This is a genomic window from Burkholderia sp. S-53 (genome assembly GCF_025560745.1).
GTDB classification, from domain to species: Bacteria; Pseudomonadota; Gammaproteobacteria; order Burkholderiales; family Burkholderiaceae; genus Burkholderia; species Burkholderia pyrrocinia.
Genome location: NZ_CP090483.1, coordinates 57672 through 112908, shown reverse-complemented (window position 1 = coordinate 112908; position 55237 = coordinate 57672). Strand labels below are relative to the sequence as shown.

The window sequence follows — 55237 nt, the reverse complement described above, 5'->3', positions numbered from 1 at the left end:
GGCCAGCCGGGCGAGGACGATCCGCTCGACGGCGCGCTGTTCCACACCGTCACGCTCACGCATTTCCAGTACCGCGTGCTCGCGCCGGCCGGCTGGAAAGAGCGCGTGCAGCGCGCGCACGACTGGCGCGCGCTCGCCGCGCTGCCGTGGATCTGGACGCCGCCGGCGTCCGCGCATCACCGGCTGCTGTCGCGGCGGTTCGCGCAAGCCGGCGCGCAGCCCGTGAAGGTCGCCGAGGTCGACCAGGAGCAGTCGATGCTCGACCTCGTCAAATCGGGTATCGGATTGACGCTCGCGCGCGACTCGACCGCGCTGGCCGAAGCGCACGCGCATGCGCTGACGATCGTCGAGCGCGTGACGGTGCCGACCGAACTGACGTTCGTGACGCTCGCCGAACGGCGCGACGAGCCGGCGATCGCGGCTGCGCTGCGGCTGATCGAAGCCCAGTGGGCGATATGAGCGGTGCCGGTGAAAGCGCGGCTGCTACGCGCCGCACGCCATCGTCGCGCGCAACACGCGGCATCTCGCCACGCCCCCCGCCCCTCGTCACGCCACCGTCCCCGCCTTTTTGCTAGATTGTGCGTTCGCACACCGCGAGATCCCTCTTGAAGGAGACCCGCATGGCCCGCAACATCGAGATCAAAGCCCGCGCCCGCGAATTCGACCGGCTGCGCGAACGCGCGGCGACGCTCGCGACCGAAGCGCCGCTGTTCTACCGCCAGCAGGATTTCTTCTACGACGTGCCGCGCGGCCGGCTGAAGCTGCGCCGCTTCGAGGACGGCACGCCGGCCGAACTGATCTTCTACCAGCGCGACGACCGCGACGGCCCGAAGGCGTCGTACTACACGCGCAGCCCGGTGACGAATCCCGACGCGATGCATGCGCTGCTCGCGACCGCGCTGACGACGCGCGGGATCGTGACGAAGGAGCGGCACGTGTACCTCGCCGGCCGCACGCGCATCCACCTCGACCGCGTCGACGGCCTCGGCGACTTCATCGAACTGGAAGTCGTGCTCGGCCCCGACGACGACGAAGCCGGCGGCGAAGCCGAAGCGCACGACGTGTTCACGAAGCTCGGCGTATCGCAGGACGATCTCGTCGCGGTCGCATACGTCGACCTGCTGAACGCCGACACGCAACACGAAGCCGTCTGATCCGGCCCCGCCGCCAGCGGTACGCGCCGCCTGGGCCTGTTCCCGCTAATGACGAGCGTGCGCTGGCCCTGCACGCCGCGTCACGCGGCGCCGGGCGCCAGGTGCGCGAGCGGCAGCGCGCCGTTGCGCTTGAAGGTCGTCAGCACGATGTTCGAGCGCACGCTGTCGACGCCCGGCACGCGCATCAGCTTCTTCATCACGAACTGCGACAGCGCGTTCAGGTCGGGCGCGACGATCCGCAGCAGGTAGTCGGCATCACCCACCACCGCATGGCATTCGAGCACTTCGGGCAGCACGTCGATCTGCTGCTGGAACTGCTCGATGATCGAATCGCCGTGGTGCTTGAGCTTCAGGCTCGTGAACGCGGTGACGCCGAGCCCGAGCTTTTCGGGTCGCAGCATCACGCGATAGCCTTCGATCACGCCGGCCGCTTCGAGCCGCTGCAGCCGCCGGCCGATCTGCGACGGCGACAGCGGCACCTCCTCGCCGAGCTGCTGATGCGTCGCGCGACCGAAGCGCTGCAACACGTCCAGCAGCGCGAGATCGAAGTGATCGAGTTCCAGCATGAGCATTCTCCGCATTGATCTGTGATTTGATGCGCAATTATCGCATCAACAAGCAAATCAACGCCAACTTTGCGCCCATTCCGCGCGCAGGCCGCTCTACACTTGCATGGTTCCAACCACAGCGTTCAGAGCCTGATCATGTCCACCGTCGTCACCGCGAAACTGCAGGAGCAGTTCGACGCGGGCCTCGAAACCCGCGCAGATTTCACCATCGACCAGCCGCTCGAGCGCTACGGCCAGGTCGACCATGCGGTGTGGAAGCAGCTCTATGCGCGCCAGTCGGTACTGCTGCGCGGGCGCGCCTGCGACGCGTTCGTCGCGGGGCTCGGCAAGATCGACCTGCCCGCCGACCGCGTGCCGTCGTTCGCCGACGTGAATCGCCAGTTGAAGCCCGCGACGGGCTGGGAGATCGTCGCGGTGCCGGGCCTCGTGCCCGACCGTGTGTTCTTCGAGCATCTCGCGAACCGGCGTTTTCCGGTCACCTGGTGGATGCGCCGCCCCGACCAGCTCGACTACCTGCAGGAACCCGACTGCTTCCACGACCTGTTCGGCCATGTGCCGCTGCTGATCGACCCGGTGTTCGCCGACTACATGCAGGCGTACGGCCGCACCGCGCTCGCGGTCGCCGACGACGAAGCGGCGCTTGCGCGGCTCGCTCGCCTCTACTGGTATACAGTCGAATTCGGGCTGATCCGCGACCCGCGCGGCACGAACGGGCTGTCGATCTACGGCGCCGGGATCGTGTCGAGCAAGGGCGAAAGCCTGTATAGCCTCGAAAGCGCGGCGCCGAACCGGCTCGGCTTCGATCTCGAACGCGTGATGCGCACGAAGTACCGGATCGACACGTTCCAGAAGACCTACTTCGTGATCGACGATTTCGCGCAGCTGTTCGCGCTCGCCGACGTCGACGGCCGCGCGCTGGCCGACCGGCTCGCGGCGCTGCCCGAATTTGCTGCCGGCGCGGTGCTCGATAGCGATCGCGTGCTGCATCGCGGCACGGGCGAAGGCTGGCCCGACGACGCCGACGCGTAACGCGCCAACGCGCGCCGGATGGCGGATGGCGGATGGCGGATGGCCGTCCCCGGATGCCCGTCGCCGGATGGCCGGCCCTCAACTATGAAACAATGACCGGTGCCGGCTGCACCGCGCGGCGCAGCCGCGCGCGGGCACCGTTACCGAACGAGAGGTGCAAGATGATCCACAAGCTCACATCAGAAGAACGCAAGACCCGGCTCGAAGGCCTGCCGCTCTGGACAGCCATGCCGGGCCGCGACGCGATCCAGCGCAGCCTGCGCTTCGCCGATTTCAACGAAGCCTTCGGTTTCATGACGCGCGTCGCGATCAAGGCGCAGGAAATGAACCACCATCCGGAATGGTTCAACGTGTACAACCGCGTCGACATCACGCTGTCGACCCACGACGCCGACGGCCTGACCGAACGCGACATCGAACTCGCGCTGTTCATCGACCGCGTCGGCGCGCACGCGAAACCCGCCGCCTGAGCCCTTCCTCTACCGCCGCGCATCTTTCGATGCGCGGCGCGTCAACTTTTCATTTCGATGAACGTTTTCTAGGATGTAGTCAGCGAAAGCCTTCAGCTTTCCAAGCCATCCTTAAGGCGCACGTAAGTCTCGTATGCTTTCCGTGCCTTGGGGTCCAAACCTTCCAGTTGCAGCGCGCTTCCGCGCTGTACAATCAGCAGCGCATACGGCTTGGAGAGCGCGCTGGCCTCTTCGCAGAGTTTGAGTTCGTCGCCGCTCGACGGCGAGCGGGCGCGCCAGAAATTGATCGCGGCTTCAAGGTCGTTGATCGAAATATCGGACATGATTGGATTTAATCGTTCGCTGGCCGCCATGCTTGATGTCACGCGATGCGGCGCCCCTGTGGAAACGGCTTCGTGCTGTCCGCGTGCCTGAACCGCCAACCCATTGTACTTGAGCGAACTTCATGCGACTCCTTCTGATCGAAGACGACCGCCCCATCGCACGCGGTATCCAGAGCAGCCTCGAGCAGGCTGGCTTCACCGTCGACATGGTGCATGACGGCATTTTTGCCGAACAGGCGCTGGCACAAAACCGCCACGAACTCGTGATCCTCGACCTCGGCCTGCCGGGCATCGACGGGATGACGCTGCTCACGCGCTTCCGCCAGACCAACCGCCACACGCCCGTCATCGTGCTGACCGCACGCGACGAGCTGAACGACCGGATCCAGGGCCTGAACTCGGGCGCCGACGACTACATGCTCAAGCCGTTCGAGCCGGCCGAGCTCGAAGCGCGCATCCGCGCGGTGATGCGCCGCAGCGGCCCGCACAGCGACATGCCGCGTCCGGAAGTGTCGCTCGGCGGCGTCCGCCTGTCGGGCGTCGACCGCCGCATCTTCAACGACGACAAGCCGCTCGAACTGTCGCCGCGCGAGTTCGCGGTGCTCGAGATGCTGCTGCTGCGTCACGGCCGCGTCGTCAGCAAGGCCCAGTTGCAGGATCACCTCACGCACTTCGGCGGCGATCTCGGCGACACCGCGATCGAAGTCTATGTGCACCGCGTGCGCAAGAAACTCGAGCAGTGCCGTGTCGAAATCGTCACGGTGCGCGGTTTCGGCTACCTGCTGCAGGAAATCCGCCAGACGGCGAGCGTCTGAGCGGCGCCCGCCGGCCGGCCGCGTGCCGCCGGCGTGTGCGCCCTGCTCCGCGTCGCCGCCCGGCGCACGACCGCGCCGCTCCCCGTGAGCGGCGCTTATCCATTTGCCCGTCGAAATGTCTCCTGATCCGGCTGTGACCACCAGCCTGCGCCGCTCGCTGCTCCGGCGCCTCGCCGCACCGCTGTCGATGCTCGCGCTGATGAGCGGCCTGATCGCCTACTGGCTGGCGTGGCAATACACGCAGCACGTGATCGACCGCTCGCTCGCCGATCTCGCGACCGCCATCTCGAAACAGATCCAGATCGCCGGCCCCGACGCGCCGTTCACGGTGCCGCCGCTCGCGCAGGCGATGTTCTCCGATCCGGCCGAAGCGCTGATCTACCGGATCAGCGACGGCGAACAGGAGCTCGCCGGCGATCCGAAGCTGCCGCTGCAGGGCATCAACGTGCGCCGCATGCATCACGCGTACGTATTCGAGGCCGAGTACGACAACCGCGCGGTACGCGTCGCGCAGGTGCGTGTCGAGGACGTCGAGGGCGGCAAGCCGATGGTCGTCGAGGTCGCGCAGCCGGTGCGGCACCGCTACCGGATCGCGGCCGAATTCCTCGTCGCGATCATGATGCCGTTGCTGTTGCTGCTGCTCGCGGGCTGGGGCATCGTCTGGCGCGTCGTGAACCAGCAGCTCGGCCCGCTTACGCATCTCGCCGATTCGCTGAACCGGCAGACCCACACGTCGCTGGAACCGGTCGACGAAACCGAGGTACCGCTGGAGATCCGGCCGCTGACGAGCGCGATGAACGCGCTGCTCGGCCGCCTGAAGACCGCGCTCGACGCGCAACGCAAGTTCATCGCCGATGCCGCGCACCAGTTGCGCACGCCGCTCACGGCCGTGAAGCTGCATGCGGAGCAGGCCGCCGTCGCGCGCGATCCGCACCAGACCTTCGCCGCGGTGCGCGAGCTGCGCGCGGCCGCCGACCGCGCGGTGCGGCTGTCGAACCAGTTGCTGTCGCTCGCGCGTGCGGAGCCGGGCGAACAGGCCGCGCGGTTCGTCGACGTCGACCTCGCGGCCATGGCGTTCGAGACGGGTGCCGAATGGGTGCCGCGCGCGCTCGCGTCGCATGTCGACCTCGGCTTCCAGCGCAGCGACGATCCCGGTGACGACGAGAAGCTGATCGTGCGCGGCAACCCCGTGCTGCTGCGCGAGGTGATCGCGAACCTGCTCGACAATGCGCTGAAATACGTGCCGCTCGCGCGGCCGGACGGCGCGCGGATCACGGTGAACGTCGCGCGCAGCGCGCTCGAAGACGGCTTGCCGGCCGCCGAGATCGTCGTCGAGGACAACGGCCCCGGCGTGCCCGCGAACCAACAGGCCGACCTGTTCAAGCGCTTCTTCCGCGGCGACGCGCAAAGCGGCAACGGTGTCGAAACGGGAGCCGGGCTCGGCCTCGCGATCGTGCACGACATCATCGCGATGCATGGCGGCACCGTGTCGTACGAGGATGCATCGGAAGGCGGGTCGCGCTTCGTGGTGCGCGTGCCGCTCGCGCAGCGCACGGAGAAGCCGGCCAGCGAAACGCCGGCCGCCGCGTCGGCGCATTGAGCGATTCGCGTCGGGCGACCGTTGACCGGGCCGCCCGACGGATGAAGGAACCGGAAGGACTGCCGCGCAACGCGGCAGCCGTCTGCGGAATCGACAGCGGCCGCGCGCGATGCGCCGCCGCCTGCATCACTTCCTGTTTTTCTTGTCCTTCGCCCCGGACTCGGACTTGCCGTCCTTCTTGTCCTTCTTCTTTTTCTTCTTCTCGCCGTCGTCCGACGTCGCGAGCAGCGTGCCGCGGCACGCTGCCGCGCCGCAATGGCACGCGTATTCGCGCTTGAGCTTCTTCGTCAGCTTCGCGTCGATCACGAGGCCGTAGTCGTAGAACAGCTCCTCTTCCGGCCCGATGTCGCGCAGCGCGTGAATGAACACGCGGCCTTTGACTTCCTCGGCTTCGCAGTTCGGCGCGCACGAATGGTTGATCCAGCGCGCGCTGTTGCCGTCGATCTTGCCGTCGATCACGCCGCCTTCGTCCAGTGCGAAGTAGAACGTATGGTTCGGCTCGCTCGGATCGTGCGGATGGCGACGCAGCGCTTCCTTCCACGAAATTCGCTCGCCCTTGTATTCCACTACGCGTTCGCCGGCCTTGATCGGCTCCACCGCGAACACGCCCTTGCCGTGTACTCCCGAGCGGCGCACCGCGATCCTGCGTGAACTCATCGAACGAATCCTTGTGAAGACGAATGAATGGAAGACAGCCGCGATCGCGGCCCGCCGCGCGCCAAACGAAAACGCGGCACCGGTTGGTGCCGCGTCGGGGCATGCGGCGAATCACCCGCATCCTACACGTTCGATATTGCTTCGTTCAACATCGCGCGCAATATTGCGCGCTCGACGCTCAACGCTGGCCGAATGCGATGTCGCCGAACAATGCCTTGTGCTCGCGCGGCTGCGAGCGCCAGTACTGCGGCGGCGCCGTCACCTGCGCGCCGAGCTCGGCCGCCGCGTGCCACGGCCAACGCGGGTCGTACAGCATCGCGCGCGCCATTGCGACGAAATCGGCATCGCCGGCCTCGATGAGCCGGTTCGCATGCGCGGGATCGTTGATCAGGCCGACCGCCATCGTCGGCATGCCGACCGCGCGCTTCACGGCCTGCGCGAACGGTACCTGGTAGCCGGGCGACAGCGGAATCTTCTGCAGCGGCGACACGCCGCCGGACGACACGTCGATCCAGTCGCAGCCACGGCGCGCCAGCTCGTGCGCGAATGCGATCGTGTCGTCGAGCTCCCAGCCGCCTTCGACCCAGTCGGTCGCAGACACGCGCACGCCGACCGGCCGGTCTTCCGGAAACGCCGCGCGCACGATCTCGAAGATCTCGAGCGGAAAGCGCATCCGGTTTTCGCGCGAGCCGCCGTATTCGTCGGTGCGCCGGTTCGCGAGCGGCGACAGGAACTGGTGCAGCAGGTAGCCGTGCGCCGCGTGCACTTCGAGCGCGTCGATGCCGAGCCGCGCGGCACGCTTCGCGGCGGCCGCGAACGCTTCGCGGATCCGGTTCAGGCCCGCGGCATCGAGCGCGAGCGGCGGCGTCTCGCCTTCCTTGTGCGGCACGGCAGACGGCCCATGCGGCAGCCAGCCGCCGTCGGCGACGGACACGAGCTGGCCGCCGTTCCACGGCACCTCGCTCGACGCCTTGCGCCCCGCATGCGACAGCTGCATCGCGACGCGGATCGGCGCATGCTTGCGGATCGCGGCCAGCACGGGCTTCAGCGCGGCTTCGGTCACGTCGTCCCACAGGCCGAGGTCGCCATGCGTGATGCGCCCGTCGGGTTCCACGGCGGTCGCCTCGATGCAGAGCAGGCCCGCGCCCGACAGCGCGAGATGGCCGAGGTGCATCATGTGCCAGTCGGTCGCTTCGCCGCGTTCGGCCGAGTACTGGCACATCGGGGAGATCACGATCCGGTTCGGAAGGGTCACGCCGCGCAGCGTGAATGGAGAAAACAGCGCAGTCATGGAGGCCGCTCGCCTGGAAAGGGAAAGAGCGGACGAGCGTAGCACGCAGGCTCGAAGCGTGCAGATGGCCCAAACGGTGGTAAGCGGATGGTCAGGTACGGCCGGCAGCAGGTTGCCGGCACGGCAGGAACCGCGTCGCATGCAGTGATGCGCCGGCCGGCAACGGATGCCGGCCAGGCCAAAGATTCGCGGCGAACGGCGCCGCCCGCGGCGTCAGAGCCCGACGCTGTCGAGCCACTCCGCGAACATGCGCCGCGCGGCCGTCTCGAGCGCGGGGCCGTGCTGCACGGTATCGGCACGCAACTGGCGCGCGTCGACGCCGGGCGTCGCAGCAATTTCGCCGGCGTTCCCGATCAGCCACGGTTCGAAGCGGTCGGCGCGGATTTCCGGATGGCATTGCAGCGCCAGCACGTGCTGCCCCCACGCGAATGCCTGGTGGCGGCAGGCCGGCGTCGACGCAAGATGGATCGCGCCGCCCGGCAGGTCGAACGTATCGCCGTGCCAGTGCAGCATCGATGTCGCCGCGCCATCGAGATGGCGCAACGGCGACGCGCGGCCGGCATCGGTGAGCGTCAGCGGCGCCCAGCCGAGTTCGTGCTGCGCAGCCGGATAGACGCGCGCGCCGAGCGCACGGGCGATGAACTGCGCGCCGAGGCAGATGCCGAGGATCGGCAACCCCGCGTCGATGCGCTGGCGCACGAGCGCCGCGAGCGGCGCGATCGTCGGATACTGCACATCGTCGTACACGCTGAGCGGCCCGCCGAGCACGACGAACAGCGACGGCTGGAGCACATCGAGCACCTCGAACCGCGACGACCCGACGTCTACATAGCGCACCCGCCGACCCCGTTCGCCGAGCACCTGCTCGAAGCTCCCGAGATCCTCGAAATGCACGTGGCGGATCGCCACGACTTCAGCGTTCATCATCGGCCTCCCGGTCGATCGACGGACGTCAGCCTGCGAAAATCTTCCAGGTCTTCTTCTGCGTCGCCGCGTCCGCTTCTTCCTGCACCGAGCAGTCGAGCCGCAGGTCGCTGTCGGACATCGAGATGTCGAGCGCCGCGCAGTAATGCACGGTCTTCTTCGACAGCTTGCCCGGCTGGAAGTGGGCGCACGTCACGCACATGCGCTGCGGCGGCGTCGCACCGGCCACCTGCAGCTCGCGCAGCGTCTTCAGCAGCGCGCGATACAGTGCGCCCTGCTCGTCCGCGCCGAGCTTGCCGACCGCTTTGGTCAGGAATTCAGGCCATTGCAGCGCCTTCTTCGCGGCCGTACGGCCACGCGCCGACAGACGCACGGCCAGTGCACGGCCGTCGTCCAGCGCACGGCGCTTCTCGACGAGCCCCTTCGTCTCGAGCGTGCTGACCGCATCGCTCGTGGTCGCCGCGGTGAGCTGCGTCTCGCGCGCGATCTCGCCGAGCCGCATCGGGCCCTTGCGCTGCAGCAGCAGCACGAGGATCTCGCCCTGCGTCGGCGTGAGGCCCGCGCCTTCCGCCCAATCCCATGCCTGGCTTCGCATGGCCGTACTCAACCGCAGCAGGCTGTGGGTGACACGTCCCGAAGCCTGGTTCCCGTAAACGCCTTCGCTCATAGTCTTTTCGCTTTGCCGCCGCCCGGATTGCCGAGCGGCCGTAGTGTGGAGATCGAATGTCCATCTCAAAACAGACGCACGCTTGCGAGTGCATCAGCACGGCCGTCGCGAGGCACACGCGGCGGTCGCATTCGCGGCGACCGGTGAGACACGCGTCGTTCCGGTGTCCGCAAAGCCGACATTCTAAGCGAGAGCGGAAAATCGCACAGCTAAGTTATCCCCTGCATTCTGTGGAAAATCGCTGGATAACTGAAATTTTTCGTTGTGCCTGTTATGCCGCGCGCCCGCGGAACGGGGCGCGCCAGCATTTTCCTGTTCTGATCGGCCACCGGGCGAACGGCCATGGTCCACCGGGTTATCCCACCCGCAGATCGTTGACTTTGCAGCGGAATATCGGGTTATCCACAGATTTTAAGGACGCCTGGCAACGATTTCGGCCCGAAACGGCGCCGACCGTCGTTCAGCGAATCGCGACGCGGTCGAGCCTGCAATCTGCAAAACATTTTTTCATTCACGCCAACGTAAGCACTGCTGCCGGACCGTCTCGTTCAGCGATTTTTCCTGTTTGAAAACGGTTCTCAACCACGATGCGTCGTTCACCCGCGCCTTGGCAAGCGCGCCGATCTCGTCGAGCGCCGCGCGCGAACCGAGCGCGGCCGCATGCGGCGCGATCTTGTCGAGCGTGTCGAGGATGTCTTCCGCAATCGTGCGGCGTTCACCTGTCTGAGGATTCACGCAGGTGCCCTCGAGCCCGAAGCGGCACGCTTCGAAACGGTTGAACGTATAGACGAGGTAGTCGTCCTCCGACAGCTTCAGCGGCCGGTCGGTCAGCAGGTAGCGCGCGAGCGTCTGGATGTAGCAGGCGATCGCCGCCGCGCGGTCGACCGACAGCGGCGTATCCATCACGCGCACCTCGATCGTCCCGTAGCCGGGCTTCGGGCGGATGTCCCAGTAGAAGTCCTTCATCGAGTTGACCACGCCCGTGTTCACCATCTTCATGAAGTACTCCTCGAAGCTGTCCCAGGTCAGCACGAACGGCGCGCGGCCCGACAGCGGGAACGCGAACACCGAATTCAGGCGTGCCGAATGGAAGCCCGTGTCGACGTTCTGCACGAACGGCGACGATGCGGACAGCGCGATGAAGTGCGGAATGAAGCGCGACATCGAGTGCAGCAGGAACAGCGCGCTGTCGGGATCGGGGCAGCCGATGTGCACGTGCTGGCCGAACACAGTGAACTGTTTGGCCAGATAGCCGTACAGCTCGGAGATGTACTGGAAGCGCGGCGCATCGTAGATCTGCCGGTCGCTCCATTGCTGGAACGCGTGCGTGCCGCCGCCGGCGAGCCCGACGTTGAGCTGGTCGGCCGCCTTCACGAGCACGTCGCGAATCGCATGCAGCTCGGTGACCGCCTGCTCGTGCGAATGGCAGATGCCGGTCGACAGCTCGATCATGCTCTCGGTGATTTCCGGCGTGATGTTGCCCGGAAAGGTCTCGCCCTGGATCAGGCGCATCAGGTCGGATGCAGCCTTGGTCAGGTCGTAGTTGTGCGTGTTGACGACCTGGATCTCCAGTTCGACGCCGAACGTGAACGGTTCGGAATTGACGAAGGTTTCGAGTGCCATGGCAGGTTCCGGAATCAGTTGCTGTCGCTGCGTTCGCCGACCGCCGACAGGCAGCGGTAGACGACGAACGGGCTGACGAGCTGCAGGATCACGATCGTGCACATCACGATCGCGCGCAGGTGCGGGTCGAAATTCGGATAGAGCTGGTAGGTATCGTCGACGAGCAGGTACGACAGCGCGGACATCGGCGTCAGCGCGATGCCGAGCGCGACGCCCTGCTTCATCCCGATGCCGCTCGGCTTCGCGAACGCGAAGACGCCGGCCAGCTTCGCGACGAGCCGCGTGACGATCAGCACGATCGCGAGCAGCCCGCCGAGCGCGATGTCGCCCCACGTGAACGATGTGAGCGTCAGCACGAACAGGACCACCGTCAGCAGCCAGCCGGCCGTGCCGAAGTGCTCGGGCCACAGCTGCGGACGCGCTTCGAGGTTCTTCACGATGATGCCGGCGAGCAGCAGCGTGAGCAGCGTCGACAGCTTCAGCGCCTGTGCCACCGCAATCGCGAGCATCACGAGCCCGAACAGCGCGACGAACGAATGCTCGTCGCGCATCGTCGACGTCATGTGACGGAACAGGAAATTGCACGACCGCGCGACGAGATACGCGACGATGAACGACCCGGCGATCAGGTAGAGCGGCTGCAGGATCGTCGCGAAAACGTTGCCGTACGCTTCCTGGTGGAGCCAGCTCGTCACGAGCTTGGTCAGCACGATCGCGTACACGCTGTTGAGCGCGGTCAGCGTGATGAGGCGCTGCGACACCTGCCCCTCCGCGCGCAGTTCGGTCTTGAGCTGGATCACCATCGACGGCGACGTCGCGATTGCGATCGCCGACAGCACGAGCGCGACCATACCCGATACGCCGAGCGCAAGCATCACGAACAGCACGAGCACGAACGTCAGCGTGGCCTCCGCGAGGCTCGACGCGATGAGCCACGGATTGCGCCGGATCCAGCGCAGGTCGAGGCGGCTGCCGAGCTCGAACAGCAGCAGGCCGAGCGCGACGTCGATCAGCAGCCGCGACGTTTCGTCGGTGCTTGCGTCGATCACGCCGAATCCGAACGAACCGGCGACGAGGCCGATCACCGCATAGCCGGTGATGCGCGGCAGGCGCCATGCGCGATAGCACAGTTCGCCACACAGGCCGGCCGCAAACAGCGCGAGCCCGGCCCAGAACACGGCATCCGGCGCGAGCGGCCAGTTGGGCAGGAATGAGAACGCCGACTTCATCGTGGTGACTTCTCCTTTGGAAGCAACCGCCAGCGACGCGGGGTCAAGCGTCAGAAATGGATGCGCGCCGGCTGGGTATCGCCCCGAATGTGATTGTTGTGGTCGACGACGGCGGGACATAGGGTCCGCCTGCTCCGCCATCCGGCGGAAAGTCGCACAGGTTGCCGATCTGGATTGTCGGCCTGGTGTGTGAACGGACTGCGCAGTCTCGAAGATTCAGATTCGAAATCGTGCCGACCGTTCCATTGAAGCACGTCCGGCGCCTGGCCGAACGAACGCGAAGGAAACCGATTGTGCCACAGCTTTTTCGGTCTGGAACCCATTGAATTCGACTCGCGGCGCTGTGCGGCACCGCAGGTCTTTGGTTTCAAAGGTTTACTTGTATATATACGTAGTAGAAGTTAACAAAGGACGCACAGTTCTGTGGATAACTTCGGTTTACGCTGACGGATCAATGGGTTGGCGAAACCATAACCCGTTGCACAGGCTGTTCGTGCACAGAAGTTTGAGATGAGTAACTTTGGGGTGTCTCACAGCTGTGCCGAGTTGCCCAGTTTACGTCCACTGTGAGTACACACGAAGTGCGGGCGGATTCCGCGCGGTTATCCACAGCATCGGGTGGATAACCTTGCGCGGGGAAATCGGCAAACTGTGAGCGATCGGGGCAGCCGGTCAGCCGGTGGAGCCGACGCGGCGCGCGCGCAGTGCGCGGATCAGGAAGCGTGCGGGATCGACGGCTTCGGCGAGTTCGCGCTCGAGCGGCCACGGCTCGCCTTCGAGTTGCGATGCGATCAGTTCGGCGCCGAGCGCCGCCCACACGAGGCCGCGCGAGCCAAAGCCGAATGCGCCGTAGAGGCCGGGCATGCGCGGCAGGTCGCGCGCCTTTGCACCGCTCAGCGCGCGGGCGTTCGCGACGGCCTGCGCTTCGTCCGCGAGCGGGCCGATCAGCGGCAGGCGATCGCCGACGACCCAGCGGAATGCAACGCGGCCGCGCAGCGTGTCGAGATCCGGAACGTCGCCGATCAGGCCCGGCAGCAGGTGCCGCACGCGGTCGAGGTTTTCGACGTGGCCGGTCGCGCGCATCGCGGGATCGACGTGGCCGGTCGCGCGCATCGCGGGATCGACGTCGTCGGGTTCGAATGTCGCACCGATCAGCAGCGTGCCGTCGTCGAGCGGCACCGCGTAACCGTCGCCGATCGCCGGGCACGGCAGCGGCGCCGTGCTGCCCGGCGGCAGCAGCGTGAGCTGGCCGCGCACCGGTTGCAGCGCGACATGCTGCAGGCCCGCGAGACGCGCGGCGTCGCCCGCGTTCGCGAGCACGACGACGGGCGCTTCGGCCAGCGTGCCGCCAGCCGCATCGAGCGCATGCCATGCGTCGCCCCGCCGCTCGAGCCGCGCGACGCCGGTGGACGCGAGCAAGCGCACGCGTTCGCCGGCCGCCGCGCATTGCGCCGCGCACAGCCCGGCCGGCCAGACGGCGCCGCCGTGCGGAAACAGCAGGCCGCCATGCGCGACCGGCAGGTTCAGATGGGCACGAGCGGCCTCGGTATCGAGCAGCGATACATAGTCGGACGGCGCGCCGAACGCATCGAATGCGTCGCGCATCCGCGCGAAGTCGTCTGCCGATTCGGCGAGATGGATCATTCCGTGCGTGCTGCGCGCGAACGCATGACCCGCGCGTTCGAGTGCGCGCCAGCGTGCGATCGCGTGCAGGAAGCCGCCGCGCGTGAGCCGGCTTGCGACGTTGTCGTCGCGTGTCATCAGCGGATGGAATACGCCGGCCGGATTGCCTGACGCTTCGCTTGCGATCCGTTCGTGCCGCTCGATCAGCGTGACGTCCCAGCCGCGCGTGGCCAGGCGCTCGACGACCGCGCAGCCGGCCAGACCCGCACCGATCACGATCGCACGGCGCGCCGCAACGGGCAGTGCGCGCGGCGGCTCGTGCCGGCGCGCTCGCCAGCGCGGTGCATATTCGCCGACGAGCCGATCGTCGACTTCGCGATACGTGAAACCCGATTCGCCGAGCGCGTGTTTCAACGCATCGGAATTCGTATCCGCCGCAAACGTTGCGTGTTCGCCGGCGATTTTACTCAGTGCGCGAACCAGGTCGGTCGAACGGAGATCGGCTTCGTCCGACGACGTGAAGCCGCCAAGACAGAACGCGTCGGCGCGCGCGACGAGCTTCGTCAACATGTCGATCACGTTGCCGAACGCGAGCGTGAGTACCACGCGCCCTTCGTCGAATTCGAGCCGGTGCAGGCCCGGAACGACCATGGGCCACGCGTCGATCAATGCATCCACGTCGGCCGATATGGTTGTGTTAGCAACGATATGCAAGATCGCACGGCGCAGGTCGTCGCGCGAGAACGGATGCTGCTCGACCGCGACGAAATGCAGCCGCTCGCAGCGCGCCGGATCGTCGCGCCACGCGGCCCATGTCGCGAGGAAGTGGCTGCCCGTGCCGAATCCCGTTGCGACGATCGTGAACGTGCGGCGGTCCTGCCAGCGCGCCGGCAGCCCGTTGTCGGAGACGAACATGCGATGTGCGAGCACGCTTGACGCGTCGCGATGGAGGTCGCCGTACTCGGGCGAAACGAGCGTGCCGTCGTCGCGAAGCGCGAGCGTGGCGGGAACAAGTCGGTCGGGCATGCGAAACAAAAAACGTGGCAGCCAAGCCTGGCAAGGGATTGCGCGGGGCCGTCCGAGCGGCCGTTGGAAAAAGCCAACGAGGCGACGCACGGTCGGACCGCGCTGCGTATCCTGTCCGGTTGGCGCTGGTCAAAAAACGGGCAATCGACGATTCATTCGGCGAAATACCGATGAAAATCTTTGAAACCCTTGTCGTTATTGGGTTTGCGCTGCGCTATCATAGCAACGCCGTACCGCGGGGTGGCCGCCGGCAAGCCGGTGGGCGCGTCGCGCGGGCCAGGATTCGGCGCTGTGCCGTCGGAGTCTGACTCTCGACGGCACGGTTCGCGCACGTATAATCGGCGCGTTCGCGCTGTTCGTGTCAACCTAACCTGATAAAGGAACCTTAATGAACAAACAGGAACTGATCGACGCCGTCGCCGCCCAAACGGGCGCCAGCAAGGCTCAAACCGGCGAAACGCTGGACACGCTGCTCGAAGTCATCAAGAAGGCCGTGTCGAAGGGTGATGCGGTTCAGCTGATCGGCTTCGGCAGCTTCGGTTCGGGCAAGCGCGCAGCACGTACGGGCCGCAACCCGAAGACCGGCGAAACCATCAAGATCCCGGCAGCCAAGACGGTCAAGTTCACGGCTGGCAAGGCGTTCAAGGACGCCGTCAACAAGCGTTAAACCAGCGCCTGTTCCAGGAAAAACCCGCCTCTCGGCGGGTTTTTTGTTGGGCGCGCGCGGCATTTTCGCCACAGTCCGCGCCACTCTTGCAAGATTTAACGGTTGTTTTACAAGCCGTTACCGAGCCGTCAGGCATGCACGATTTGCGTGTCGCCGTGATCGTCGTCGTCGTGCGAATCGACATCCCACGCCGGGAACGGATCGTCGAACGCGCTCCATTCCGCTGCACCGACCGCGAATTCCGCATCGGTCAGCAGGCACGCGTCGAGTTTCTCGCGCCATGCATCGGCGTCGAGCGCGATGCCGATCAGCACGAGTTCCTGCCGGCGATCGCCGACTGTGCGATCGTCGAGATCGCCGTGCCATTCGGCGCGGATCTCGGCGAGCAGCTCGTCGTCGTCCGGCCATTCCGCGCGCTCTTGCGCGGCCCACCAGAGACCCGCCGGTCCATGCCGGCACACGCCGCCCGCCTGCGACAGCGAGCCCGCGATGTCGTTGCGCGTCGCGAGCCAGAAGAAGCCCTTGCTGCGCAGCACGCCCTGCCACTCCTGATGCAGCAGCGCCCAGAGTCGTGCCGGATGGAACGGCCGGCGCGCACGGTAAACAAAATTGCCGATCCCGAATTCGTCGGCTTCGCCGTGCACGTGCGCATGATGTTCATCATGGCAGTCGGGGTCGTCGCAATGCGTGTGATCGCGATCGAGCGACGCGAGCCAGCCCGGCGCATTCGCGGCCTCGTCGAAATCGAAGCGGCCCGTGTTCAGCACTTCGTCGAGCGGCACGTCGCCGAACGTCGACACGACCTGGTGCGCGCGCGGATTGAGCCGCGCGAGGATGTGCTGCAGGCGTGCGAGTTCGTCGGCACCGACGAGGTCGGCCTTGTTGATTACCAGCACGTCGCAGAATTCGATCTGCTCGATCAGCAGCTCGACGAGCGTGCGGTCGTCTTGTTCCGACGCGGCGATGCCGCGCGTCGCGAGTGCATCGTCGGAACCGTAGTCGCGCAGGAAGTTGTACGCGTCGACCACGGTGACGAGCGTGTCGAGCCGCGCGATTTTCGACAGCGACTCGCCGTCGTCGTCGACGAACGTGAAGGTCTCGGCGATCGGCATCGGCTCCGCGATACCGGTCGATTCGATCATGATCGCGTCGAAGCGGCCTTCGGACGCGAGGTTGCGGATCTCGACGAGCAGGTCGTCGCGCAGCGTGCAGCAGATGCAGCCGTTCGACATTTCGACGAGGCGTTCCTCGACTTGCGACAGCGCCTGCGCGTCGCGCACGAGCGACGCGTCGATGTTGACCGCCGCGAGATCGTTGACGATCACGGCGACTTTCAGGCCCGCGCGGTTCGCGAGGATGTGATTGAGCAGCGTGGTCTTGCCGGCGCCGAGGAAGCCGGACAGCACGGTGACGGGCAACGGCTGGTTCATTGCGGTACACACCAACGGAAAAGATGAAAAAGCGGCCGCGGCACCCTTCCGGGGCGTGATCGGCCCGCGGACGGGCGAACCTGCGGCGTGAGCCCGCATTGTGCATCAAACGCGCGCCGGCCGGCCGGCACCGCGTCAGGCTGCGATGCGATGCGGCGTCATGGCGCGGGCGGCAGCAGCTTCCACTGCGTCAGGATGCCGGCGATCTGCCGCGCGTACTTGTCGCGCAGCGACGGCGTTTCGGAATGATAGGCGCCGACGGCCTGCCACGTGTTGCCGTAGCGGTTCATCTTCTGTTTCAGGTGCCACGCGGCGATATACACGTTCTTGCACGGTTCCATCAGCGTGCCGCGGTCGATCCCGTAGCGCGACAGCGTCGTCAGGTGGATCGAATTGATCTGCATCAGGCCGTAGTCGATCGAGCCGTTCGTGTTCTTGTTCAGCGCACCGGGCCGGTTGCGAGATTCCTGCCACGCGATTGCGCGCAGGATCAGCGGATTGACCTGCTGGTATTTCGCGGCCTCGTCGAAACAATCCGCGCGTGCGTTTGCGCTGGCGAACCACGCGCCTGCGGCAATCAACGCAATCGAAGCGAACCGTCTGTTCATGGTGCGAAAACGAAAAGGAATTGCGCAATGGTCGGGAAAACCCGTGCCTGTTATTCGTGCGACGAGAAACACGTCGCCCTTATCATACCGACAGCCCGTCAGGTTGCGACATGCGGAAATACGACAGCCGGGTTATACCGTATTTCCGTGTCGGTTCATCGCGAAACGGGGGCGATGGCCGGCATGCCGATATAGCACCGAATCTTACATATTGCATACGGCTCGCCGGATACATGTCGTATGTGAGACAGTCTTCGGATCAATGTGATATTTCGGACATGAAAAACTGCTAATGTCGCCTCTTTCGGACTTGGATCCCAGCACTACCGCCGGAAGTGGCCTGAGCCGGCATCGACCCATTTATCCATGACAAGAAATCGCTTCGTTATGCGGCGCGTCGCCACGACCCTGATCGTCGCCGGCATCATCGTCTCGCAGGCCGCCTACGCTCAGGTCACGCTCAACTTCGTGAATGCGGATATCGACCAGGTCGCGAAAGCGATCGGCGCCGCAACCGGCAAGACCATCATCGTCGACCCCCGTGTGAAGGGGCAGCTCAACCTCGTTGCCGAACGTCCGGTGCCGGAAGACCAGGCGCTGAAGACGCTGCAGTCGGCGCTGCGCATGCAGGGCTTCGCGCTCGTGCAGGATCACGGCGTGCTGAAGGTCGTGCCCGAGGCCGACGCGAAGCTGCAGGGCGTGCCGACCTATGTCGGCAATGCGCCGCAGGCGCGCGGCGACCAGGTGATCACGCAGGTGTTCGAGCTGCACAATGAATCGGCGAACAACCTGCTGCCCGTGCTGCGGCCGCTGATCTCGCCGAACAACACGGTGACGGCCTACCCGGCGAACAACACGATCGTCGTGACCGACTACGCGGACAACGTGCGCCGCATCGCGCAGATCATCTCGGGCGTCGACAGCGCCGCGGGTGCGCAGGTGCAGGTCATTCCGCTGCGCAACGCGAACGCGATCGACCTCGCCGCACAACTGCAGAAAATGCTCGACCCGGGCGCGATCGGCAACAGCGACGCAACGCTGAAGGTGTCGGTCACGGCCGACCCGCGTACCAACTCGCTGATGCTGCGTGCGTCGAGCGCCTCGCGCCTCGCGGCCGCAAAGCGCCTCGTGCAGCAGCTCGACGCGCCGAGCGCCGTGCCCGGCAACATGCACGTCGTGCCGCTGCGCAACGCCGATGCGGTGAAGCTCGCGAAGACGCTGCGCGGGATGCTCGGCAAGAGCGGCAACGACAGCGGCTCGTCGGCGTCGTCCAACGATGCGAACAGCTTCAACCAGAGCGGCGGCTCGTCGTCGAGCGGCAACTTCTCGACCGGCACGTCCGGCACGCCGCCGCTGCCGTCGGGCGGCCTCGGCGGCTCGTCGTCCTCGTCGGGGTACGGCGGCACGTCCGGCAGCGGCGGCCTCGGCACCGCCGGCCTGCTCGGCGGCGACAAGGACAAAAGCGACGACAACCAGCCGGGCGGGATGATCCAGGCCGACGCGGCGACCAACTCGCTGATCATCACCGCGTCCGATCCGGTTTACCGGAACCTGCGCTCGGTGATCGACCAGCTCGACGCGCGGCGCGCGCAGGTCTATATCGAAGCGCTGATCGTCGAGCTGAACTCGACGACGCAGGGCAACCTCGGCATCCAGTGGCAGGTGGCGAGCGGTCAGTTTCTCGGCGGCACGAACCTGGCGGCAACGGCCGGCAGCGTCGCGGGCAACAGCATCATCAACCTGACGACGGGCGGCACGGCGGCCACCACCGGGCTCGCGGCCAACCTCGCGAACCTGAACCAGGGCCTCAACATCGGCTGGCTGCACAACATGTTCGGCGTGCAGGGGCTCGGCGCGCTGCTGCAGTATTTCGCCGGCGTGAGCGACGCGAACGTGCTGTCGACGCCGAACCTGATCACGCTCGACAACGAGGAAGCGAAGATCGTCGTCGGCCAGAACGTGCCGATCGCGACCGGTTCGTATTCGAACCTGACGAGCGGCACGACGAGCAATGCGTTCAACACCTACGACCGTCGCGACGTCGGCCTGACGCTGCACGTGAAGCCGCAGATCACCGACGGCGGGATCCTGAAGCTGCAGCTCTACACGGAAGATTCGGCGGTCGTCAGCGGTACCACGAGCGCGCAGACCGGCCCGACCTTCACGAAGCGCTCGATCCAGTCGACGATCCTGGCGGACAACGGCGAGATCATCGTGCTCGGCGGTTTGATGCAGGACAACTACCAGGTGTCGAACAGCAAGGTGCCGCTGCTCGGCGACATCCCGTGGATCGGCCAGTTGTTCCGTTCGGAATCGAAGCAGCGCCAGAAGACCAACCTGATGGTGTTCCTGCGCCCCGTGATCATCTCCGATCGCAGTACCGCGCAGGCAGTCACGGCCAACCGCTACGACTACATCCAGGGCGTGACGGGCGCATACAAGTCGGATAACAACGTGATCCGCGACAAGGACGATCCGGTCGTCCCGCCGATGCCGCTCGGCCCGAGCCAGGGCGGCACGCCGGCCGGGAACCTGTTCGATCTCGACAAGATGCGCCGCCAGCAGATGCAACGCCAGGTGACACCGCCGCCCGCGCCCCAACAGGCGCCGGCGCAGCCGCAGAGCGTGCCGCAGCAGACGGTGCCGCAACAGCCGCTGACCGCCACGCCGGGAGCATCGCAGTGACCGACGTGCTCGCGTCTTCCGCCCACGACGGCGCGCCGGGCGAACGGCAGCCGCCGTCGCCGCTCGCCGCGCGCCTGTTGCCGTACGGCTTCGCGAAGAGCGGCCAGGTGCTGATCGCGCACCAGCTCGACGACACGCTCGAGGTGTGGATCAGCGAACGCACGAGCGACGCCGCGCTCGCGGAGATCGCGCGCAACTTCGGCTCGATTTCCGTGCACCGCGTGCCGGCCGACGAGCTCGCGCAGGCGATCAACCAGGCATACGCGCGCCAGGACGGCAGCGCCGCGCAGGTGGTCGGCGAGGTCGAAGGCGAAGTCGACCTGTCGCGGCTGATGCAGGACATCCCCGAAGTCGAGGATCTGCTCGAATCGGAAGACGACGCGCCGATCATCCGGATGATCAATGCGCTGCTCACGCAAGCGGCGCGCGAACAGGCGTCGGACATTCACATCGAGCCGTTCGAGAATTCGTCCGTCGTGCGTTTTCGCGTCGACGGCACGCTGCGCGACGTCGTGCGCCCGAAGAAGGCGCTGCACGGCGCACTGATCTCGCGGATCAAGATCATGGCGCAGCTCGACATTGCCGAGAAACGCCTGCCGCAGGACGGCCGCATCACGCTGCGCGTCGGCGGCCGGCCGGTCGACGTGCGCGTGTCGACGCTGCCGACCGGGCACGGCGAGCGCGCGGTGCTGCGTCTGCTGGAAAAGGATGCGAAGCGCCTGAACCTCGAAGCGCTCGGGATGGGCCGCGACACGCTCGTCCAGTTCGACAAGCTGATCGCGCGACCGCACGGCATCGTGCTCGTCACGGGCCCGACGGGCTCGGGCAAGACGACCACGCTGTATGCGTCGATGTCGCGGCTCGAAACCGCGACGACCAACATCATGACCGTCGAGGACCCGATCGAGTACGACCTCGGCGGCATCGGCCAGACGCAGGTGAACGAGCGGATCGGGATGACCTTTGCCCGTGCGCTGCGCTCGATCCTGCGCCAGGATCCGGACGTGATCATGATCGGCGAAATCCGCGACCTCGAAACCGCGCAGATCGCGGTGCAGGCGTCGCTGACGGGCCACCTCGTGCTCGCGACGCTGCACACGAACGATGCGGCTTCGGCCGTCACGCGCCTGACCGACATGGGCGTCGAGCCGTACCTGCTCGCGTCGTCGCTGCTCGGCGTGCTCGCGCAGCGCCTGGTGCGGCAGCTCTGCCCCGTCTGCAAGGAAGAGCGGCACGAGGACGGCCGTACCGTGTGGCATCCGGTCGGCTGCGACAAGTGCGGGCATTCGGGGTACGCGGGCCGGCGCGGCGTATACGAACTGCTGCTGGTCGACGACTCGATCCGCTCGCTGATCCATCGCAACGCGGCCGATGCCGAGATTCTGGCCACCGGCCGCGCGGAAGGGATGCGCACGCTGCGCGACGACGCGGAGCGCTGGCTCGCGGCCGGCGCGACGTCGCTCGAGGAAGTGTTGCGCGTGACGGGAGGCGCATAGCGCGATGCCGGCATTCCGTTTCGAAGCGATCGATGCGGCGGGACACGCGCAGAAAGGCGTCATCGATGCCGACAGCGCGCGTGCCGCGCGCGGCCAGTTGCGCACGCAGGGGCTCACGCCGCTCGTCGTCGAGCCGGCCGCCAGCGCGACGCGCGGCGCACGTACGCAGCGGCTCGCGTTCGGCCGCAAGCTGTCGCAGCGCGAACAGGCGATCCTCACGCGCCAGCTCGCGAGCCTGCTGATCGCGGGGCTGCCGCTCGACGAGGCGCTCGGCGTGCTGACCGAGCAGGCCGAACGCGACTACATCCGCGAACTGATGGCCGCGATCCGCGCCGAGGTGCTCGGCGGCCATTCGCTCGCGAATGCGCTGGGCCAGCATCCGCGCGATTTTCCGGAAATCTACCGCGCGCTCGTCGCGGCGGGCGAGCACACGGGCAAGCTCGGCATCGTGCTGTCGCGCCTGGCCGACTACATCGAGCAGAGCAACGCGCTGAAGCAGAAGATCCTGCTGGCCTTCACGTATCCGGGGATCGTCACGCTGATCGCGTTCGGCATCGTCACGTTCCTGCTGAGCTACGTGGTGCCGCAGGTCGTCAACGTGTTTGCGAGTACGAAACAGCAGTTGCCGATCCTCACGGTCGTGATGATGGCGCTGTCGGAATTCGTGCGGCACTGGTGGTGGGCGATCCTGATCGCGGTCGCGCTGATCGTGTGGTTCGTGAAGGCGACGCTGTCGCGCGACGGGCCGCGGCTCGCGTTCGACCGCTGGGTGCTGACCGCGCCGCTCGCGGGCAAGCTCGTGCGCGGCTACAACACGGTGCGCTTCGCGAGCACGCTCGGCATCCTCACCGCGGCCGGCGTGCCGATCCTGCGCGCGTTGCAGGCGGCCGGCGAGACGCTGTCGAACCGCGCGATGCGCGCGAACATCGACGATGCGATCGTGCGCGTGCGCGAAGGCTCCGCGCTGTCGCGCGCGCTGAACAACGTGAAGACGTTTCCGCCGGTGCTCGTGCACCTGATCCGTTCCGGCGAAGCGACGGGCGACGTGACGACGATGCTGGATCGCGCGGCCGAAGGCGAAGCGCGCGAGCTCGAACGCCGCACGATGTTCCTGACGAGCCTGCTCGAGCCGCTGCTGATCCTGGCGATGGGCGGCATCGTGCTCGTGATCGTGCTGGCCGTGATGCTGCCGATCATCGAGCTGAACAACATGGTGCAGTGACGGCCTGACCGGTTGGTGAGGCCGTCGCCGTTCAGCGCATGTAGATCGCGGGGGACGGCGTGTTCGCCGGGAGCTGGATTTCGGCGCGGGCGCCGTTGCGATCGACGACGATCGAGCGGGAGCGGACTTCGGCGAGCTTCGCACCAGGCGTGACGTCCGCGCCGAGCGACACGGCGCGCGGCGGTTCGCCGCCGACGCCGACGATCGCGGCGGCGCCGCGGTCGAGCGCGAGGATGCCGAACAGGTGGATGTCCTGCACGGGATTCTTGTCGAGCTGACCGCCGAAGAGCGCCGCGGCGTCCTCGGTGCGGATCGGCAGCCGCGCGGCGGCGGCGGGCAGCGGCGCTTCGCGGGCCGACAGCGTGACGACCCAGTAGGTGGCCGTCGCGCACAAACCCGCGAAGAGGGCTAGGGAAAGGATCCGGATCGAGAGCGCGTTCATGCGCGCTATTGTACGGATGTATATGAAATTTGCGTTGGGTGAAAGCCCTCGGCGATGCGCGCCTTACAATGCGTGCTCCGCGCCCGCGGGTCCGGAAGGTTGCCGTCAGGTCATCGTCCGGTGCGCCGGGTGCGTCACTCAATCGACGACATTTTTTGGAAAGAGGTAGTCAGTCATGCAAACGTGGATCACTCGCCGCAACGCGGCCGTGCGTCGTCAGCGCGGTTTCACGCTGATCGAGATCATGGTGGTGGTCGCGATCCTCGGGATCCTGGCGGCGCTGATCGTGCCGAAGATCATGAGCCGCCCGGACGAGGCGCGCCGCATCGCCGCGAAGCAGGACATCGGCACGATCATGCAGGCGCTCAAGCTGTACCGTCTCGACAACGGCCGTTATCCGAGCCAGGAGCAGGGCCTGAACGCGCTGATCCAGAAGCCGTCCACCGATCCGATCCCGAACAACTGGAAGGACGGCGGCTACCTCGAGCGCCTGCCGAACGATCCGTGGGGTAACGGGTACAAGTACCTGAACCCGGGGGTGCACGGCGAGATCGACGTATTCAGCTACGGTGCCGACGGCAAGGAAGGCGGCGAGAACAACGACTCCGACATCGGTTCGTGGCAATAAGCCGGCGCTGATCGTCCCGACGCTTCGTTCCCGCTCTTCATGCTCGCCATTCGCACGACTCCCCGCTGCGGCCGCGATTGCCGCGTGCATCGCGGCGCGGCGCCGTCCGTATCGGCGCGCGCCGATGGCGGGCCGATGAAGCACGGCGTGCGGCGCGCGCGCGGCTTCACGCTGCTCGAAATGCTGGTCGTGCTCGTGATCGCAGGGCTGCTCGTGTCGCTCGCGTCGCTGTCGCTGACGCGCAATCCGCGCACCGACCTGCGCGAGGAAGCGCAGCGCATCGCGCTGCTGTTCGAGACGGCCGGCGATGAAGCGCAGGTGCGCGCGCGTCCGATCGCGTGGCAGCCGACCGCGCACGGCTTCCGTTTCGACGTGAGCTCGCCCGACGGCTGGCGCACGCTGCGCGACGACCTGCTGCGCCCGCGCGACTGGGACGGCGGCGTCACGGGCGCCGACATCGACTACCCGGGCTCCGACACGCGCGCGAACCGCGTCGTGTTCGGCACCGAGAGCATCGACACGCCGGTGCGCGTGACGCTGCATTCGGCCGTCGGCAGCGCGACGATCGTCGGCACCGGCAACGGCCGCTACGAGGTGCAATGACGATGCGTCGTCGCCTGCCCTTCCCCGTTTCTTCATCGCACTCCGATTCCCCGCCGGGACTTCCTGCGGGGCGGGACGCTTCGTGCGGAAACCGGTCTGCGTCCGGTTTCCCCGGCGCGCGCCCTCCAAGGGGACTTCCTGCGGGGCGCGGCTTCACGATGATCGAGGTGCTGGTCGCGCTCGCGATCATCGCGGTCGCGCTCGCCGCGTCGATCCGCGCGGTCGGCACGATGGCGACCAATGCGTCCGACCTCCATCACCGGCTGCTGGCCGGCTGGAGCGCCGACAACGCGCTCGCGCAGTTGCGCCTCACACATGCGTGGCCGCAGATCGGCGACCAGAGTTTCGACTGTTCGCAAGGCAACGTGCAGCTCGTCTGCACGCAGAGCGTGAGCGCCACGCCGAATCCCGTGTTCCGGCGCGTCCGGGTTTCGGTGAGCATGCCCGGGCGCTCCGGCGTGCTCGCGCAGATGGTGACGGTGGTCGCGAATGAAACCAGCCGTCCGCTCTGACGCGCCGATGCGACGCCCGCACGCGCGCCCCGCCCGGGGCTTCACGCTGATCGAGCTGATGATCGCGATCGCGATCCTCGCGGTGGTGGCCATCCTCGCGTGGCGCGGGCTCGACCAGATCATGCGCGGCCGCGACAAGGTGGCGTCCGCGATGGAAGACGAGCGGGTGTTCGCGCAGATGTTCGACCAGATGCGCATCGACGCGCGGCTTGCCGCGACCGACGACGAGGCCGGCCAGCCGGCGATCGGCGTCGCCGGCAATACGCTGCAGATCGTTCGCGAATTCGACGTGCCGGGCGCCGCGCCGCGGCTGCAGGTGGTGCGCTACCGGATCGCCGGCGGGCGCGTGGTGCGCTATGCATCGGCGCCGATCGACGACGCGAACCGGCTGCAAGGCGTGCTGAAGGACAGCAGCGTCGAAGGCTGGAACTGGGTCGCGCTGATGGGCGGCGTCGGCGCGATCGACGCGAAGCTGTACGTGCCGCGCGTGGGCTGGACCACCAACCTGCAGACGGCCGACGAAGCGCTCGCGCAGAACAACGATGCGCTCAAGGTGCCGCAGCTCGGCAACGCGCCGCCGCAGCGCGCGGTGACGGGGCTGCAGGTCAGCATCGGCGCGACGTCGCTGCGCGTGCCGGTCACGCGCGTGTTCCTCGTCGGGGAATGACGATGCGCACGCGCCCTTACCGTCCGCTCTCCACCCGCCGCGCCGCCGCGCGCGCGCATGCACGCGGCCGCCAGCGCGGCGCCGCGATCATCACCGCGCTGCTCGTCGTCGCGCTGTCGGCGATCCTCGTATCGGGGATGCTGTGGCGCCAGCAGGTGCAGATCCGCCGCATCGAAAACCAGCGCGTGATCGCGCAGGCGCAGTGGGTCGCGCGCGGCGCGCTCGACTGGACGCGGATGATCCTGCGCTCCGAAGGCGACACGGCGCCCGGCATCACGTATCTCGGCGGAATCTGGGGCGTGCCGATCGCGAAGACGAAGCTGTCGGACTTCCTCGGCCGGATCGGTGCGCCCAACGACAACGGCGGCGAAGACACCTATATCTCCGGCTCGATCGAGGACGCGCAGGCGAAGTTCAACCTGCGCAACCTCGTGGCGTCGCCCGCGCCCGGCGTGCTGCAGCTGAACGTCACGCAGCTGCAGGCGTTCCAGCGCCTGCTGACGACGCTCGGCTACGACGGCGCGTTCGCGAAGCGCATCGCGCTGCAGGTGCGCGCGGGCCTCATGCATTCGGCGACGCGCTTCCAGATGCCGACGCTGCCCGGCGGCGGCGGCACGGCGCCGGCCACCGCGCCGGTGACCACCGACCAGCAGGGCGGCAGCGGCTTCACCGACGAGCCGGGCATGTCCGGCGGCGACCGCGGGCCCGCGCCGTTGATGATGACGAGCGCCGACAGCCTGCTCGACGTCGACGGCGTGACGCCCGAGATGGTCGCGCGGCTGCGCCCGTTCGTCACCGTGCTGCCGACCACGACGCCGGTGAACATGAACACCGCGCCGGCCGAGGTGATCGCGGCGCTGGTGCCGGGGATGAGCGTGTCGTCCGCGCAGGCGCTCGTGTCGCGCCGCGAAACCGTGTTTTTCCGCAACGTCGGTGACGTGCAGCTCGCGCTGCGCGGCGCCGGTGCGCCGAACGTGACGATCGACTCGAACCTCGTCGACGTCAATTCGAGCTATTTCATCGTGCACGGCCGAATCCAGCACGAGCGAGCGGAGGTCGATCGCACGTCGCTCGTGTATCGTGATCCGACCACGCATTCGACGCGGGTCGTGCGTATCCGCGACCAGCTATAACGACGCCATTCGGGAGAGGAGCTCTTGTGAGCACGTTGATTGTTTCTTTGCCGCCGCGCGAGCCTGCCGTGCCGTTGCAGGAATGGCAGTGGCCCGAGCTGCCGTTCACGCTCGTCGACAAGGCCGGCCACGTGCAGCGCGCGGGCCGCGCCGCGCTCGCGCTGCTGCCGCGCGCGAATGCGACGGTGCTGATCGTCGCCGCGCGCGACGTGCTGCTGCTGGCCGCGAAGGTGCCGCCGCTCAAGGGGCCGAAGCTGCGCCAGGCGCTGCCCAACATCGTCGAGGATCAGTTGATCCAGGATCCGCTCGGCTGCCACATCGCGCTCGATCCGGCCGCGCTGCCCGACGGGCGCCGCGTGCTGGCCGTCGTCGATCGCGCGTGGTTCCGCGCGATCTGCGACGCGTTCGCGGCGGCCGGCCACCGGCACCTGAGCGCGGTGCCCGCGACCCGCTGCCTGCCGGCGCCGCGTGCGTCGGCCGAAACGGTGTTGGCCGCGCCGGCGGACGGTGAAGCGGCCGACGCTGCCGATGCCGCGCTCGTCGCGGACGCCGTCGAGCCGCCCGCCCGCCCGGCGACGGTCGCCGCGGTGCTCGGGCTCGCGACGGCGGTCGAACCGGCACTCGTCGAAGCCGGTGCGCTGCCGGCCGCGGCCGGTGCGCCGCGCCTCGAACTCGCGGTCGCACGCGGCGCGCTCGGCGAAGGCTTCGCGGCGCCCGCGGCGCGCGCGGCCGGTACGCTGGCCGCGCTCGCGGGCGGCGGCGACGTCGAACTGTACGAACTCGGCGAGCCGGGCGCGGAGCCGCGGCTCGCGTCGGTCGGCCGCACCGACGGCCCGTTGCTGCCGGGCGCCGCGCCGCTGTCGTTCGACACGTTCGCGCGGTGCGCACTGACCGAGCGTTTCGATCTGTGCCAGTTCGAATTCGAGTCGCAGCCGTGGCGCTTCGACCGCGCGACGGTGAAGCGCCTGCGCGTGCCGCTCGCACTCGTCGCGGCGACGCTCGGCGTCGCGGTGATCGGGATGAACCTGCACTGGTGGAAGCTGTCGCGCGAACGCGATGCGTTGTCCGCGCAGATCACCGAGACGCTGCTGTCCGCATTCCCGAAGACGACGACGGTGCTCGATCCGCCCGCGCAGATGCAGCGCCAGCTCGACCAGCTGCGCCTGGCGGCCGGCGAGCTTTCGCCGAACGATTTCCTCGCGCTGTCGAGCGGGCTGACGCGCTCGATGGGCGCGCTGCCGCTGAACGGCATCGCGTCGCTCGACTATCACGACCGGCGGCTCGACGTCGGCTTCAAGCCGGGGGTCAAGGTCGATCCAGATTTCACGCAGCGCCTCGCGCGCAACGGACTGTCCGGCGAAGTCGACAGCAACACGGGCAAATGGACCATCCGGAGCCGCTCATGAAGACGGAACAACTGAACCAGACGCTGACCCAGTTCTGGGGTGAGCGCTCGCAGCGCGAGAAGATGCTGCTCGGCTGGGGCGGCACCGTGCTGGCAGTCGCGATCGCGTATTCGGTGCTGTGGTCGCCCGCGCAGGAGGGCCGCGCACGGATCCAGCGCGCGCTGCCGACGATGCGCCGCGAACTCGCGCAGATGACCGCCCAGGCGAACGAGGCGAAGTCGCTGTCGGCCGCCGCGCAGGGCGTCGCGCCGACCGGGCTCGCGCTGAAGGACGCGCTGACCGCGTCGCTGTCCGATCACGGGCTGCAGGGTGCGCAGGTGCAGATCGTCGGCAACGGCGTGCAGGTCCAGATGAAGAACGTGTCGTTCCCGGCGTGGACGCAGTGGCTCGACGATGCGCGCCGGCAGTTCAAGGTGCAGGTCGGCGAGGCGCACGCAACCGCATTGAAGGAAGATGGCCAGGTCGACCTGACGGCCGTGATGCAACCGTCGACGCAGAAATGACGCAGTGGATGACGCAAGTGGCGGTCGGCCGATGAGGCCGTGGACGAAGCGGCTCGCCACCGCATTGCCGTGGGTACTGGCGGGCGGACTGGCGACGGCGGTGACGCTCGTCGCGCTCGCGCCGGCCGCATGGATCGCGCCGCAGTTCGCGCGCGCGACCGGCGGGCACGTGAATCTCGTCGATCCGGACGGATCGTTGTGGCACGGCTCGGGCACGCTGATGCTCGCGCCGGGCGCCGACCAGAGCGCGGCGACGCTGCTGCCGGGCCGGGTCGAATGGACCACGCGCTTCTGGCCGTTGCTGACCGGGCGCGTGCAGATGCGCATGCGCCAGACCGACGCGATGCCCGATGCCGTCACGCTCGATGCGACGTGGCGCGGCGCGGTGCTGTCGGCGGGCACGATGGCCGTGCCCGCGTCGCTGCTCGCGGGGCTCGGCACGCCGTTCAACACGCTCGACCTGCAGGGCGACGTGCGGGTCGGCTGGACCGACTGGCGCCTGTTCGGCAACAACGCGTTCGGCCAGCTGACGGTGACGATCGATTCGATGAGTTCGCGCGTATCGCGCGTGAAGCCGCTCGGTTCGTACCGCGCGGTGCTGCAGGCGAAGGGGGCGGGCGCCGACCTCGACCTGTCGACGACGCAGGGCCCGCTGTTCCTCGACGGGCACGGCAATTTCGGCGCCGGCCAGGGATCGTTCCGCGGCAGCGCGCATGCGGCGCCCGAGCAGCAGGCGAACCTCGCGGGGCTGCTGAACCTGCTCGGCCACCCGATCGGGAACAACGAGGTCTCGCTGATCTTCGGCGACGCGATGCGCTGACGCGCGCGTCGCCCTCTTCCCTTCTTACTTCTGCGCAAGCGGCGCGGCGGCCGACGGCGCGGTAGCCGCGGGCACGGCCGCACCGGACGCCGGCACGGGCGCCGGCGCAGCCATGTCGCCCGTCTCGCGCGTCATGTCCGACGCATCCCAGCCGCCGCCGAGCGCCTTCACGAGCCCGACCGACGACGTCATCCGCTGCCCGGCGATCGTCGTGAGCTTCTGCTGCGCGGCGAACGCGGTGGTCTGCGCGGTCAGCACGTTCAGGTACGCGACCGTGCCGGCCTTGTACTGGTTCGTGACGATCGCGAGCGCTTGCTCGGCGCTGTCGACGGCCTGCCGCTGCACGTCGATTTCCTGCGCGAGGATGCGCTGCGACGCGAGGTTGTCCTCGACGTCCTGGAACGCGGTGAGCACCGCGAGGCGATAGGCGGCGACGTCCTGGTCGTAGGTTGCGCGCGCGGCGTCGGTCTGCGCGGCGCGCAGCCCCGCGTCGAACAGCGTGGCCGCAAGCTGCGGGCCGACCGTCCAGAAACGCGCCGGCAGCGTGAACAGCTGCGACCACACCGAGCTCTGGACACCGCCGGTGGCCGACAGCGTGAGCGTCGGGAAGAACGCGGCGATCGCGACGCCGATCTGCTCGTTCGCGGATGCCGCGCGGCGCTCGGCCGCCGCGATGTCGGGCCGGCGCTCGAGCAGCGCGGACGGCACGTCGACCGGCGTGATCGGCGGCTCGGCCGCGAGCGGGTTCGGCGGCAGCGAGAAAGTCGACGCCGGTTCGCCGATCAGCGTCGCGATCGCGTGCTCGAACTGCGCGCGCGCGACGCCGTTGTCGATCGACGCCGCCTGTGCGCTCTGCAGTTGCGTCTGCGCCTGGATCACGTCCGCGCGTGCGGCGACGCCCTGCGCGTACTGGTTCTGCGTGAGTTTCAGCGACTGCGCGTACGACTTCACGGTGTCGTCGAGCAGCTTCTGCAGCGCATCGGACGCGCGTAACTGGAAATAGGTTTGCGCGAGCAGCGCCTGCTGCGACAGCCGCGCGTTCGCGAGATCGGCCGCGGCGGCCGCTTCGCCGGCGCGCTGCGCGCTGACGGTACGGCTCACCTTGCCCCACAGGTCGGGTTCCCAGCTCGCGTCGAGGCCGACGCTGTAGCTGTTGCCGATCGATCCGGACGAGCCGCTGCCGAAACTCGACGACGAGCTCGACGTGCGCGGCGTGCGGGCGCGCGAGCCCGACGCGGTCAGCCCGACGGTCGGGAAATACGCGGCGCGCGCCTCGGTGACGAGCGCGCGCGCCTGCCGGTACGCGGCCGCCGATTGCGCGATGGTCTGGTTCGACGCATTGAGCTTGCCGATCAGCGCATCGAGCTGCGGATCGTTGTAGACCGTCCACCACGGGCCGCGGTCGGCGCGATCGGCGGGCTGCGCGACCTTCCAGCCGGCCGGCGCTTCCTTGAATGCGGCGGGGATCGACGTGTCGGGCCGGTGATAGTCGGGCCCGACGGCGCAGCCGGCGAGCAGCACGGCCGTCGCAACGGCGACGGCGGCGCTCAGCGGGCGAAGGGCGCGCGGGAGGGAGGCGTACGGCATCGTGGTTTTCCTGTCTGGGCGCGACGGCCGGCGAGCGGCGTCGCGCGATGCGGTCGTTGTGCCGCTGGCGGACAAATGGTAACTGACGGCGGGAAAGCTGCGCAGACCTAAGGGTACGGTGCGCGGCGGCCGGAATGTGTTACCGGCGCGAGCGGCCGGTTTACCGGCCATTACGGATCGCTTGCGGCGAGACAGGCGCGCGACGGCGGCCGCGGGGCGCGCGGCCGGCGATCGATCGGGACAAGCAGGAGGACGGGAGCGGCGCGGCGTCAGTGGCAGCGCACGGGCAGCGGGACGGGTTCGGCGGCGGGCCGCCATGACGACGGCTCCGTCGCGACCGGCTGGCTCGTGCGGCGTGCTCCGCCCTTCGCGTTGCGCTGCCGGCGATGATCGAACCATGCGAACCCGAGCGCCGCGAGCGAGCCGCCCGGCACGACCAGCATCGTCACGTACAGCGCGATCTTCCAGCCGCGGTGCGGCCCGGAAAACACATGATGAGCGGTATCGGTCAGGTTGCGGCGCAGCGCGCCGGCGGCATTTTTCAGGAACAGCATCGCGAACATCCTCGGGTGCCCGGCAGCGCGGGCGAATCGGTCAGAACATCGTCTCCGGCAGTGCAACATGCACGTCGTAACTGGTTGCCTCAAATAATATTGACTAAGCAATCATTTTTCAAGATACTGGGCGCGTTTTAACCTGAAACGCACTGTTGCTGCGCGCGCAATCGTATGAACGGCGGCCTCTACGATCCCGAGAACATCGCGCTGGAAACGAGCCTCGGCTATTACCTGTCGAAGGCGAAGCAGGCGCTCGTCGAGCGGATGGACCGCGCGCTCGAGCCGCTCGACCTCACCGCGCAGCAGATCGGCGTGATCCTGCTGCTGTCGCGTGGTTATGCGCGCACGCCGTTCGAACTGTCTCGCAAGATGTCGTACGACAGCGGTTCGATGACGCGCATGCTCGACCGGCTCGAACGCAAGGGGCTGGTCGCGCGCTCGCGCAGCGAGCAGGACCGACGGATGATCGAGCTGACGCTGACCGAACGCGGCGCCGATGCGGCCCGCGCGCTGCCGTCGCTGATCGCGACCGCGCTCAACGCGCAGCTCGACGGTTTCTCGGCCGACGAACTCGCGACGCTCACCGGCCTGCTGCAGCGCTTCATCGCCAACGGGCCCGGCACCACCGGTTGCCCGAAGCCCGACGAACCGGACTGCTGATGCGCGCGGAGGCCTCATGTCTAGGTTAAGCATTCGATTATTTCTCTGTCTGGGCAGAAGATGACCGTGCACGTGCTCCGTTTCTTTCCTGCTTCGTTCCACCCGGCCGGGCCGCGCTGCGTCGCGCACCCGTGCGTTGTGCCGGCGCGTCGTGCGCGCCGCGTCTAGGAGATTCCGATGTCCGCCACCACGGCATCCGCCGCCTCCCCCGCCGCCGAACCCGCGCCGCTGACCGGCGGGGCGCTCGCGCTGCTCACCGTCGGGCTCGCGCTCGGCACCTTCATGGAAGTGCTCGACACGTCGATCGCGAACGTCGCGGTGCCGACCATCTCGGGCAGCCTCGGCGTCGCGACGAGCGAAGGCACGTGGGTGATCTCGTCGTACTCGGTCGCGTCCGCGATCGCGGTGCCGCTGACCGGCTGGCTCGCGCGGCGGGTCGGCGAAGTGCGGCTGTTCACGCTGTCGGTGCTCGCGTTCACGATCGCGTCGGCGCTGTGCGGCTTCGCGACCAACTTCGAGACGCTGATCGCGTTCCGGCTGCTGCAGGGCCTCGTGTCGGGGCCGATGGTGCCGCTGTCGCAGACGATCCTGATGCGCAGCTACCCGCCGGCGAAGCGCGGGCTCGCGCTCGGGTTATGGGCGATGACGGTGATCGTCGCGCCGATCTTCGGCCCGCTGCTGGGCGGCTGGATCAGCGACAACTACACGTGGCCGTGGATCTTCTACATCAACCTGCCGATCGGCATCTTTTCGGCGGTCTGCGCCTACTTCCTGCTGCGCGGCCGCGAGACGAAGACGACGAAGCAGCGGATCGACGCGGTCGGCCTCGCGCTGCTCGTGATCGGCGTGTCGTGCCTGCAGATGATGCTGGACCTCGGCAAGGACCGCGACTGGTTCAACTCGTCGTTCATCGTCGCGCTCGCGTTGATCGCAGTGGTGTCGCTCGCGTTCATGCTCGTGTGGGAGGCGACCGAGAAGGAGCCCGTCGTCGACCTGTCGCTGTTCAAGGATCGCAACTTCGCGCTCGGCGCGCTGATCATCTCGTTCGGCTTCATGGCGTTCTTCGGCTCGGTCGTGATCTTCCCGCTGTGGCTGCAGACGGTGATGGGCTACACGGCCGGCAAGGCCGGCCTCGCGACCGCGCCGGTCGGGCTGCTCGCGCTCGTGCTGTCGCCGCTGATCGGCCGCAACATGCACCGGCTCGACCTGCGGATGGTCGCGAGCTTCGCGTTCATCGTGTTCGCGGGCGTGTCGCTGTGGAATGCGACGTTTACGCTCGACGTGCCGTTCAACCACGTGATCCTGCCGCGGCTCGTGCAGGGGATCGGTGTCGCGTGCTTCTTCGTGCCGATGACGACCATCACGCTGTCGAGCATCTCCGACGAGCGGCTCGCGAGCGCGTCGGGGCTGTCGAACTTCCTGCGCACGCTGTCGGGCGCGATCGGCACCGCGGCCAGCTCGACGTTCTGGGAAAACGACGCGATCTACCACCACGCGCGGCTGTCGGAATCGGTGAGCGTCTACGCGCAGAACACGACCGACTACCAGGGCGCGCTCGCGCAGCTCGGCATCGTCGGGCAGACGGCCAATGCGCAGCTCAACCAGCTCGTCACGCAGCAGGGCTTCATGATGGCGACCAACGACTTCTTCCACCTGTCGGCGGTGATGTTCATCGCACTCGCGGCGCTCGTGTGGATCACGAAGCCGAGGAAGGGCGCGGGGCCGGCGATGGGGCATTGAACGCGCGGGGGGCGGTTATTGCGCCCGCCGTTTTCGCTTCACGCCCCGGCGTTGCGGGCCGTCACTCCCGCGCCCGCAACCCGCCGAACGCGAGATCGTCGACGGGCGCGACCGGCAGCGTCGCCCGCGCCACTTCCAGCCACGCGCGTGCCGCGTGCGACAGATAGCCCTTCTTCAGCCAGCCCAGCGCGATCGCCCACGTGATCTCCGGCTCGACGATCGGCCGGCACGTGAACTGCCCGACGTCGAGCCGCCGGCAGTAAGGCTCGGGCAGCAGCGCGATACCGACGCCCGCATGCACGAGCGCGGCCATGAAATCCCAGTGGCCGCTGCGGCTCACGATCGACGGCGTGAAGCCGACCTGCCGGCACGCATCGAGCACCGCGTCGTGCAGCGCGAGGCTTTCCGCATAGAACACGAACGACTCGCGCGCGAGATCCGCGAGCGGCACGGCCGCGTGATCCTCCCAGCGCGACTCGCGCGGCGCGACCAGCCACAGCGGCGCGTGTACCATCGGCAGCCGCTCGAACACGGCCGGGTCGACCGGCTCCAGCAGCCCGCCCAGCTCCAGCTCGCCCGACATCAGCGCCGCCTCGATCATCCGCGCGCCCTGCTCGAACAGCTTCAGCTCGATGTTCGGATAACGCTGCTTGTACGCGGCGATGATCGGCGTGAACAGCGACCCGCCGAGCGGCGGGACCCCGATCGTCAGCTCGCCGCGCCCGAGCGTGCCGAGATCGTTCAGCTCCGACTGCAGCTGCGCCTGCGCGGCAAGCACGTCCTGGCCGCGCTGGAACACGATCCGCCCCGCGTCGGTCAGCACCATCTGCCGGCCGTCGCGCAGCAGCAGCGGCGAACCGATCTCGTCCTCGAGCGCCTTCACCATCTTGCTGATGGTCGGCTGGGTCACGAACAGCTTGTCGGCCGCCGCGGTGAAGCTCTGCTGGCGGACCACCTCGACGAAGTACCGCAGCGCGCGCAATTCCATCGAAAACTCCCCAAGTTGGTGCAACGATCCAAACTGAATTCCAAACTGGAATGTAAAGGATAGAGACAAGTCATTTTATTTATGGTTAGGGGAAACCCTATACTCACACCATCGACGAAATATCCGTATGGAGCCTGCCATGACCAAGCCGACCGCTACTGCCGCCGCCCGCCCCGCCGCCTCGGGCAGCATGACGCGCGCGGGCCGGATCGCGCTGCAGGCCGCTGCGCTCGGCGCGCTGTGGATGGCCGTCGACTGGGCCGTGCGGACGATCGGGCTGCCGATTCCGTCCGGCGTGGTCGGCCTCGCGGTGCTCCTCGTGCTGCTGTTCTCGGGCCGCGTCGCGCCCGCGTGGGTGAAGGACGGCGCGAACTGGCTGCTGTCCGACATGCTGCTGTTCTTCGTGCCGGCCGCCGTCGCGGCCGTCCAGTACGGCGGGCTGTTCCGCGAGGACGGCTGGCGCATCGCGCTGGTGATGCTCGCGGGCACCGCGTTCGTGATGGTCGCGGTGGCCGTCGCGGTCGATCTCGCCGCGAAGCTCGAGCGCCGGTTGGCCGTGCAGCGCGTGTTCGCCGAACGCCGCCGTGCGCGCCTGAGCACCGCGCCCGCCCACTGAGCCGGAGCCGCGCATGCCTGCCTTGCTGTCCAACCTGTCCGCCGACCACGTGAATACCGCGATCTCGTTCGGCTGCTTCGTGCTGACGGTCGTGCTGTATGTCGCGTCGAAGCGGCTCTACGCGTACAGGAAGACGCTGCTGTTCTCGCCGCTCGTGTTCGTGCCGGGCGTGCTGGTGCTGCTCGTCCTGCTGACCGGGATCCCGTATTCGGTCTACTTCCGCGACACGCGCTGGCTGATGTGGCTGCTCGGCCCGGCGACGATCGCGTTCGCGGTGCCGATCTATGAATATCGCGACCTGATCCGCCGGCACTGGCTGTCGCTGTCGGTCGGCGTCGCGGTCGGGATCGGCGCGGGCGTGTGCGGGTCGCTGCTGCTCGCGAAGCTGCTGCACCTGTCGCCCGAACTGCAGCGCTCGCTGATGACGCGCTCGGTGTCGACGCCGTTCGCGCTTGCCGTGTCGGACAAGATCCACGCGCCGAAGGACCTCACCGCCCTGTTCGTGATCGCGACCGGCATCTGCGGGATGCTGCTCGGCGAGATCGTCCTCGCGCTCGTGCCGATGCGCACGCGGCTCGCGCGCGGCGCGCTGTTCGGCGCGGCCGCCCACGGCGTGGGCACCGCGAAGGCGCGCGAGATCGGCAGCGAGGAAGGCGTCGTGTCGAGCCTCACGATGATGATCGCCGGCGTCGCGATGGTGCTGATCGCGCCGCTGCTGACGCTGCTGCCGATCTGACGGCCCGCGCCGGGCGGCCGACGCCCGCCGGGCATGCCCGGCCGCGCCCGGAATGACCGTCCTGCGCGTCCGCCCCCACCCTGCAGCGAGCCGACGCCCGGCCGACAATCGGCTGAGATAGCCGCAAATCCCCCCTCTTTTCCGCCCATCGGGCTCGGCCCGGATGCCGAACAATGCATGCTACGAGACATCACGCACGCATTCACATGGCCTCCACGACCGCAAACCCGACCGCCGACAAGCCGGCTTCGTCCGGCAAGTTCAAGCGCATCGCGCTCATCGCCGTCATCGCGCTGGGCGCGGCCGCCGCCGCAGCCGGCGGCATGTACGTGTTCCTGAGCAAGGCAGGCGTCGGCCATGCGAGCGCGCCCGCCGAGCCGGCGCCGCTTGCCGCGCCGGTGTTCTTCCCGCTCGACCCGCTCACCGTGAACCTGCAGTCGGACGACGGCGCGCAGCATTACCTGCGCGTCGGCCTGTCGCTGAAGCTCACCGACCCGAAGGCGCAGGAGCAACTGACCGCGCGGATGCCGGAGATCCGCAGCCGGATCCTGCTCGCGCTGTCGAACAAGCATCCCGAGGAACTCGCGACGCCGGACGGCAAACGTTCGCTCTCGAAGGAACTGCGGGAACTGATCGAGCAGCCGACGCAGCCGGGCAACCAGCGCGCGAAGGTCGACGACGTGTTGTTTACCGAATTCGTCGTCCAGTAACGCGGCCGCGAAAGGAGCGCGCATGGGCCACCAGGAGTTCATGTCCCAGGAGGAGGTCGATGCCCTCCTCAAGGGCGTCACGGGCGAAACCGATGCAGTCGACGAGCAGCGCGACACATCGGGCGTCCGCCCCTACAACATCGCGACGCAGGAGCGGATCGTCCGCGGCCGGATGCCCGGCCTCGAGATCATCAACGACCGCTTCGCGCGGCTGCTGCGGATCGGCATCTTCAACTTCATGCGGCGCACGGCGGAAATCTCCGTGAGCCAGGTGAAGGTGCAGAAGTACAGCGAGTTCACCCGCAACCTGCCGATCCCGACGAACCTGAACCTCGTGCACGTGAAGCCGCTGCGCGGCACGTCGCTGTTCGTGTTCGACCCGAACCTCGTGTTCTTCGTCGTCGACAACCTGTTCGGCGGCGACGGGCGCTTTCACACGCGCGTCGAAGGCCGCGATTTCACGGCCACCGAGCAGCGGATCATCGGCAAGCTGCTGAACCTCGTGTTCGAGCACTACGCGACCGCATGGAAGAGCGTCCGGCCGCTGCAGTTCGAGTTCGTGCGCTCGGAGATGCACACGCAGTTCGCGAACGTCGCGACGCCGAACGAGATCGTGATCGTCACGCAGTTCTCGATCGAGTTCGGTCCGACGGGCGGCACGCTGCACATCTGCATGCCGTACTCGATGATCGAGCCGATCCGCGACGTGCTCAGTTCGCCGATCCAGGGCGAGGCGCTCGAAGTCGACCGCCGCTGGGTGCGCGTGCTGTCGCAGCAGGTGCAGGCCGCCGAAGTCGAGCTGAGCGCGAATCTCGCCGAGATCCCGTCGACGTTCGAGAAGATCCTGAACCTACGCGCGGGCGACGTGCTGCCGCTGGAGATCACCGACACGATCACCGCGAAGGTCGACGGCGTGCCGGTGATGGAATGCGGCTACGGAATTTTCAATGGTCAATATGCGTTGCGCGTGCAGAAGATGATCAGCGCGGGCGACACGATGAAGGAAGGTGGATATGAGTGAGCTGAACCAGACGCCCGAGGACGACGTGCAGGCGATGGCCGATGCGGCCCTCGCGGCATCGGCCGCCGATGCGCAGCCGGCACCGGCCGCTGCGGAAGAGGAACAGGGCATCGACGACTGGGCCGCCGCGCTCGCCGAGCAGAACCATCAGCCGGTGCAGCCGGGCGCGACCGGCGCCGGCGTGTTCCAGCCGCTGTCGAAGGCTGCGGCGAGCTCGACGCACAACGACATCGAGATGATCCTCGACATCCCGGTCAAGATGACCGTGGAGCTCGGCCGCACGAAGATCGCGATCCGCAACCTGCTGCAGCTCGCGCAGGGCTCGGTGGTCGAACTCGACGGCATGGCCGGCGAGCCGATGGACGTGCTCGTGAACGGCTGCCTGATCGCGCAGGGCGAGGTCGTGGTCGTCAACGACAAGTTCGGCATCCGTCTCACCGACATCATCACGCCGGCCGAACGCATCCGGAAGCTGAACCGGTGAGCATCGCGCAGCCCGGCCGCCGCGCACGCATCGCGATCGCGGCGGCGCTTGCCGTCGTGGCGACGCTCGCCTGCGCGCCGGCCGGCGCCGCCGACATGAACGCGGTGAACAATGCAGGTTCGATCGCGTCGAGCGTGATGGTCGGCTCGGCCGCGCCGTCGCTCGGCATCGGCGCGGTGCTGCAGACGCTCGTCGGGCTCGCGGTCGTGATCGGTCTCGTGTTCGCGTGCGCATGGCTCGCGCGCCGCTTCGGCTTCCAGCCCGCGCGGCGCGGCGGCCCGCTGAAGGTCGTGTCGAGCGTCGGGCTCGGCGCGAAGGAAAGCGCGACGATCGTCGAGATCGGCGACACCTGGCTCGTGCTCGGCGTCGCGCCGGGCAACGTGCGGCTGCTGCATACGCTGCCGGCCGGCCAGGCTTCGGCCACCGCCACCGCGGCATCGGGTTCGGCGGACGCGCCTGCCGCCGCTTCGCTCGAAGGCAGCCTGCCCGGCACGTTCGGTTCGCGGTTTCGCGACGCACTCGCGGGCGAAGCCGCGAAGCGGCTCGGTCGCGGCAAGGACCGCTGACATGACGCCGCGCCCTCTTTCCGTTCCCGCAATCCGATGAAACACGAATTCCTGCGTCGCGCGGCGCGCGTCGCGCCCGTGCTGATCCTCTGCCTAGCCCCCGCGCTCGCGTGCGCGCAGGCGAACGGCCTGCCCGCGTTCAACGCGAGCCCGGGCCCGCACGGCGGTACTACCTATTCGCTGAGCGTGCAGACGATGCTGCTGCTCACGATGCTGTCGTTCCTGCCGGCGATGGTACTGATGATGACGAGCTTCACGCGCATCATCATCGTGCTGTCGCTGCTGCGCCAGGCGCTCGGCACCGCGACGACGCCGCCGAACCAGGTGCTCGTCGGCCTTGCGATGTTCCTCACCTTCTTCGTGATGTCGCCGGTGCTCGACCGCGCGTACAACGACGGCTACAAGCCGTTCTCCGACGGCGCGATGCCGATGGAGCAGGCCGTGCAGCGCGGCATCGCGCCGTTCAAGACCTTCATGCTGAAACAGACCCGCGAGACCGATCTCGCGCTGTTCGCGAAGATCTCGAAGGCGGCGCCGATGCAGGGGCCCGAGGACGTGCCGCTGTCGCTGCTGGTGCCCGCGTTCGTCACGAGCGAGCTGAAGACGGGTTTCCAGATCGGCTTCACGGTCTTCATCCCGTTCCTGATCATCGACATGGTCGTCGCGAGCGTGCTGATGTCGATGGGGATGATGATGGTGTCGCCGTCCACCGTGTCGCTGCCGTTCAAGCTGATGCTGTTCGTGCTGGTCGACGGCTGGCAATTGCTGATCGGCTCGCTCGCGCAGAGCTTCACCTGAGCAGCGGAGGAATCGCGCGATGACGCCCGAACAAGTGATGACCCTCGCGCACCACGCGATGATGGTCGGCCTGCTGCTCGCCGCCCCGCTGCTGCTGGTCGCGCTCGCGGTCGGCCTCGTCGTGAGCCTGTTCCAGGCCGCGACCCAGATCAACGAGTCGACGCTGTCGTTCATCCCGAAGCTGCTCGCGGTGGCCGCGACGCTCGTGATCGCCGGCCCGTGGATGCTGACGACGATGCTCGACTACCTGCGGCAGACGCTGCTGCACGTCGCGACGCTCGGCGTCGGCTGAGCCGCGCGCACCACCCGGCGGCGATGTTCTCGGTTACCTACGCGCAACTCAACGGCTGGCTCACCGCCTTCCTGTGGCCGTTCGTGCGGATGCTCGCGCTCGTCGCGACGGCGCCCGTCGTCGGTCACGCGGCAGTGCCCATGCGCGTGAAGATCGGCCTCGCCGCGTTCATGGCGCTGGTCGTCGCGCCGACGCTCGGCGCGATGCCGGATGTCACCGTGTTCTCCGCGCAGGGCATCTGGATCGTCGTCACGCAGTTCCTGATCGGCATCGCGATGGGCTTCACGATGCAGCTCGTGTTCGCGGCCGTCGAGGCGGCCGGCGACTTCATCGGGTTGTCGATGGGCCTCGGCTTCGCCACCTTCTTCGATCCGCATACGAGCGGCGCGACGCCCGTGATGGGGCGCTTCCTGAACGCGGTCGCGATGCTCGCGTTCCTCGCGGTGGACGGCCACCTGCAGGTGTTCGCTGCGCTTGCCGCATCGTTCCAGTCGCTGCCGGTGTCGGCCGACCTGCTGCACGCGCCCGGCTGGCGCACGCTCGCCGCGTTCGGCGCGACCGTGTTCGAGATGGGGCTGCTGCTCGCGCTGCCGGTGGTCGCGGCGCTGCTGATCGCGAACCTCGCGCTCGGCATCCTGAACCGCGCGGCGCCACAGATCGGCGTGTTCCAGATCGGCTTTCCCGTCACGATGCTGGTCGGGCTGTTGCTCGTGCAGCTGATGGTGCCGAACCTCGTGCCGTTCGTGTCGCACCTGTTCGACGTGGGGCTCGACGCGACGGGGCGCGTGCTGCTCGGCTGGCGCTGAGGCGCGGGTCATTCGTCCCGAGGTACAGGCGCTGCTTCGGCCGAGGCATCACGATTTCGAGTGGATTCAGGGCCTATTCATCCGGCCAATTGCCGACGATTCTACCGATTGACCCGGGAATGATGCGTTCGCGTCAGATGAGGATACTTGCCAGCGTGTTGCGGGCGGCATGGGCGGTGGCGACGACCAAAAAGGGACGGCCACCGGGATAATCACGCAGCACGAAGACCGTTGCGAAAATCAGCCCGCCCCATAAAGCGATTGTCGCGTACAGGATGCTGTAGCCGTGCGTTGCACCGAACACAAGAGTTGAAGCACCGATGGCCGACCAAACACTCGCTCCGAATGTGCGGCGAATCAACCGAATGGGAAGCCACTGGAAAAGAAATGTTTCGACTATCGGAGCAACGAGTGAGCCAACAAACAGGCGGGTCAATAGGTCGTACTTCACTATTTCAGGCAGCGCACCGGAGGAGGGGGCGAATGGAAGTCCGAATACAAACTGGCCACCCCAGACAACAATGCCGGCGACGTATGTGAGAACCCAAGTCAGAAGCGCGGAAACGAGCACCGGGCTACGCGAGATAGTGCGAATCACACTGTTATCAGAGCAGTCTTCCATCGCAATTCGCCACCAATTAAAAAGGAAGTCTTTAAATAAAATCTCGCCAATGAAAGTATTCGAAAATATAGCACTCGATATTTTAGGAAAGCCTCAGACCTACCTCTGCCCGACACTCCAAAGTGAGCGGCATCATCAAAATTACTGACCGTCTGCGTCGTTTCCTTGGTTGTTAAAGTCGCCCATAGCGTTGTACATAGTTATATCGTTGATCTCCATTTTATTTCTCGAAATCCAGTCAATAGTATATTTAATCAAATCGTACGTCGCATCCAGTCCCTTGCTTACAAACCAGCCAATAATGGCACCCTGCACCATGCCATTACCCGCGCTGACCAAGTTAATTTCATCGTCCGTCAAGAGTTCCATTCTCACCCTCCGATTTCAATCAATCAGTCAATCAAATAAGCTCAAGCACGTCGATTTCCAGCAACTTCACAATCAACGAATCAAACTCTTCGCTTGAGATTTCGCAAGTGCAATCACGCAATTCTTTGTAGGAAATGATCCCCGTCGATGCAAAGATAACTTTATGTAATTTTTTAAAATCAACTCCAACTGGCATTTGCACTCCGTTTATTTTTTCATCAATGCTGACGCTTCTTATTGGGGTATTTGCGAGAAACTTCGCCTCCTTATCAAGCTGAAAATTTGATCGCAAGGCGTGCAATTGTAGATTTGGCTTTGACGCCTCTCTAAAATTCCGTCGCCTGCGATCATTGTAATTGGCCAGCATATTCTGATCCTCAACAATTCGTGCCAGCTCACTTGCCACCAGCCCGAGATCGATGTCCCGCTTCTCGCCGAGGGCAATCGTCTGCCGGAACACATCGAAATTGCCAATAATTTCGTTTGCCAGGTACTTTATATAATCCGAAACGGTGGACTCGTGCACGCCCACTGCCAAATGAAACGTTTCTTCGTTCAAGGGAATCGCAGTGTGCCACCATCCCCTTGGTAGATATAGGATGTCTCCAGTTTCGATCGTAACATCCATATAAGGTTCTGCCGGACATTCCGATTGCTTCCCGGTGCTTCGTTGATGCTTCAATGGCAATGCGTGTGTTGGTTCGTAGATCAACCATCGTTTCCTACCCATCATTTGAACTGCAAAGACACTATGCGTATCCCAGTGCTTTCCAAACGATTCATCCTCTCCAAATGCGATGTATCCGTTTGCGACGGCATGCTCGCCGACAAATCTTGAGATCGATTTGCATATCAATCTGACTTTATATGAGGCCAACTCCATTCGATTAAATACAAGGGTTGTGCCATTGCGAAGTTCGTCGTACAGAATGCCTTTTTCAAGTCTACGTCTGACCTGACCCAGCTCGCCACAATTTGCGATGTATTTTGATTCCTCAAGAAATCCACCTTTATTCAGTCTTGGTCCTTGCGTCATCGATTCACCAATATATATCGCCTCCGATATTTCATCCCATGACAAAAAATTGTTTCGCAATGCATCTCTGAACAGGACTGGATGCTTGTCTAAATAATTTTCAACAAAACGGCTTGCCTTCATATTCAACTCGATCATGTGGCTCCACCTCTGAAAACGTCTCTCCACCACCCTCAATGAACGACTCAATCGGCGGAAGAAAAATGAAAACGATATTTATAATTTCAGGAAGCAATCCATCTTGCTCGCCTCATTTGAAAAATAGTCCTAAATAAATGTCGAATCCATAGCAAAACATCCATTTTTTGCCGATGTCGCTGCTCGCCGAAAACAGGCGGGGCGTGGCCGGCCGCCAACAGGGGAACACTAGTGCTGCCGTCGCAACTGACGAGGCTTGTCAAACTGTCGATTGGTTAGCTGGTGGTCGCATCTCGCTCCGACCGGACTTCCTCGGCCGTCTCCGTTGCAGCGACGCGCATACCTGTGCTTCGAGCAGCATGCCGCTATTCCCGCTCGGTGCTCCGTCGCACTCCACCATTCGCAACCCTGCACGCACCGGCCGGAAATTGGACGAACGACGATATCGTGCCGTCATGCACTACTGAATAATCCTCTGCTTTGCGGCGTGACCTCGCCGCGGTTCCAGCGACCGACCGACAGGCAGCGGCGCGTACAGGCAGATGATTTCGACTCGATCCTTCCGGCTGATGGCCGTTCTCGGCTGGCTCGGCGCCGCATGGCCGGCGCACGCGGCCGACCTGCTCGACGCGGTGAGCGCGGCGCGGCGCTTCGATGCGGGCATCGGCGCGGCGCGCAACGCGCAGCTCGCCGGCCGCGAGAAACGCTGGCAAGGTCTTGCGGGGCTGCTGCCGCGCGCCGAGCTCAACGGCAGCTACACGAAGCAGGACCAGCCCACCGCGGCATATGCGGCAGCGGTCCGCCGTCACAGCGCTTCCGCAACCGTCACGCAGCCGCTGTTCGATGTATCCCGCATCGCCGATTTCAAGCGCGGCGGCACGCTCGCCGACCAGGCGGACATCGAATACGAGAAGGCGTCGCAGACCCTGATCACCGACGTCGCCGGCGCCTATTTCGACGTGCTGTTCGGACGCGAAGTGCTGCAGGCCGCCGAAGCCGCGCAGCAGGCATTCCACAAGCAACTCGACCAGGCGCAGGCCGCACTGCGGATCGGCGACGGCACGCGAACCGACGTCGACGAGGCGCGCGCGAATCTCGACGAAGCGCTGGCGCGCACGGTGAGCGCGCAAACCGATCTGGCGATCGCGAGCGGCACGCTGCAGCGGATCACCGGGCTGACGGCGGCCGAGCTCGCGCCGATCTCGTGGCAATGCGCGCCGCAGGCCGCACCGGTCGATCTCGCGACCGCGATGGACGATGCGGCCCGCGACAACGTCGACGTGCGGATCGCCGGCAAGCAGCTCGACCAGTCGCGGGCCGACATCGTCGCCGCGACGGGCGCGCACCTGCCGGTCGTGAACCTGCAGGCGAGCTACGGCACGAACTGGAGCCGCGGCGCCAACGAGAACGGGCTCGACACCGTGTTCGGCACGACGTCGAAAACCCGCTCGTCGATGATCGGCGTGACGGTCACGATCCCGCTGTTCGCCGGCGGCGGCCCGCTGTCGGCGAGCCGCGAGGCCTACCGCCGGCGCGACCAGGCCCGCGACGCGCTCGATGATGCGCGCCGCAAGGCCCGCGAGCGTGCCCGTGCGGCCCACCTCGGCATCACCAACGGCGTCGCGCTGATCCGCGCCCAGGAACGCGCGCTCGCGTCGGCCGACAGCAAGGTGAGGTCGACCCGCCTCGGGCGCGAAGTCGGGCTGCGCACGCAGATCGACGAACTGAATGCGCAGCAGCGCTATTTCGAAGCGATCCGCGATCTCGCCGACGCGCGCTACCGCTACCTGCGTGCGCGGCTGCAACTGTCCGCCGCGCTCGGCACGCTCGGCGACGACGACGTGGCCGCCATCGGCTGCCGCGCTGACGGCCCGGCGCCTGCCGCGGGAGTCCGCTCATGACCGATTCCCTGTTCCGCCAGGAAGCGCTCGACGCGACCCGGCACAAGCTGATGGGTACCGTCAGCCTGTACTCGCCGCCCTGGCGCTGGCTGACGATCGGCGTCGCGACCGCGCTGACGCTCGTGGTCGTCGCGTTTTTCGTATTCGGCAGCTACACGAAGCGCGAGCGCGTGACCGGCCAGCTGTTGCCGGCGACGGGGCTGCTGACGGTGGCGCCGCCGCTGACGGGCACCGTGGTCGGCACGCGGGTGCGCGAAGGACAGGCGGTGGCGGCCGGTGCGGAACTGCTGGCGATCTCGGCCGAAGTGGCGACCGAACTGGGCGGCACGCGCGAGACGGTCGCCCGGCAATTGAAGTTCCAGCGCTCGCGCCTGGAGACCGATCTGACCAGCCAGTCGCAACTGAGCGGCGAAGCGCAGCGCGGCCTGCGCACGCGCGCGGCGGCGCTGGACGACCAGCTCACGCAGATCGCGCGGCAGAACGCGCAGCGGCTGCGCCAGGCCGAACTCGCGCAACACCAGCTCGACAAGCTGCAGTCGATGCGTGAGCAGGGTTATGCGTCGAACAGCCAGGTCGAGCAGCAGGAAGGCCTGCTGCTCGACGCGCGGGCGCGGCTGCAGGAGCTTGCCCGCCTGCGGCTCGACGTCGGCCAGCAACTCGACCAGACCCGCCAGCAGCTGCGCGAGCTGCCGCTCACCACCCGCAACCAGCAGAACGACATCGAGCGCAAGCTCGCGGACGTCGAGCAGTCGATCGCCGAGAACGAAGCGCGTCGTACGGTCATCCTGCGCGCACCGCAGGCAAGCGTCGTGGCCGCGCTGCTCGCGAAGCCCGGGCAGATCGTCAATGCGGGCCAGTCGGCGGTGTCGCTGTTGCCGCAAGGCGCGCCGCTCGAGGCGCAGCTGATGGTGCCGAGCCGTGCGATCGGCTTTGTGCGCACCGGCGCGCGCGTCGTGCTGCGCTACGAGGCGTACCCGTTCCAGAAATTCGGCCAGCAGTTCGGGCGCGTGACCGAGGTGTCGCGTACCGCGCTGTCGCCGCAGGAAGTCGCGAACCTGACCGGGCGCGCCAACGTGCCGGAGCAGCTCTACCGCGTCGTCGTCGCGCTCGATCGCCAGGACATCGTCGCGTACGGCAAGCGCGAGGCGCTGCGGCCCGGGATGGCGCTCGAGGCCGACGTGCTGATCGACCGGCGCCGGCTGGTCGAGTGGGTGCTCGAGCCGCTGTATGCGCTCGGTCGCCGCGTGTCGGCCTGATGCGCGCCCTCAACGCATTCGTCATGGAGCCCGTTCAATCATGAAATGGATCGATGCGCTGCAATTCGGCTGGCGCCGCCGCCTGCCGGTGATCCTGCAGACGCAGGCGGCCGAATGCGGGCTCGCGTGCGTCGGGATGGTCGCGAGCCGCTATGGCCACGACCTCGACCTCGTCAGCCTGCGCCGACGCTTCAGTCCGTCGCTGAAGGGGGCGACCCTCAACGACGTGATGCTGATCGCGTACCGGCTCGGCCTCGCGTCGCGCGCGCTGCGGCTCGAACTCGATGAACTGGGCAAGCTGCGCCGCCCGTGCATCCTGCACTGGGACATGAACCACTTCGTCGTGCTGAAGTCGGTGTCGCGCGGCCGGATCACGATCCACGACCCCGCGCGCGGGTGTCGCGACGTGCCACTCGCCGAAGTGTCCGAGCACTTCACCGGCGTCGCGCTGGAGCTGATGCCGTCGCCGTCGTTCGAGCGCACGCAGGCGCGCGAGGCGATCTCGATGACGAAGCTCGTCGGCGGCGTCACGGGCCTCCGCACGACGTTCGCGCAGGTGTTGCTGCTGTCTGCAGCGCTGGAGGTGTTCGGCATCGCCACGCCGTTCTACATGCAGTGGGTGATGGACCAGGTGCTGGTGTCGGCCGATGCGGACCTGCTGACGCTGCTCGGCATCGGCTTCCTGCTCGTCGTGCTGTTCCAGAACGCGGTGTCGGCGTTGCGCTCATGGGTGGTGACGTGGTTCTCGAGCCTGCTTGGCGTGCAGTGGACCGCGAACGTCTGCGCGCACCTGCTCAGGCTGCCGATGGCGTATTTCGAGCAGCGCCACATCGGCGACGTCGTGTCGCGATTCGGCGCGATCAACACGATCCAGGCCACGCTGACCACGCAGTTCATCGGCGCGCTGCTCGACGGCGTGATGGCGATCGCGACGCTCGCGATGCTGTTCGTCTACAGCCCTTCGCTCACGTGGCTCGTGCTCGGCCTGTTCGCCGCGTACGGCGCGATTCGCTGGATCGCGTACCGGCCGTTCCGGCAGGCGAACGAGGAACAGATCGTCTATGCGGCGCGCGCGCAGTCGAACCTGCTCGAATCGATCCGCGGCGTGCAGGCGATCAAGCTCGCGAACAAGCAGGAAGCGCGCGTCGCGACCTATGCGAACGCGGTCGTCGAGACCACCAACAAGCACGTCGCGATCGAACGGCTGTCGATCGGCTTCTCGACGCTGCAGGGCGTGATTGCCGGTGCGGGTCGCGTGGTGCTCGTCTGGCTCGCGGCGAAGCAGGTGCTCGACGGGCAGTTCTCGGCCGGGATGCTGGTCGCGTTCGTCAGCTTTGCCGACCAGTTCATGGCGCGCGGCGCCGGGCTGATCGGCACGCTGATCGACTTCAGGATGCTGCGCCTGCACGGCGAGCGTCTCGCCGACATCGTGCTGACCGACGTCGAAGCCGACATGGAGGCGAAGGTCGTGCGGCCGCCGCAGGCCGGCCATGCAACGCCGCCCGCGATCGACGTGCGCGACGTGCGCTTCCGCTACGCGGAAACCGAGCCGTGGGTGCTCGACGGCTGTTCGTTCTCGATCGCGCCCGGCGAATCGGTCGCGCTCGTCGGCCCGTCGGGCCAGGGCAAGACGACGATGGCGAAGCTGTTGCTCGGCCTGCTCGCGCCGGAGCACGGCAGCGTGCAGGTCGACGGCATCGATATCCGCAAGCTCGGCCTGCATCCGTATCGCGACCGGATCGGCTGCGTGATGCAGGACGACATCCTGTTCGCGGGCTCGATCGCCGACAACATCGGCTTCTTCGACCCGCAGCCCGACGACGCGCGCGTCGAGCAGGCCGCGCGACTCGCACAGATCCACGACGACATCGTCGCAATGCCGATGGGCTACCGGAGCCTCGTCGGCGACATGGGGTCGTCGCTGTCGGGCGGGCAGTGCCAGCGGGTGCTGCTCGCCCGCGCGTTCTACCGCCGGCCGGCGATCCTGGTGCTCGACGAAGCGACGAGCCATCTCGACATCGAACGTGAATCCCTGATCAACGACGCGGTACGCGCGATGAACGTCACGCGGATCATCATCGCGCACCGTCCGGAAACGATCCGCAGCGCGGATCGCGTAATCGAGATCGCGGGCGGCGCAGCCCATGAGCTACCCGTCGACGCGCGCGTCGCGCCCGAGCCGGCGTAGCGCTGCGGCGTCGCGAAGCACTCGGCCGCCCGACGGGCGGCGAGACGGCCGATGCCGATCCGGCCTCGCGAGATCGGCACCCAGCAGTAACAAGGAGAAACGCAAATGCGTGAGTTGACTACGGTGGAATGCCATGAAGTGAGCGGCGGCGGCTTTTTCGGCAGCGTCGGTGCAGCGCTGCTCGGCGCCACGGCCGGCCTGGTCGCCGGCGGCTTCAAGGGCGCGGCGACGGGCGGCAGCCAGGGCGGGATCCTGGGCTTCGGCATCCTCAGCGCCGGTGTCGGCCTGATCGCGGGCGCGGCGCTCGGCGTGATCGGCGGCAAGGCATACGGCCTCGTCAATGGCGTGTCGCAGACGCTCAGGGTCTTCAATCGCGTGATGGAAGGCCTGTTCGACCCGAACCTGCCGGCACCGAAGTGATACGCGGCGGGCCCGTTTATCCATTCCAGTTTTTTCCAGAGGGCAAACATCATGCGTGAAATGCACCATGCGGAACGTGCTGCCGTATCCGGCGGTCTGTCGTCCAGCGATCTCGTCGGCTGGCTCAACAACCTGTTCGCGCCGCGCGAGCCGCGCGAGCCGTGGGTCAATCCGTTCCCGTCGGACAACAGCGGGACGGAGGCAGTCGGGACGCTCGGCAAGATTGCCGTCGCGGTGGGCGTGACGGCAATCGCCGTCTCGCTGGCGGTACTGCGGCGCGCGGTGCGATAGCCAGCGCGCTGCCAGAACGGGCGCCACGTTGTCTCGATATTCAGGAATGCTGATTCAATGGAAAGCGCAGCATTTCTGGATCTTTTGCGATTGCGGCGCCCTTTCCTGGAAAGCTAAATTTATCCGACCGGATCGTTGAACGGCCGGCGGAGTTTTTTCGAGCAAATCACCGAGGAAGCAGACCATGATCAAGCAACTTACCCTGGCGTCGGCGGTCACCGCCGCGATGGCGCTCGCGCCGCTCACCGCGCATGCATACGACGGCACCGTGACCATCACGGGCACGCTGAGCGGTGCGACCTGCGACGTCAAGATCAACAACGGCAGCAACAACGGCACGGTCGGGCTGCCTGGCGTGAGCGCGAGCACGCTGTCGTCGAAGGGCGCTACCACCGGCGCGACCAATTTCACGATCGCGCTCAGCAATTGCACGAACGCGACCGGCAAGTCGGTGCGCACCTTCTTCGAAGCCGGCCCGAACGTGAACACCGCGGACGGCACGCTGACCAACCGGGCTGTCGTCAACGCGGCCAACAACGTTTCCGTGCAGCTGATCGACATGGACGGCAATGCGCTGAAGGCGGGCGACGCCAGCCAGCGCGACCCGGGCAAGACCTCGGTGCCGATCGCCAACAACAGCGCCACGATGGTCTACGGCGCGCAGTACTACGCGCAGGGCGTGGCGACCGCCGGCGGCGTGAGCACGTCGGTCACCTACTCGATCGACTACCTCTGATCCCCAGGCTGCCGCGACGGGCAGCACGCGCCGCGTGCGCGCCCGTCGCGGCGATATCGGCCGGCGGCACCGCGGGTGTCGCCGGCATGACCGTGCCGCAGGGTGCGCCGGCCGCCGGCGTTCCCTGCCCATCGCGCTACATATGATGATTCCGATTCTCCCGTCCCTTTTGCGCCAGTTCTCGCTGTGCATCAGCGCCGCGCTCGTGTGCTTCGCGCAGCAGGCCTCGGCGAGCGTCATCGTGTCCGGCACCCGCGTGATCTACCCGGCAGGCGACCGCGAAGTGACCGTCAAGCTCGACAACAACGGCGCGCAACCCGCGCTCGTGCAGACGTGGCTCGACGACGGCGACCCACGCGCACGACCCGGCACCACGAAGGTGCCGTTCGTGCTGATGCCGCCCGTGTTCCGGATCGACTCGGGCCGGGGGCAGACCGTGCGGATCGTCTACACCGGCGACGCGCTGCCGCAGGATCGCGAATCGGTGTACTGGCTGAACGTGCTGGACGTGCCGCCCGGCGTCGACGAAACGCAGTCCACCACCGTGCTGCAGCTCGCGTTCCGTTCGCGGATCAAGCTGTTCTTCCGGCCGGTCGGACTGAACGCGGACGGCGCCATTGCCGCCGCGAGGCAGCTGAAGTGGTCGCTCGCGACCGCACCGGATGGCAAAGGTCACGCGCTGCGCGCGACGAATCCGACGCCTTACAACGTCGTCGTGCTGTCGGCGCGCATCGTGCACGGCGGTCGCACTTTCTCGCTCAGCGACGGTGCGATGATCGCGCCGCAGGCGTCGCACGTCTTTCCGCTCGATGCGGCATTGCCGGCGCTGCCGCCCGGCACGAAGTTCGACTATTCGACGATCAACGACTTCGGCACCGGCGTCGAGTGGCAGGCGGTGCTCGACGACACCCGCTAGCTGCGCCGTCCGCGCCGCGAGGCCGACATCTTCAGCGCCGGGGCGTCGCCCCGTGCGCGACACGTTCAATTCGAGTATCTGGAGCGAATTTCATGGAACGCGCTGACCGTGCAACGAGGTGGTGCGCCCGCCTGGCCGTGCCCGTCCCGCGCCGATCGTACGCAATGGCGTTGCTCGCGTGTTCGGCGCTGCCGCTCGGCGCCGCCGCAAGCGAGCACGAACCCGAACCCGCCGACGACCGGCCGCCGAGGATCGGCGAGGCCGGGACTGGCGCCGGCGCCGTGCGCTTCAACCCCGACCTCGTCGCATCGCCGCCCGGCGGGCTCGACCTGTCGCGCTACGAGCACGGCAATCCGGTCTGGCCCGGCCAGTATCGTTCGGATATCTACCTGAACGGCATGATGCTCGGCCGCGACGACGTGACGGTACGCGAGGTGCGCCCGGACGTCGCGCAGGTCTGCATCGGCCGCCCGCTGCTGGACAAGTTCAATGCGGACCCGGGACGGTTCGCACCCGGCGCGCTCGCGCTGCTCGATGCGGCCGATGCATGCCAGCCGCTCGAAGCGCTGCTGCCCGGCGCAACCGCGTCGTTCGATGCAGGCGCGGCGCGCCTCGACGTGCAGATCCCGCAGGCGCTGCTGCGGCGCTCGGCGCGCGGCTACGTCGATCCGTCACGGTGGGACGACGGCGTGACGGCCGGCTGGGTCGGCTACAACACGAACCTGTACCGCAACGTCGCGCACGGTCAAGGCGCGACCACCGCGTACGTCGGCCTGAATGCCGGCATCAACGTCGGCGGCTGGTATTTCCGCCACGACGGCGCGTTGAACTGGCAGCAGCACGGCGGCCGCCACTACAGCGTGGCGAATACCTACGTGCAGCGCGACCTGTCGGCGCTGACGGCGCGTGTGCGGATCGGCGACGCGAACACGTCCGGCGAGCTGTTCGACACGTTCGCGTTCCGCGGCGTGCAGCTCGCGACCGACGACCGGATGTGGCCCGATTCGCAGCGCGGCTACGCGCCGGTCGTGCGCGGCATCGCAAACACCAGCGCTCGCGTGAAGATCCGCCAGAACGGTGCGGTGATCTACGACACGGCGGTGCCGCCCGGTCCGTTCGTGATCGACGACCTGTTCCCGACCGGTTATGGCGGCAACCTCGTCGTCACCGTCACCGAGGCGGACGGCAGCGAGCGCACCTTCAGCGTGCCGTACGCGGCGGTCGCGCAGTCGTTGCGGCCCGGGCGCAGCCGGTTCGGCTTCGTCGCGGGCACTGTACGCAACGTCGATCTGTCGTACACGCCGCGCGTGGTGCAGGCGACCTACAGCCGCGGCGTGAACAACCTGCTGACGCTGTACGGCGGCGTGCTCGCGAACGAGCACTACCGGAACGTGCTCGCCGGCGGCGCGTTCAACACGCCGCTGGGCGCGTTGGCGCTCGATGTATCCGGCGCGTTCACGTCCGCATACGGGCAGCGGACGCGCGGGTCGAGCGTGCGTGTCACGTACAGCAAGACGATCGACGCGACGAACAGCAACCTGTCGGTAGCCGCCTATCGCTTCTCGTCGTCAGGGTACCTCGACTTCGGCAATGCGCTCTCGTTCGTCGACAACGCGAAACGCAACCTGACCGGCGCGGCCGCGCGGCCCGCGTGGCGCGCGCGCAACCGCGTGTCGGTCACCGCCTCACAGCCGTTCGGCGAGCGCTGGGGCCAGCTGTACGTGAGCGGCTACACGCAGAACTACTGGACACGCAGCGGCACCGACACGCAATTCCAGGTCAGCTACAGCAACCGCTACCGGCAGTTCGACTACACGGTATCCGTGAACCGCTCGCTCGCGTCCGGCGGCAACGCCGACACGCAGGCGATGCTGAGCGTGTCGGTGCCGCTCGGGGCGAGCGCGCGGGCGCCGCGACTGAGCGTCTACGCCGCACGCGACAGCCTGAACGGCTTCTCATCGACAGCAACCGCGACCGGTTTGGTCGGCGCGGGATACGAAGGCAATTACTCGGTTTCAGCGGCACGCAATGCCGACGCGACGTACGCGGGCACCGTGTCGGGCCAGTACCGGACGCCGGTTGCCGCGCTGCAGGGGATGCTCGGCAAGGGCAACGACTACGGGTCGGGGTCGCTCGGCGTCAGCGGCACGATCGTCGCCCATCCGGGCGGTGTGACGGCCGTTCCGTATACGTCCGACACGATGGCGGTCGTCGCGGCGCCGGCCGCCGGCGGGGCATCCGTGGCCGGCTACAGCGGCGTCCGCCTCGACCGCCGCGGCTACGCGGTCGTACCGTACCTGAGCCCATATCGCGTGAACCAGGTCGAGATCGACCCGCGCGGCCTGCCGGCCGACGTCGAGCTGCAGACGACGAGCCAGCAGGTCGCGCCGCGCCAGGGGGCGATCGTGATGCTGCGTTATCCGACGGTGACGGGCCGCCCGCTGCTGATCCATGCGGCAGCGCCGGCGGGCACGGAACTGCCGTTCGGCGCGCCGGTGTTCGACGGGCGCGGCAACAACGTCGGGATCGTGTCGCAGGGCGGCCAGGTTTACGCCCGGCTATCCGAGCCGAACGACACGCTGACCGTGAAATGGGGGCACGCCGATGCGTGGCGGTGCACGATCCGGGTCGCGCTGCCACCACTGGAGCAACGCGCGGCGCCGATCGGTATCGAGCGCATCGAAGCGCCCTGCGAACTGGACAACCCACCCGCGGACGCGCCCGGCGGACCGGCGCGCACCGCGCCCGAGGTCCGGCGTAGCCCGGCAGGAGAATCGTGATGGAACACCGCAGAATGAATCGAAGCCCGCACCCGTGCGCTCGCGACGGAAATCGCGGCGCCGGCCTTCAAATGGCGCTCGGCGCGCTGGTGCTGTGCGCGGCCGGCGTCGGCAATGCACACGCGTCCACGGCCACCTGCATCAACACGTCGTCGTCGAAGCTCGGCGAGCTGCCGTCCAGCTTCAAGATTGCGGCGGACGCCCCGATCGGCACCGTGCTGTGGAGCAAGGAAGGCATCGAGATCGCCGCGAGTTGCTGGATGAAGGTACCCGGAAGCAAGGCCGTCGAGGCCACGCTGTATCGATGGGCGGACGACCCGGACCTGACGGCCAACGGGCTTGCGCTTTACGTGACCTACGACGGCAACCGCGGCCACGGCACGTCGTCGCTGCCGATGGGCACGACGATCAAGTCGATCGGGAAGACTGCCGTCACCGCCAAGGTCGACGTCGAGCTGGTCAAGAGCGGCGCGACACCGTCGGTCGCCAAGCCGTTTCCGGTGCTGTCGGTCCTGACGGCGCTGATCGGCGGTCCGAACAACTCGACCGCCGACGCAACGCGCTACCTGATGTACGGCTTCGACAACATCTCGTTCCAGCCGACGACCTGCACGACGACCACCCCGTCGGTGTCGGTCGACCTCGGGACCCATACGCTGAATGCGTCGTCGGGCATCGGCTCGGGCGCCGGCTCGACGTCGAAATCGAAGGGTTTCGCGATCGGCCTGCGCTGCGATACCGGCGTGGCGGGCGCGTTCGAAGTCAACCTGACGCTGGACGGCAAGGCAGTCGATGCATCGAAAGGCGTGCTGGCGCTGTCGTCGACGAGCACGGCCTCCGGTGTCGGCATCCAGTTGCTCAAGGGCGACGACACGTCCGTCGAGCTCGGCACGCCGTGGAAGGTCAGCGCGTCGCCGTCGGCGTCCGCGACCTTCTCGGTGCCGCTGTCGGCCCGCTACTACCAGACCGGTGCGACAGCGAAGCCGGGCGTCGCGAACGGCTCGGCCACCTTCACGGTCACGTACAAATGACCGCGCCGTCAGATCAGCCCGTTTTCGTACGCGTAGCGAATCAGGTGGGTGTTCGAATCGGCCTGCAGCTTGCGCATCGCGGTGTATTTCTGCGTCGACACCGTGCTGACCGAACGGCCGAGCTGCTTCGCGATGTCCTGCAGCGTATGCCCGGATGCGAATAACCGTAC

At 67.1% G+C, this 55237-nt stretch carries 57 protein-coding genes (2 of these 57 only partly in view); 38 read left to right on the top strand and 19 right to left on the bottom strand.

Features of this window, described 5'->3' with window-relative positions; genetic code table 11:
• Together LXM88_RS05560 and LXM88_RS05555 are read left to right on the top strand one after the other, a co-directional pair.
• Positions 1-459, top strand: the 3' portion of a protein-coding gene (locus LXM88_RS05560) for a LysR family transcriptional regulator (protein WP_262539359.1). The gene continues 441 nt to the left of window position 1, outside the view; 459 of the gene's 900 nt are visible here — the last part of the coding sequence; its start codon lies beyond the left edge, outside the window; the stop codon is at positions 457-459.
• A gap of 161 nt (positions 460-620) precedes the next feature.
• Positions 621-1154 carry a class IV adenylate cyclase gene (locus LXM88_RS05555; RefSeq protein ID WP_262539358.1) on the top strand — a complete coding sequence of 178 codons (534 nt, stop codon included), beginning with the start codon at positions 621-623 and terminating at the stop codon, positions 1152-1154.
• 80 nt (positions 1155-1234) lie between these two features.
• On the opposite strand, the gene LXM88_RS05550 is transcribed toward LXM88_RS05555, so the two are convergent.
• Complete coding sequence (locus tag LXM88_RS05550) at positions 1235-1720, bottom strand: Lrp/AsnC family transcriptional regulator (protein ID WP_006408082.1); 486 nt, start codon at positions 1718-1720, stop codon at positions 1235-1237.
• A gap of 138 nt (positions 1721-1858) precedes the next feature.
• Here LXM88_RS05550 and phhA point away from each other — a divergent pair, with 138 nt between their 5' ends.
• Positions 1859-2752 carry a phenylalanine 4-monooxygenase gene (gene phhA / locus LXM88_RS05545; RefSeq protein ID WP_262539356.1) on the top strand — a complete coding sequence of 298 codons (894 nt, stop codon included), beginning with the start codon at positions 1859-1861 and terminating at the stop codon, positions 2750-2752.
• A 161-nt stretch (positions 2753-2913) separates the two neighbouring features.
• On the top strand, positions 2914-3222 hold the full coding sequence (locus LXM88_RS05540) for a 4a-hydroxytetrahydrobiopterin dehydratase (protein ID WP_262539355.1): 309 nt from the start codon (positions 2914-2916) through the stop codon (positions 3220-3222).
• Between the two features lie 92 nt (positions 3223-3314).
• Here LXM88_RS05540 and LXM88_RS05535 read toward each other — a convergent pair whose 3' ends face one another.
• Positions 3315-3545 (bottom strand): DUF3717 domain-containing protein, encoded by a 231-nt coding sequence (locus LXM88_RS05535; RefSeq protein ID WP_047899440.1) that lies wholly within the window; start codon positions 3543-3545, stop codon positions 3315-3317.
• Between the two features lie 122 nt (positions 3546-3667).
• Here LXM88_RS05535 and LXM88_RS05530 point away from each other — a divergent pair, with 122 nt between their 5' ends.
• Both LXM88_RS05530 and LXM88_RS05525 read left to right on the top strand, forming a co-directional pair.
• Positions 3668-4360: a response regulator gene (locus tag LXM88_RS05530; RefSeq protein ID WP_006401494.1), complete on the top strand. Its 693-nt coding sequence runs from the start codon at positions 3668-3670 to the stop codon at positions 4358-4360.
• Between the two features lie 115 nt (positions 4361-4475).
• Positions 4476-5960, top strand: coding sequence for a sensor histidine kinase (locus LXM88_RS05525; RefSeq protein ID WP_262539346.1), 1485 nt, complete (start codon positions 4476-4478; stop codon positions 5958-5960).
• Between the two features lie 126 nt (positions 5961-6086).
• On the opposite strand, the gene LXM88_RS05520 is transcribed toward LXM88_RS05525, so the two are convergent.
• From LXM88_RS05520 to mnmC, 7 genes are all read right to left on the bottom strand, one after another.
• A complete protein-coding gene (locus tag LXM88_RS05520) occupies positions 6087-6617 on the bottom strand; it encodes an SET domain-containing protein (protein WP_262539345.1) in 531 nt (176 codons plus the stop codon).
• Between the two features lie 178 nt (positions 6618-6795).
• Complete coding sequence (locus LXM88_RS05515; protein WP_262539344.1) at positions 6796-7908, bottom strand: NADH:flavin oxidoreductase/NADH oxidase; 1113 nt, start codon at positions 7906-7908, stop codon at positions 6796-6798.
• Positions 7909-8121: 213 nt separating this feature from the next.
• Entirely contained in the window at positions 8122-8832 is a 711-nt protein-coding gene (locus tag LXM88_RS05510; RefSeq protein WP_262539343.1) for a glutamine amidotransferase, read from the bottom strand.
• A gap of 28 nt (positions 8833-8860) precedes the next feature.
• Positions 8861-9499, bottom strand: coding sequence for a MarR family winged helix-turn-helix transcriptional regulator (locus LXM88_RS05505; RefSeq protein WP_072442632.1), 639 nt, complete (start codon positions 9497-9499; stop codon positions 8861-8863).
• A gap of 507 nt (positions 9500-10006) precedes the next feature.
• Positions 10007-11122 (bottom strand): YbdK family carboxylate-amine ligase, encoded by a 1116-nt coding sequence (locus LXM88_RS05500; RefSeq protein WP_262539342.1) that lies wholly within the window; start codon positions 11120-11122, stop codon positions 10007-10009.
• 14 nt (positions 11123-11136) lie between these two features.
• A complete protein-coding gene (locus LXM88_RS05495; protein ID WP_262539341.1) occupies positions 11137-12351 on the bottom strand; it encodes a cation:proton antiporter in 1215 nt (404 codons plus the stop codon).
• Between the two features lie 672 nt (positions 12352-13023).
• Positions 13024-15000 carry a bifunctional tRNA (5-methylaminomethyl-2-thiouridine)(34)-methyltransferase MnmD/FAD-dependent 5-carboxymethylaminomethyl-2-thiouridine(34) oxidoreductase MnmC gene (gene mnmC / locus LXM88_RS05490; RefSeq protein WP_262539340.1) on the bottom strand — a complete coding sequence of 659 codons (1977 nt, stop codon included), beginning with the start codon at positions 14998-15000 and terminating at the stop codon, positions 13024-13026.
• A 388-nt stretch (positions 15001-15388) separates the two neighbouring features.
• On the opposite strand from mnmC, the gene LXM88_RS05485 reads away from it, so the two are divergent.
• Complete coding sequence (locus LXM88_RS05485; protein ID WP_006401505.1) at positions 15389-15667, top strand: HU family DNA-binding protein; 279 nt, start codon at positions 15389-15391, stop codon at positions 15665-15667.
• Positions 15668-15795: 128 nt separating this feature from the next.
• Here LXM88_RS05485 and LXM88_RS05480 read toward each other — a convergent pair whose 3' ends face one another.
• Together LXM88_RS05480 and LXM88_RS05475 are read right to left on the bottom strand one after the other, a co-directional pair.
• Positions 15796-17109 carry a GTP-binding protein gene (locus LXM88_RS05480; protein WP_318654689.1) on the bottom strand — a complete coding sequence of 438 codons (1314 nt, stop codon included), beginning with the start codon at positions 17107-17109 and terminating at the stop codon, positions 15796-15798.
• Between the two features lie 146 nt (positions 17110-17255).
• Positions 17256-17705 (bottom strand): lytic transglycosylase domain-containing protein, encoded by a 450-nt coding sequence (locus LXM88_RS05475; RefSeq protein ID WP_047899431.1) that lies wholly within the window; start codon positions 17703-17705, stop codon positions 17256-17258.
• Positions 17706-18071: 366 nt separating this feature from the next.
• On the opposite strand from LXM88_RS05475, the gene gspD reads away from it, so the two are divergent.
• From gspD to gspF, 3 genes are read left to right on the top strand one after another with little or no spacing between them, the layout of a single operon-like run.
• Complete coding sequence (gene gspD / locus LXM88_RS05470) at positions 18072-20390, top strand: type II secretion system secretin GspD (protein ID WP_262539302.1); 2319 nt, start codon at positions 18072-18074, stop codon at positions 20388-20390.
• A complete protein-coding gene (gspE, locus tag LXM88_RS05465; protein ID WP_262539301.1) occupies positions 20387-21886 on the top strand; it encodes a type II secretion system ATPase GspE in 1500 nt (499 codons plus the stop codon). Before gspD ends, gspE begins: the two co-directional genes overlap by 4 nt.
• Before the next feature lie 4 nt (positions 21887-21890).
• Positions 21891-23108: a type II secretion system inner membrane protein GspF gene (gene gspF, locus LXM88_RS05460; RefSeq protein ID WP_034183807.1), complete on the top strand. Its 1218-nt coding sequence runs from the start codon at positions 21891-21893 to the stop codon at positions 23106-23108.
• Between the two features lie 31 nt (positions 23109-23139).
• Here the strand turns inward: gspF and LXM88_RS05455 are convergent, their stop codons facing one another.
• Positions 23140-23550: a general secretion pathway protein GspC gene (locus tag LXM88_RS05455; RefSeq protein WP_262539300.1), complete on the bottom strand. Its 411-nt coding sequence runs from the start codon at positions 23548-23550 to the stop codon at positions 23140-23142.
• 175 nt (positions 23551-23725) lie between these two features.
• Here LXM88_RS05455 and gspG point away from each other — a divergent pair, with 175 nt between their 5' ends.
• The 8 genes from gspG (at position 23726) to LXM88_RS05415 (ending at position 29822) form a co-directional block, all read left to right on the top strand.
• The gene (gene gspG / locus LXM88_RS05450) at positions 23726-24178 is read left to right on the top strand and encodes a type II secretion system major pseudopilin GspG (RefSeq protein ID WP_262539299.1); all 453 of its coding nucleotides are present in this window, start codon (positions 23726-23728) and stop codon (positions 24176-24178) included.
• A 39-nt stretch (positions 24179-24217) separates the two neighbouring features.
• The gene (locus LXM88_RS05445; protein WP_262539298.1) at positions 24218-24781 is read left to right on the top strand and encodes a GspH/FimT family pseudopilin; all 564 of its coding nucleotides are present in this window, start codon (positions 24218-24220) and stop codon (positions 24779-24781) included.
• A gap of 158 nt (positions 24782-24939) precedes the next feature.
• On the top strand, positions 24940-25293 hold the full coding sequence (gene gspI / locus LXM88_RS05440; RefSeq protein ID WP_141684889.1) for a type II secretion system minor pseudopilin GspI: 354 nt from the start codon (positions 24940-24942) through the stop codon (positions 25291-25293).
• A gap of 7 nt (positions 25294-25300) precedes the next feature.
• A complete protein-coding gene (locus LXM88_RS05435; RefSeq protein WP_412524126.1) occupies positions 25301-25960 on the top strand; it encodes a PulJ/GspJ family protein in 660 nt (219 codons plus the stop codon).
• Between the two features lie 2 nt (positions 25961-25962).
• Positions 25963-27093 carry a type II secretion system minor pseudopilin GspK gene (gene gspK / locus LXM88_RS05430; RefSeq protein WP_262539296.1) on the top strand — a complete coding sequence of 377 codons (1131 nt, stop codon included), beginning with the start codon at positions 25963-25965 and terminating at the stop codon, positions 27091-27093.
• 26 nt (positions 27094-27119) lie between these two features.
• Entirely contained in the window at positions 27120-28499 is a 1380-nt protein-coding gene (gene gspL / locus LXM88_RS05425; protein WP_262539295.1) for a type II secretion system protein GspL, read from the top strand.
• A complete protein-coding gene (locus LXM88_RS05420) occupies positions 28496-29002 on the top strand; it encodes a type II secretion system protein M (protein ID WP_262539294.1) in 507 nt (168 codons plus the stop codon). The genes gspL and LXM88_RS05420 overlap by 4 nt, the downstream gene beginning before the upstream one ends.
• A gap of 31 nt (positions 29003-29033) precedes the next feature.
• Positions 29034-29822, top strand: a complete 789-nt coding sequence (locus LXM88_RS05415; protein ID WP_262539293.1) for a type II secretion system protein N — start codon at positions 29034-29036, stop codon at positions 29820-29822.
• A gap of 24 nt (positions 29823-29846) precedes the next feature.
• Here LXM88_RS05415 and LXM88_RS05410 read toward each other — a convergent pair whose 3' ends face one another.
• Both LXM88_RS05410 and LXM88_RS05405 read right to left on the bottom strand, forming a co-directional pair.
• Positions 29847-31409, bottom strand: coding sequence for an efflux transporter outer membrane subunit (locus tag LXM88_RS05410; protein ID WP_262539292.1), 1563 nt, complete (start codon positions 31407-31409; stop codon positions 29847-29849).
• A gap of 269 nt (positions 31410-31678) precedes the next feature.
• Positions 31679-31963: a multidrug ABC transporter ATPase gene (locus tag LXM88_RS05405; RefSeq protein ID WP_262539291.1), complete on the bottom strand. Its 285-nt coding sequence runs from the start codon at positions 31961-31963 to the stop codon at positions 31679-31681.
• A 174-nt stretch (positions 31964-32137) separates the two neighbouring features.
• Here LXM88_RS05405 and LXM88_RS05400 point away from each other — a divergent pair, with 174 nt between their 5' ends.
• Together LXM88_RS05400 and LXM88_RS05395 are read left to right on the top strand one after the other, a co-directional pair.
• A complete protein-coding gene (locus LXM88_RS05400) occupies positions 32138-32626 on the top strand; it encodes a MarR family winged helix-turn-helix transcriptional regulator (RefSeq protein ID WP_262539290.1) in 489 nt (162 codons plus the stop codon).
• A gap of 177 nt (positions 32627-32803) precedes the next feature.
• Positions 32804-34366 carry a DHA2 family efflux MFS transporter permease subunit gene (locus LXM88_RS05395; RefSeq protein WP_047899419.1) on the top strand — a complete coding sequence of 521 codons (1563 nt, stop codon included), beginning with the start codon at positions 32804-32806 and terminating at the stop codon, positions 34364-34366.
• A gap of 61 nt (positions 34367-34427) precedes the next feature.
• On the opposite strand, the gene LXM88_RS05390 is transcribed toward LXM88_RS05395, so the two are convergent.
• Positions 34428-35354 carry a LysR family transcriptional regulator gene (locus tag LXM88_RS05390; RefSeq protein WP_262539289.1) on the bottom strand — a complete coding sequence of 309 codons (927 nt, stop codon included), beginning with the start codon at positions 35352-35354 and terminating at the stop codon, positions 34428-34430.
• A gap of 139 nt (positions 35355-35493) precedes the next feature.
• Between LXM88_RS05390 and LXM88_RS05385 the strand changes: the two genes are divergently transcribed.
• From LXM88_RS05385 to fliR, 9 genes are all read left to right on the top strand, one after another.
• Positions 35494-35970 carry a CidA/LrgA family protein gene (locus LXM88_RS05385; RefSeq protein ID WP_262539288.1) on the top strand — a complete coding sequence of 159 codons (477 nt, stop codon included), beginning with the start codon at positions 35494-35496 and terminating at the stop codon, positions 35968-35970.
• Between the two features lie 13 nt (positions 35971-35983).
• Positions 35984-36706, top strand: a complete 723-nt coding sequence (locus LXM88_RS05380; RefSeq protein WP_262539287.1) for an LrgB family protein — start codon at positions 35984-35986, stop codon at positions 36704-36706.
• Between the two features lie 173 nt (positions 36707-36879).
• Positions 36880-37416, top strand: coding sequence for a flagellar basal body-associated protein FliL (gene fliL / locus LXM88_RS05375; protein WP_262539286.1), 537 nt, complete (start codon positions 36880-36882; stop codon positions 37414-37416).
• A gap of 22 nt (positions 37417-37438) precedes the next feature.
• On the top strand, positions 37439-38437 hold the full coding sequence (gene fliM / locus LXM88_RS05370; protein ID WP_262539285.1) for a flagellar motor switch protein FliM: 999 nt from the start codon (positions 37439-37441) through the stop codon (positions 38435-38437).
• Entirely contained in the window at positions 38430-38921 is a 492-nt protein-coding gene (gene fliN / locus LXM88_RS05365) for a flagellar motor switch protein FliN (RefSeq protein WP_262539284.1), read from the top strand. The genes fliM and fliN overlap by 8 nt, the downstream gene beginning before the upstream one ends.
• Positions 38918-39487, top strand: a complete 570-nt coding sequence (gene fliO, locus LXM88_RS05360; RefSeq protein WP_262539283.1) for a flagellar biosynthetic protein FliO — start codon at positions 38918-38920, stop codon at positions 39485-39487. The genes fliN and fliO overlap by 4 nt, the downstream gene beginning before the upstream one ends.
• Before the next feature lie 36 nt (positions 39488-39523).
• Positions 39524-40285 carry a flagellar type III secretion system pore protein FliP gene (gene fliP / locus LXM88_RS05355; protein WP_262539282.1) on the top strand — a complete coding sequence of 254 codons (762 nt, stop codon included), beginning with the start codon at positions 39524-39526 and terminating at the stop codon, positions 40283-40285.
• 19 nt (positions 40286-40304) lie between these two features.
• The gene (gene fliQ / locus LXM88_RS05350) at positions 40305-40577 is read left to right on the top strand and encodes a flagellar biosynthesis protein FliQ (RefSeq protein WP_096472095.1); all 273 of its coding nucleotides are present in this window, start codon (positions 40305-40307) and stop codon (positions 40575-40577) included.
• 23 nt (positions 40578-40600) lie between these two features.
• Positions 40601-41383, top strand: a complete 783-nt coding sequence (gene fliR / locus LXM88_RS05345) for a flagellar biosynthetic protein FliR (protein ID WP_262539281.1) — start codon at positions 40601-40603, stop codon at positions 41381-41383.
• A gap of 133 nt (positions 41384-41516) precedes the next feature.
• Here fliR and LXM88_RS05340 read toward each other — a convergent pair whose 3' ends face one another.
• The 3 genes from LXM88_RS05340 to LXM88_RS05330 all read right to left on the bottom strand — a co-directional run bounded on the left by LXM88_RS05340 (position 41517) and on the right by LXM88_RS05330 (position 43548).
• Positions 41517-42005, bottom strand: coding sequence for a CPBP family glutamic-type intramembrane protease (locus tag LXM88_RS05340; RefSeq protein ID WP_262539280.1), 489 nt, complete (start codon positions 42003-42005; stop codon positions 41517-41519).
• Positions 42006-42146: 141 nt separating this feature from the next.
• Positions 42147-42374, bottom strand: coding sequence for a hypothetical protein (locus LXM88_RS05335; protein WP_262539279.1), 228 nt, complete (start codon positions 42372-42374; stop codon positions 42147-42149).
• 31 nt (positions 42375-42405) lie between these two features.
• Positions 42406-43548 carry a cupin domain-containing protein gene (locus LXM88_RS05330; protein WP_262539278.1) on the bottom strand — a complete coding sequence of 381 codons (1143 nt, stop codon included), beginning with the start codon at positions 43546-43548 and terminating at the stop codon, positions 42406-42408.
• A gap of 542 nt (positions 43549-44090) precedes the next feature.
• On the opposite strand from LXM88_RS05330, the gene LXM88_RS05325 reads away from it, so the two are divergent.
• From LXM88_RS05325 to LXM88_RS05285, 9 genes are all read left to right on the top strand, one after another.
• Positions 44091-45449, top strand: a complete 1359-nt coding sequence (locus tag LXM88_RS05325; protein ID WP_262539277.1) for a TolC family outer membrane protein — start codon at positions 44091-44093, stop codon at positions 45447-45449.
• Entirely contained in the window at positions 45446-46705 is a 1260-nt protein-coding gene (locus LXM88_RS05320) for an HlyD family secretion protein (RefSeq protein WP_262539276.1), read from the top strand. Before LXM88_RS05325 ends, LXM88_RS05320 begins: the two co-directional genes overlap by 4 nt.
• Positions 46706-46745: 40 nt before the next feature.
• The gene (locus LXM88_RS05315; RefSeq protein WP_262539275.1) at positions 46746-48893 is read left to right on the top strand and encodes a peptidase domain-containing ABC transporter; all 2148 of its coding nucleotides are present in this window, start codon (positions 46746-46748) and stop codon (positions 48891-48893) included.
• 105 nt (positions 48894-48998) lie between these two features.
• The gene (locus LXM88_RS05310; protein ID WP_262539274.1) at positions 48999-49313 is read left to right on the top strand and encodes a complement resistance protein TraT; all 315 of its coding nucleotides are present in this window, start codon (positions 48999-49001) and stop codon (positions 49311-49313) included.
• Positions 49314-49364: 51 nt separating this feature from the next.
• Positions 49365-49604 (top strand): hypothetical protein, encoded by a 240-nt coding sequence (locus LXM88_RS05305; protein WP_262539273.1) that lies wholly within the window; start codon positions 49365-49367, stop codon positions 49602-49604.
• A 184-nt stretch (positions 49605-49788) separates the two neighbouring features.
• Positions 49789-50340: a fimbrial protein gene (locus LXM88_RS05300; RefSeq protein ID WP_262539272.1), complete on the top strand. Its 552-nt coding sequence runs from the start codon at positions 49789-49791 to the stop codon at positions 50338-50340.
• Between the two features lie 142 nt (positions 50341-50482).
• Entirely contained in the window at positions 50483-51256 is a 774-nt protein-coding gene (locus LXM88_RS05295) for a fimbria/pilus periplasmic chaperone (protein ID WP_262539271.1), read from the top strand.
• A gap of 164 nt (positions 51257-51420) precedes the next feature.
• Complete coding sequence (locus tag LXM88_RS05290) at positions 51421-54036, top strand: fimbria/pilus outer membrane usher protein (RefSeq protein ID WP_262539270.1); 2616 nt, start codon at positions 51421-51423, stop codon at positions 54034-54036.
• Complete coding sequence (locus LXM88_RS05285) at positions 54036-55067, top strand: fimbrial protein (protein WP_262539269.1); 1032 nt, start codon at positions 54036-54038, stop codon at positions 55065-55067. The genes LXM88_RS05290 and LXM88_RS05285 overlap by 1 nt, the downstream gene beginning before the upstream one ends.
• A gap of 8 nt (positions 55068-55075) precedes the next feature.
• Here the strand turns inward: LXM88_RS05285 and LXM88_RS05280 are convergent, their stop codons facing one another.
• On the bottom strand, positions 55076-55237 hold the 3' end of the coding sequence (locus LXM88_RS05280; protein ID WP_262539268.1) for a response regulator transcription factor. It continues 483 nt past the right edge of the window; 162 of the gene's 645 nt are visible here — the last part of the coding sequence; its start codon lies off the right edge, out of view; the stop codon is at positions 55076-55078.

What these genes read in the sequence shown, in the direction of transcription:
- LXM88_RS05555 (WP_262539358.1), top strand. Translation starts at nt 621, where the DNA reads ATGGCCCGCAACATCGAGATCAAAGCCCGCGCCCGCGAATTCGACCGG.
- LXM88_RS05550 (WP_006408082.1), bottom strand. Translation starts at nt 1,720, where the DNA reads ATGCTGGAACTCGATCACTTCGATCTCGCGCTGCTGGACGTGTTGCAG.
- phhA (WP_262539356.1), top strand. Translation starts at nt 1,859, where the DNA reads ATGTCCACCGTCGTCACCGCGAAACTGCAGGAGCAGTTCGACGCGGGC.
- LXM88_RS05540 (WP_262539355.1), top strand. Translation starts at nt 2,914, where the DNA reads ATGATCCACAAGCTCACATCAGAAGAACGCAAGACCCGGCTCGAAGGC.
- LXM88_RS05535 (WP_047899440.1), bottom strand. Translation starts at nt 3,545, where the DNA reads ATGTCCGATATTTCGATCAACGACCTTGAAGCCGCGATCAATTTCTGG.
- LXM88_RS05530 (WP_006401494.1), top strand. Translation starts at nt 3,668, where the DNA reads ATGCGACTCCTTCTGATCGAAGACGACCGCCCCATCGCACGCGGTATC.
- LXM88_RS05525 (WP_262539346.1), top strand. Translation starts at nt 4,476, where the DNA reads ATGTCTCCTGATCCGGCTGTGACCACCAGCCTGCGCCGCTCGCTGCTC.
- LXM88_RS05520 (WP_262539345.1), bottom strand. Translation starts at nt 6,617, where the DNA reads ATGAGTTCACGCAGGATCGCGGTGCGCCGCTCGGGAGTACACGGCAAG.
- LXM88_RS05515 (WP_262539344.1), bottom strand. Translation starts at nt 7,908, where the DNA reads ATGACTGCGCTGTTTTCTCCATTCACGCTGCGCGGCGTGACCCTTCCG.
- LXM88_RS05510 (WP_262539343.1), bottom strand. Translation starts at nt 8,832, where the DNA reads ATGAACGCTGAAGTCGTGGCGATCCGCCACGTGCATTTCGAGGATCTC.
- LXM88_RS05505 (WP_072442632.1), bottom strand. Translation starts at nt 9,499, where the DNA reads ATGAGCGAAGGCGTTTACGGGAACCAGGCTTCGGGACGTGTCACCCAC.
- LXM88_RS05500 (WP_262539342.1), bottom strand. Translation starts at nt 11,122, where the DNA reads ATGGCACTCGAAACCTTCGTCAATTCCGAACCGTTCACGTTCGGCGTC.
- LXM88_RS05495 (WP_262539341.1), bottom strand. Translation starts at nt 12,351, where the DNA reads ATGAAGTCGGCGTTCTCATTCCTGCCCAACTGGCCGCTCGCGCCGGAT.
- mnmC (WP_262539340.1), bottom strand. Translation starts at nt 15,000, where the DNA reads ATGCCCGACCGACTTGTTCCCGCCACGCTCGCGCTTCGCGACGACGGC.
- LXM88_RS05485 (WP_006401505.1), top strand. Translation starts at nt 15,389, where the DNA reads ATGAACAAACAGGAACTGATCGACGCCGTCGCCGCCCAAACGGGCGCC.
- LXM88_RS05475 (WP_047899431.1), bottom strand. Translation starts at nt 17,705, where the DNA reads ATGAACAGACGGTTCGCTTCGATTGCGTTGATTGCCGCAGGCGCGTGG.
- gspD (WP_262539302.1), top strand. Translation starts at nt 18,072, where the DNA reads ATGACAAGAAATCGCTTCGTTATGCGGCGCGTCGCCACGACCCTGATC.
- gspF (WP_034183807.1), top strand. Translation starts at nt 21,891, where the DNA reads ATGCCGGCATTCCGTTTCGAAGCGATCGATGCGGCGGGACACGCGCAG.
- LXM88_RS05455 (WP_262539300.1), bottom strand. Translation starts at nt 23,550, where the DNA reads ATGAACGCGCTCTCGATCCGGATCCTTTCCCTAGCCCTCTTCGCGGGT.
- gspG (WP_262539299.1), top strand. Translation starts at nt 23,726, where the DNA reads ATGCAAACGTGGATCACTCGCCGCAACGCGGCCGTGCGTCGTCAGCGC.
- LXM88_RS05445 (WP_262539298.1), top strand. Translation starts at nt 24,218, where the DNA reads ATGCTCGCCATTCGCACGACTCCCCGCTGCGGCCGCGATTGCCGCGTG.
- gspI (WP_141684889.1), top strand. Translation starts at nt 24,940, where the DNA reads ATGATCGAGGTGCTGGTCGCGCTCGCGATCATCGCGGTCGCGCTCGCC.
- LXM88_RS05435 (WP_412524126.1), top strand. Translation starts at nt 25,301, where the DNA reads ATGCGACGCCCGCACGCGCGCCCCGCCCGGGGCTTCACGCTGATCGAG.
- gspK (WP_262539296.1), top strand. Translation starts at nt 25,963, where the DNA reads ATGCGCACGCGCCCTTACCGTCCGCTCTCCACCCGCCGCGCCGCCGCG.
- LXM88_RS05420 (WP_262539294.1), top strand. Translation starts at nt 28,496, where the DNA reads ATGAAGACGGAACAACTGAACCAGACGCTGACCCAGTTCTGGGGTGAG.
- LXM88_RS05415 (WP_262539293.1), top strand. Translation starts at nt 29,034, where the DNA reads ATGAGGCCGTGGACGAAGCGGCTCGCCACCGCATTGCCGTGGGTACTG.
- LXM88_RS05410 (WP_262539292.1), bottom strand. Translation starts at nt 31,409, where the DNA reads ATGCCGTACGCCTCCCTCCCGCGCGCCCTTCGCCCGCTGAGCGCCGCC.
- LXM88_RS05405 (WP_262539291.1), bottom strand. Translation starts at nt 31,963, where the DNA reads ATGCTGTTCCTGAAAAATGCCGCCGGCGCGCTGCGCCGCAACCTGACC.
- LXM88_RS05400 (WP_262539290.1), top strand. Translation starts at nt 32,138, where the DNA reads ATGAACGGCGGCCTCTACGATCCCGAGAACATCGCGCTGGAAACGAGC.
- LXM88_RS05395 (WP_047899419.1), top strand. Translation starts at nt 32,804, where the DNA reads ATGTCCGCCACCACGGCATCCGCCGCCTCCCCCGCCGCCGAACCCGCG.
- LXM88_RS05390 (WP_262539289.1), bottom strand. Translation starts at nt 35,354, where the DNA reads ATGGAATTGCGCGCGCTGCGGTACTTCGTCGAGGTGGTCCGCCAGCAG.
- LXM88_RS05385 (WP_262539288.1), top strand. Translation starts at nt 35,494, where the DNA reads ATGACCAAGCCGACCGCTACTGCCGCCGCCCGCCCCGCCGCCTCGGGC.
- LXM88_RS05380 (WP_262539287.1), top strand. Translation starts at nt 35,984, where the DNA reads ATGCCTGCCTTGCTGTCCAACCTGTCCGCCGACCACGTGAATACCGCG.
- fliL (WP_262539286.1), top strand. Translation starts at nt 36,880, where the DNA reads ATGCATGCTACGAGACATCACGCACGCATTCACATGGCCTCCACGACC.
- fliM (WP_262539285.1), top strand. Translation starts at nt 37,439, where the DNA reads ATGGGCCACCAGGAGTTCATGTCCCAGGAGGAGGTCGATGCCCTCCTC.
- fliN (WP_262539284.1), top strand. Translation starts at nt 38,430, where the DNA reads ATGAGTGAGCTGAACCAGACGCCCGAGGACGACGTGCAGGCGATGGCC.
- fliP (WP_262539282.1), top strand. Translation starts at nt 39,524, where the DNA reads ATGAAACACGAATTCCTGCGTCGCGCGGCGCGCGTCGCGCCCGTGCTG.
- fliQ (WP_096472095.1), top strand. Translation starts at nt 40,305, where the DNA reads ATGACGCCCGAACAAGTGATGACCCTCGCGCACCACGCGATGATGGTC.
- fliR (WP_262539281.1), top strand. Translation starts at nt 40,601, where the DNA reads ATGTTCTCGGTTACCTACGCGCAACTCAACGGCTGGCTCACCGCCTTC.
- LXM88_RS05340 (WP_262539280.1), bottom strand. Translation starts at nt 42,005, where the DNA reads ATGGAAGACTGCTCTGATAACAGTGTGATTCGCACTATCTCGCGTAGC.
- LXM88_RS05335 (WP_262539279.1), bottom strand. Translation starts at nt 42,374, where the DNA reads ATGGAACTCTTGACGGACGATGAAATTAACTTGGTCAGCGCGGGTAAT.
- LXM88_RS05330 (WP_262539278.1), bottom strand. Translation starts at nt 43,548, where the DNA reads ATGATCGAGTTGAATATGAAGGCAAGCCGTTTTGTTGAAAATTATTTA.
- LXM88_RS05325 (WP_262539277.1), top strand. Translation starts at nt 44,091, where the DNA reads ATGATTTCGACTCGATCCTTCCGGCTGATGGCCGTTCTCGGCTGGCTC.
- LXM88_RS05320 (WP_262539276.1), top strand. Translation starts at nt 45,446, where the DNA reads ATGACCGATTCCCTGTTCCGCCAGGAAGCGCTCGACGCGACCCGGCAC.
- LXM88_RS05315 (WP_262539275.1), top strand. Translation starts at nt 46,746, where the DNA reads ATGAAATGGATCGATGCGCTGCAATTCGGCTGGCGCCGCCGCCTGCCG.
- LXM88_RS05310 (WP_262539274.1), top strand. Translation starts at nt 48,999, where the DNA reads ATGCGTGAGTTGACTACGGTGGAATGCCATGAAGTGAGCGGCGGCGGC.
- LXM88_RS05305 (WP_262539273.1), top strand. Translation starts at nt 49,365, where the DNA reads ATGCGTGAAATGCACCATGCGGAACGTGCTGCCGTATCCGGCGGTCTG.
- LXM88_RS05300 (WP_262539272.1), top strand. Translation starts at nt 49,789, where the DNA reads ATGATCAAGCAACTTACCCTGGCGTCGGCGGTCACCGCCGCGATGGCG.
- LXM88_RS05295 (WP_262539271.1), top strand. Translation starts at nt 50,483, where the DNA reads ATGATGATTCCGATTCTCCCGTCCCTTTTGCGCCAGTTCTCGCTGTGC.
- LXM88_RS05290 (WP_262539270.1), top strand. Translation starts at nt 51,421, where the DNA reads ATGGCGTTGCTCGCGTGTTCGGCGCTGCCGCTCGGCGCCGCCGCAAGC.
- LXM88_RS05285 (WP_262539269.1), top strand. Translation starts at nt 54,036, where the DNA reads ATGGAACACCGCAGAATGAATCGAAGCCCGCACCCGTGCGCTCGCGAC.